48 protein-coding genes and 3 tRNA genes (2 of these 51 running past the window's edge) are annotated in these 57671 nt (G+C 69.4%); 39 read left to right on the top strand and 12 right to left on the bottom strand.

Translation table 11 applies throughout. The features are described from left to right. Positions 1-45 carry the end of a PadR family transcriptional regulator gene (locus GON06_RS11170; RefSeq protein WP_157312382.1) on the top strand. Its footprint begins 291 nt before the window's first position, so only the last 45 of its 336 coding nucleotides appear in the window; its start codon lies beyond the left edge, outside the window; the stop codon is at positions 43-45. 2 nt (positions 46-47) lie between these two features. Beyond that, positions 48-1010, top strand: coding sequence for a permease prefix domain 1-containing protein (locus tag GON06_RS11165; RefSeq protein WP_157312381.1), 963 nt, complete (start codon positions 48-50; stop codon positions 1008-1010). Positions 1011-1089: 79 nt separating this feature from the next. Here the strand turns inward: GON06_RS11165 and GON06_RS11160 are convergent, their stop codons facing one another. Beyond that, complete coding sequence (locus tag GON06_RS11160) at positions 1090-1782, bottom strand: peptidylprolyl isomerase (protein WP_332837425.1); 693 nt, start codon at positions 1780-1782, stop codon at positions 1090-1092. 78 nt (positions 1783-1860) lie between these two features. Between GON06_RS11160 and GON06_RS11155 the strand changes: the two genes are divergently transcribed. From GON06_RS11155 to GON06_RS11115, 9 genes are all read left to right on the top strand, one after another. Then, positions 1861-2772: a 1,4-dihydroxy-2-naphthoyl-CoA synthase gene (locus GON06_RS11155; protein WP_332837423.1), complete on the top strand. Its 912-nt coding sequence runs from the start codon at positions 1861-1863 to the stop codon at positions 2770-2772. A 209-nt stretch (positions 2773-2981) separates the two neighbouring features. Next, positions 2982-4127 (top strand): AMP-binding protein, encoded by a 1146-nt coding sequence (locus tag GON06_RS11150; protein WP_157312380.1) that lies wholly within the window; start codon positions 2982-2984, stop codon positions 4125-4127. Positions 4128-4158: 31 nt separating this feature from the next. Continuing rightward, complete coding sequence (locus tag GON06_RS11145) at positions 4159-4950, top strand: class I SAM-dependent methyltransferase (protein WP_157312379.1); 792 nt, start codon at positions 4159-4161, stop codon at positions 4948-4950. A gap of 56 nt (positions 4951-5006) precedes the next feature. Continuing rightward, entirely contained in the window at positions 5007-6215 is a 1209-nt protein-coding gene (locus tag GON06_RS11140; RefSeq protein WP_332837421.1) for a sensor histidine kinase, read from the top strand. After that, positions 6212-6847 (top strand): response regulator, encoded by a 636-nt coding sequence (locus GON06_RS11135; protein WP_157312378.1) that lies wholly within the window; start codon positions 6212-6214, stop codon positions 6845-6847. The genes GON06_RS11140 and GON06_RS11135 overlap by 4 nt, the downstream gene beginning before the upstream one ends. Before the next feature lie 84 nt (positions 6848-6931). Further along, a complete protein-coding gene (locus tag GON06_RS11130; protein WP_157312377.1) occupies positions 6932-7723 on the top strand; it encodes an ABC transporter ATP-binding protein in 792 nt (263 codons plus the stop codon). After that, positions 7720-9189 carry an ABC transporter permease gene (locus GON06_RS11125; RefSeq protein ID WP_157312376.1) on the top strand — a complete coding sequence of 490 codons (1470 nt, stop codon included), beginning with the start codon at positions 7720-7722 and terminating at the stop codon, positions 9187-9189. The genes GON06_RS11130 and GON06_RS11125 overlap by 4 nt, the downstream gene beginning before the upstream one ends. Before the next feature lie 35 nt (positions 9190-9224). Continuing rightward, a complete protein-coding gene (locus tag GON06_RS11120) occupies positions 9225-9887 on the top strand; it encodes a 2-phosphosulfolactate phosphatase (protein ID WP_157312375.1) in 663 nt (220 codons plus the stop codon). 179 nt (positions 9888-10066) lie between these two features. Beyond that, positions 10067-10444, top strand: coding sequence for a DUF3054 domain-containing protein (locus tag GON06_RS11115; RefSeq protein WP_157312374.1), 378 nt, complete (start codon positions 10067-10069; stop codon positions 10442-10444). Positions 10445-10777: 333 nt separating this feature from the next. Here GON06_RS11115 and GON06_RS11110 read toward each other — a convergent pair whose 3' ends face one another. Further along, entirely contained in the window at positions 10778-11266 is a 489-nt protein-coding gene (locus tag GON06_RS11110) for a SprT-like domain-containing protein (RefSeq protein ID WP_157312373.1), read from the bottom strand. Positions 11267-11312: 46 nt separating this feature from the next. Beyond that, the gene (locus GON06_RS11105) at positions 11313-11840 is read right to left on the bottom strand and encodes a hypothetical protein (RefSeq protein ID WP_157312372.1); all 528 of its coding nucleotides are present in this window, start codon (positions 11838-11840) and stop codon (positions 11313-11315) included. A 222-nt stretch (positions 11841-12062) separates the two neighbouring features. Between GON06_RS11105 and GON06_RS11100 the strand changes: the two genes are divergently transcribed. Continuing rightward, a complete protein-coding gene (locus GON06_RS11100; RefSeq protein ID WP_157312371.1) occupies positions 12063-13880 on the top strand; it encodes a glycosyl hydrolase family 18 protein in 1818 nt (605 codons plus the stop codon). Between the two features lie 12 nt (positions 13881-13892). Here the strand turns inward: GON06_RS11100 and GON06_RS11095 are convergent, their stop codons facing one another. After that, entirely contained in the window at positions 13893-14753 is an 861-nt protein-coding gene (locus GON06_RS11095; protein ID WP_157312370.1) for a spermidine synthase, read from the bottom strand. A 200-nt stretch (positions 14754-14953) separates the two neighbouring features. On the opposite strand from GON06_RS11095, the gene rpoB reads away from it, so the two are divergent. Next, complete coding sequence (gene rpoB, locus GON06_RS11090; protein ID WP_157312369.1) at positions 14954-18457, top strand: DNA-directed RNA polymerase subunit beta; 3504 nt, start codon at positions 14954-14956, stop codon at positions 18455-18457. Between the two features lie 55 nt (positions 18458-18512). Then, a complete protein-coding gene (gene rpoC, locus GON06_RS11085) occupies positions 18513-22388 on the top strand; it encodes a DNA-directed RNA polymerase subunit beta' (protein WP_332837420.1) in 3876 nt (1291 codons plus the stop codon). 166 nt (positions 22389-22554) lie between these two features. Here the strand turns inward: rpoC and GON06_RS11080 are convergent, their stop codons facing one another. Then, positions 22555-23151, bottom strand: a complete 597-nt coding sequence (locus GON06_RS11080; RefSeq protein ID WP_157312368.1) for a hypothetical protein — start codon at positions 23149-23151, stop codon at positions 22555-22557. A 147-nt stretch (positions 23152-23298) separates the two neighbouring features. On the opposite strand from GON06_RS11080, the gene GON06_RS11075 reads away from it, so the two are divergent. Next, positions 23299-24228, top strand: coding sequence for a carbohydrate kinase family protein (locus GON06_RS11075; RefSeq protein ID WP_157312367.1), 930 nt, complete (start codon positions 23299-23301; stop codon positions 24226-24228). 49 nt (positions 24229-24277) lie between these two features. Here the strand turns inward: GON06_RS11075 and GON06_RS11070 are convergent. The 3 genes from GON06_RS11070 to GON06_RS11060 form a co-directional block, all read right to left on the bottom strand. Beyond that, a tRNA-Tyr gene (locus GON06_RS11070) sits at positions 24278-24359 on the bottom strand. Between the two features lie 95 nt (positions 24360-24454). Beyond that, complete coding sequence (locus tag GON06_RS11065) at positions 24455-24742, bottom strand: response regulator (protein ID WP_157312366.1); 288 nt, start codon at positions 24740-24742, stop codon at positions 24455-24457. Between the two features lie 124 nt (positions 24743-24866). After that, on the bottom strand, positions 24867-25181 hold the full coding sequence (locus GON06_RS11060) for a DUF2249 domain-containing protein (protein WP_157312365.1): 315 nt from the start codon (positions 25179-25181) through the stop codon (positions 24867-24869). Positions 25182-25240: 59 nt separating this feature from the next. Here GON06_RS11060 and GON06_RS11055 point away from each other — a divergent pair, with 59 nt between their 5' ends. From GON06_RS11055 to GON06_RS10985, 15 genes are all read left to right on the top strand, one after another. Then, positions 25241-25891, top strand: a complete 651-nt coding sequence (locus GON06_RS11055; RefSeq protein WP_157312364.1) for a helix-turn-helix transcriptional regulator — start codon at positions 25241-25243, stop codon at positions 25889-25891. Continuing rightward, a complete protein-coding gene (locus GON06_RS11050) occupies positions 25888-27129 on the top strand; it encodes a hypothetical protein (RefSeq protein ID WP_198346682.1) in 1242 nt (413 codons plus the stop codon). The genes GON06_RS11055 and GON06_RS11050 overlap by 4 nt, the downstream gene beginning before the upstream one ends. Next, on the top strand, positions 27126-29738 hold the full coding sequence (locus tag GON06_RS11045) for a multicopper oxidase domain-containing protein (RefSeq protein WP_157312363.1): 2613 nt from the start codon (positions 27126-27128) through the stop codon (positions 29736-29738). The genes GON06_RS11050 and GON06_RS11045 overlap by 4 nt, the downstream gene beginning before the upstream one ends. Positions 29739-29777: 39 nt before the next feature. After that, the gene (locus tag GON06_RS11040) at positions 29778-30266 is read left to right on the top strand and encodes an FBP domain-containing protein (protein WP_157312362.1); all 489 of its coding nucleotides are present in this window, start codon (positions 29778-29780) and stop codon (positions 30264-30266) included. Between the two features lie 70 nt (positions 30267-30336). Further along, a complete protein-coding gene (locus GON06_RS11035) occupies positions 30337-31134 on the top strand; it encodes an enoyl-CoA hydratase/isomerase family protein (RefSeq protein WP_157312361.1) in 798 nt (265 codons plus the stop codon). Positions 31135-31396: 262 nt separating this feature from the next. Next, a complete protein-coding gene (locus GON06_RS11030) occupies positions 31397-32185 on the top strand; it encodes an inositol monophosphatase family protein (protein ID WP_157312360.1) in 789 nt (262 codons plus the stop codon). 222 nt (positions 32186-32407) lie between these two features. Continuing rightward, entirely contained in the window at positions 32408-33979 is a 1572-nt protein-coding gene (locus GON06_RS19090; protein WP_157312359.1) for a M23 family metallopeptidase, read from the top strand. Positions 33980-34030: 51 nt separating this feature from the next. Then, a tRNA-Thr gene (locus tag GON06_RS11020) sits at positions 34031-34102 on the top strand. A gap of 27 nt (positions 34103-34129) precedes the next feature. Beyond that, a tRNA-Met gene (locus GON06_RS11015) sits at positions 34130-34203 on the top strand. Positions 34204-34424: 221 nt separating this feature from the next. Then, a complete protein-coding gene (locus GON06_RS11010) occupies positions 34425-36101 on the top strand; it encodes an ABC transporter substrate-binding protein (RefSeq protein WP_157312358.1) in 1677 nt (558 codons plus the stop codon). 61 nt (positions 36102-36162) lie between these two features. Further along, positions 36163-37188, top strand: coding sequence for an ABC transporter permease (locus GON06_RS11005; protein WP_157312357.1), 1026 nt, complete (start codon positions 36163-36165; stop codon positions 37186-37188). Further along, a complete protein-coding gene (locus GON06_RS11000) occupies positions 37185-38102 on the top strand; it encodes a carbohydrate ABC transporter permease (RefSeq protein ID WP_332837419.1) in 918 nt (305 codons plus the stop codon). Before GON06_RS11005 ends, GON06_RS11000 begins: the two co-directional genes overlap by 4 nt. Further along, positions 38102-38791: a glycosyl transferase gene (locus tag GON06_RS10995; RefSeq protein ID WP_157312356.1), complete on the top strand. Its 690-nt coding sequence runs from the start codon at positions 38102-38104 to the stop codon at positions 38789-38791. Before GON06_RS11000 ends, GON06_RS10995 begins: the two co-directional genes overlap by 1 nt. After that, positions 38788-40005, top strand: coding sequence for an endo-1,4-beta-xylanase (locus GON06_RS10990; protein ID WP_157312355.1), 1218 nt, complete (start codon positions 38788-38790; stop codon positions 40003-40005). Before GON06_RS10995 ends, GON06_RS10990 begins: the two co-directional genes overlap by 4 nt. Before the next feature lie 103 nt (positions 40006-40108). Then, positions 40109-42469, top strand: coding sequence for a beta-L-arabinofuranosidase domain-containing protein (locus tag GON06_RS10985; RefSeq protein WP_157312354.1), 2361 nt, complete (start codon positions 40109-40111; stop codon positions 42467-42469). A gap of 62 nt (positions 42470-42531) precedes the next feature. On the opposite strand, the gene GON06_RS10980 is transcribed toward GON06_RS10985, so the two are convergent. Beyond that, on the bottom strand, positions 42532-45204 hold the full coding sequence (locus tag GON06_RS10980) for a M4 family metallopeptidase (RefSeq protein WP_157312353.1): 2673 nt from the start codon (positions 45202-45204) through the stop codon (positions 42532-42534). Between the two features lie 147 nt (positions 45205-45351). Between GON06_RS10980 and GON06_RS10975 the strand changes: the two genes are divergently transcribed. Beyond that, positions 45352-46353 carry a LuxR family transcriptional regulator gene (locus GON06_RS10975; RefSeq protein ID WP_157312352.1) on the top strand — a complete coding sequence of 334 codons (1002 nt, stop codon included), beginning with the start codon at positions 45352-45354 and terminating at the stop codon, positions 46351-46353. Between the two features lie 64 nt (positions 46354-46417). Here the strand turns inward: GON06_RS10975 and GON06_RS10970 are convergent, their stop codons facing one another. From GON06_RS10970 to GON06_RS10960, 3 genes are all read right to left on the bottom strand, one after another. Continuing rightward, the gene (locus GON06_RS10970; protein ID WP_157312351.1) at positions 46418-47971 is read right to left on the bottom strand and encodes a dihydrolipoyl dehydrogenase family protein; all 1554 of its coding nucleotides are present in this window, start codon (positions 47969-47971) and stop codon (positions 46418-46420) included. Between the two features lie 128 nt (positions 47972-48099). Next, positions 48100-49728, bottom strand: a complete 1629-nt coding sequence (locus GON06_RS10965; RefSeq protein WP_157312350.1) for an acyl-CoA dehydrogenase family protein — start codon at positions 49726-49728, stop codon at positions 48100-48102. Continuing rightward, positions 49725-50345, bottom strand: a complete 621-nt coding sequence (locus GON06_RS10960; protein WP_157312349.1) for a TetR/AcrR family transcriptional regulator — start codon at positions 50343-50345, stop codon at positions 49725-49727. The genes GON06_RS10965 and GON06_RS10960 overlap by 4 nt, the downstream gene beginning before the upstream one ends. A gap of 121 nt (positions 50346-50466) precedes the next feature. Here GON06_RS10960 and GON06_RS10955 point away from each other — a divergent pair, with 121 nt between their 5' ends. The 8 genes from GON06_RS10955 to glmM form a co-directional block, all read left to right on the top strand. Continuing rightward, positions 50467-51975, top strand: a complete 1509-nt coding sequence (locus GON06_RS10955; protein ID WP_157312348.1) for a class I adenylate-forming enzyme family protein — start codon at positions 50467-50469, stop codon at positions 51973-51975. A 121-nt stretch (positions 51976-52096) separates the two neighbouring features. Beyond that, a complete protein-coding gene (gene truA / locus GON06_RS10950) occupies positions 52097-52963 on the top strand; it encodes a tRNA pseudouridine(38-40) synthase TruA (protein WP_332837417.1) in 867 nt (288 codons plus the stop codon). Next, positions 52960-54225 (top strand): hypothetical protein, encoded by a 1266-nt coding sequence (locus GON06_RS10945; RefSeq protein ID WP_157312346.1) that lies wholly within the window; start codon positions 52960-52962, stop codon positions 54223-54225. The genes truA and GON06_RS10945 overlap by 4 nt, the downstream gene beginning before the upstream one ends. Then, entirely contained in the window at positions 54225-54911 is a 687-nt protein-coding gene (locus tag GON06_RS10940) for an endonuclease/exonuclease/phosphatase family protein (protein ID WP_198346687.1), read from the top strand. The genes GON06_RS10945 and GON06_RS10940 overlap by 1 nt, the downstream gene beginning before the upstream one ends. Positions 54912-55047: 136 nt before the next feature. Beyond that, complete coding sequence (locus tag GON06_RS10935) at positions 55048-55740, top strand: arsenate reductase/protein-tyrosine-phosphatase family protein (RefSeq protein ID WP_157312344.1); 693 nt, start codon at positions 55048-55050, stop codon at positions 55738-55740. 185 nt (positions 55741-55925) lie between these two features. Next, the gene (gene rplM / locus GON06_RS10930) at positions 55926-56372 is read left to right on the top strand and encodes a 50S ribosomal protein L13 (protein WP_332837416.1); all 447 of its coding nucleotides are present in this window, start codon (positions 55926-55928) and stop codon (positions 56370-56372) included. 27 nt (positions 56373-56399) lie between these two features. Further along, positions 56400-56885, top strand: a complete 486-nt coding sequence (gene rpsI, locus GON06_RS10925; RefSeq protein WP_332837415.1) for a 30S ribosomal protein S9 — start codon at positions 56400-56402, stop codon at positions 56883-56885. Positions 56886-56902: 17 nt separating this feature from the next. Continuing rightward, on the top strand, positions 56903-57671 hold the 5' portion of the coding sequence (gene glmM / locus GON06_RS10920; protein WP_157312343.1) for a phosphoglucosamine mutase. 590 nt of this gene lie beyond the right edge of the window; only the first 769 of its 1359 coding nucleotides appear in the window; its start codon is at positions 56903-56905; its stop codon lies beyond the right edge, outside the window.

The following is a 57671-nucleotide window of genomic DNA, read 5'->3' as shown; positions in this document are numbered from 1 at the left end:
GTCATCGCCGCGGCCACGGCCGCCCTCATCGAAGGGGAGGACTGATCATGACCACCACAGCTTCCTACGCCGAGCGCTACCTCGGCGCCGTCGCCCGCGCACTGCCCACAGCAGTGCGTCCCGAGATCCTTGCCGAGGTCGAGGCCTCGATCGCCGAGCAGGTCGAGCCCCGCATCGAGCAGGGTGAGGCCCGCGACGAGGCCGAGCGCGCGGTCGTCGCCGAACTCGGCGAGCCGACGGCGTACGCGGCGTCCCTCATCGATCGCCCGATGTGGCTGGTCGGGCCCCGCTACTACGCCGCCTGGCTGCGTCTGCTCCGACTTCTGCTGTGGACGGTGCCCGCCCTGGCGACCGCGGCGGTCGTGATCGGGCAGGTCGTCGCGGAGGCGTCGATCGGCGAGATCTTCGGCCAGGGCATCGCGACTCTGCTCAGCGTGATCGTGCACGTGAGCTTCTGGACCACGCTGGTCTTCTTCATCCTCGAGCGCACGGGGTCCACCGGCGAGACGATCCTGGAGTGGAACCCCGACCAGCTGCCGCAGCCCGCCGCAGACGGGGTGGCGCGCACCGATCTCATCGGAAGCCTCATCATGCTCGGCATCTTCGCCGGCGCACTCCTGTGGGACCACTTCCGCGGGTTCGTGCCCGGTGACGAGGTGCTGCCGGTCATCAACCCCGACCTGTGGCCCTGGTGGATCGGGCTGGTGTTCCTTCTCATCGGCGCCGAAGCGATCCTCGCGATCGCCGTGTATGCGCGCGGGAGGTGGACGATGACGCTGGCCTGGGTCAACTTCGCGATTGCGATCAGCGTGATGAGCCTGGGCCTCACGGCCCTGGGGCGCGGGGTGCTCTACAACCCCGAGTTCGTCTCCGACGTCTTCACGATGAACGGCGTGAACGCCGAGGCGACGGCGGTACTCGCAGCGCTGACCGGCATCGGCATCGCGGGCATCGGCATCTGGGACATCGTCGACGGCTTCAGGAAAGCACGCAGCGGCCGGCTGAACTGATCGCGGCGACGACGAGAACGGCACGGATGCCGGAGACGCGAGTCCCCGGCATCCGTGCCGTTCGGGTGCTGCTGCGGCGTCAGTTCTGGGTGACCTGCAGGAGTGCCACCGGGGTCTTGGGGGCGCCGTCGGGGCCGCCGTCCTGGGTGCCCTCGGCGCCGATGTCCGCGACGATCGCGGTGCTCGCCTCGTCGAGGTGACCGAAGACGGTGTAGTTCGGCGGCAGCTGGCTGTCGGCGTAGACGATGAAGAACTGCGAGCCGTTGGTGTCGGGTCCGGCGTTGGCCATCGCGAGCGTGCCCGCCTCGTAGGTCTCGGAGCCGTCGAGCTCGTCCGCGAACGAGTAGCCGGGGCCGCCCGCGCCGGTGCCGCTCGGGTCACCGCACTGCAGCACGAAGATGCCCTGGGTGGTCAGGCGGTGGCACTGGGTGCCGTCGAAGTAGGACTGCTTGCCCAGCGAGAGGAAGCTGTTCACCGTGCAGGGGGTCTTGTCGGCGTCGAGGGTGACGGCGAGGTCGCCCGCGCTGGTCTTGATGGTCGCCGACACCTCACCGGTGACGGTCGGCTCGGCGTCCGGCGCGTCCGCCTGCTTGGCGGCCTGGCCGTCGGCCGGGTACTGGCAGGTGCCGGATGCCGCGTCGGCGGACGACGACGTCGACGGAGCGGATGCCGGGTCGGAGCCGGGGTTGGACGCGCAGCCGGCCAGCGCCAGAGCTGCGGCCGCGGTCAGGGCGAGAAGGGAACGACGGAGGAGTGAGGGAGTCAGACGCACGACGACGATCGTACGTGACGTGGCCTTGAGCCCCGCGGAACAGGCGCGCCGGCGAAGCGGCGGAATAGGCTGGGAGCCGTGACCGACGACTTCGTCTCAGACATCTTCGACCCGGCCGAGTGGGCCCTCGCCCCCGGCGCCGAGGGGTACACCGACATCACCGCGCATGTCTCGAAGGACGGCCGCATCGCGCGGATCGCGTTCGACAGGCCCGAGGTGCGAAACGCCTTCCGGCCGCACACGGTCGACGAGCTGTACCGCGCTCTCGACATCGCCCGGCAGGATCCGCGCATCGGCGTGGTGCTGCTGACCGGCAACGGCCCGAGCCCCAAGGACGGCGGCTGGTCGTTCTGCTCCGGCGGTGACCAGCGCATCCGGGGCCGTGACGGCTACAAGTACAGCGACTCCACGACGGAGGTGCACGACCCGGCGCGCGCCGGCCGGCTGCACATCCTCGAGGTGCAGAGGCTGATCCGCTTCATGCCGAAGGTCGTCATCGCGGTCGTGCCCGGCTGGGCGGCCGGCGGCGGGCACTCGCTGCACGTGGTGTGCGACCTGACGATCGCATCGCGCGAGCACGGCCGTTTCAAGCAGACGGATGCCGACGTGGGCAGCTTCGACGCAGGATACGGCTCGGCGTACATGGCTCGGCAGGTCGGGCAGAAGTTCGCCCGCGAGGTGTTCTTCCTCGCCGAGGAGTACTCCGCCGACCGCGCCTACGAGATGGGCGCGGTCAACCGCGTCGTCCCGCATGCCGACCTCGAGAAGGAAGCGGTCGCCATGGCGCGCACGATCCTGACGAAGTCTCCGACCGCGATCCGCATGCTGAAGTTCGCGTTCAACGCGGTCGATGACGGCATGGTCGGCCAGCAGGTCTTCGCCGGCGAGGCCACGCGTCTCGCCTACGGCACCGATGAGGCCGTGGAAGGACGCGACTCGTTCCTCGAGAAGCGCGACCCCGACTGGTCGGCCTTCCCGTACCACTTCTGAGGCCCGTCGCCGGCGGAGCCCGGCAATGCTCAGGTCTCCGTTCGGTGCGCTCTGGCCGCGCCCGAATCGCTCAGGTCGCACTTAAGCGCGCTCTGACCCGGGAATGCCGGGGCGAACCGTGACCTGAGCGCGGGGCAGATCGCGATTCCGGGACGAGGCGCGACCTGAGCGTCAGGCGCGGTGCGCGCGACGCGAGGCAGGATGGAGACATGACGACGCTGCATCCGATCGGGACCGACGCGCGGGCCGTGCAGGCGGCGCTGCCGGCGGCGCTCGACGGCACTGCGCCGCTGGCGCTGGGCTTCGCGCCGGATGCCGGTGACGCGGTGCCCGCCGGCACAGCTGTCGTGATCGCGACGTCGGGCTCGTCCGGCATCCCGAAGCGGGTCGTGCTGAGCGGCGCCGCACTGCGCGCGAGCGGGGAGGCGACCGCCGCGCGCATCGGCGAAGGGCAGTGGATGCTGGCGCTGCCGGCCGGCTACGTCGCCGGGCTGCAGGTGCTGGCGCGTTCGCTCGCCGCAGGGCAGACGCCCGCGCGGCTGGACGGACGCTTCACGCCGAAGGCGTTCATCGAGGCGACATCCGAGCTGACCGCCGAACGGAAGTACACCTCGCTCGTCCCAGCGCAGCTCGCCACGCTGCTCGACGCCGCACCCGAGCTGCCCGCCGTGCGCACCGCGCTCGCCGCGTACGACGCCATCCTCATCGGCGGCCAGTCGCTGCCGGGCCCGCTGCGCGAGCGCGCCGCCGACGCAGGAGCCCGGATCGTGCGCACCTACGGCTCGAGCGAGACGGCCGGCGGATGCGTGTACGACGGCGTTCCGCTCGGCGGGGTGACGGTCACAGTGCGGGCTGGCGAGCTGCAGATCACGGGACCGACGCTCGCCGACGGCTACCTCGGCGATCCGGACCTCACCGAGCGCACCTTCGTGCACGTCGAGGACACGCGCTGGTACCGCACCGGCGATGCCGGCGAGGTGTCGGATGCCGGGGTCGTGGCCGTGCACGGCCGCATCGACAACGTCATCGTCTCGGGCGGCATCAACATCTCCCTCGACCGCGTCGAGCGCGTCGTCCGCGGAGTGACGGGCCTCGAGCATGCTGCCGTCGTCGGCGTCGAGGACGAGCGCTGGGGCGAGGCATCCGTCGTCGTGGCGCCCCGGCCGGCGGCGCCGGACGCGACGCAGGACCTGCTCTCCCTGGCACGGGAGGCTGTCGGTGCAGCGATCGGCGCACCGGCACGACCATCCCGTCTGGTGCTGCTCGACGACTTCCCGGTGCTGGCGTCCGGCAAGCCCGATCGTCAGCGGCTGCGCCGGATGCTGGATGTTCCCGACGATCCGGTGATCGCGTAACCACCGACGCTCGCCCTGCAAGACTGTCGTGATGGCGACCTACACCCACGGGCATCACGAATCCGTCCTCCGTTCGCACAGCAGCCGCACGATCGCGAACTCGGCCGCGTACCTCGCGGACCACCTCGCCCCCGACGCCACCCTTCTCGACGTCGGCGCAGGGCCCGGGACGATCACCGTGGAGTTCGCCGAGCGCGTCGCGCAGGTGACGGCGACGGAGATCGACGCGGATGCGCTCGCGCTGTCGCAGAAGCTCGCCGCGGAGCGCGGCATCCGCAACATCGACTTCTCGGTCGAGGACGTGCATGCGCTCTCGTTCGCCGACGACTCCTTCGACGTCGTGCACGCGCATCAGGTGCTGCAGCACGTCGCGGACCCGGTGCAGGCGCTGCGCGAGATGCGCCGCGTCGCGAAGCCCGGTGGCATCGTCGCGGCGCGCGACTCGGACTACTCCGGCTTCATCTGGTTCCCTGTGCTGCCCGAACTCGACGAGTGGCTGCGCCTGTACAAGGTCGCGGCCCGCGCGAACGGCGGTGAGCCGGATGCCGGCCGCCGGCTGCTGTCCTGGGCCCGCGCGGCGGGATTCACCGATGTCACGGCCACGGCATCCACCTGGTGCTACGCCGAACCCGAGCAGCGCGCATGGTGGGGCGGCATGTGGGCGGACCGCATCCTGGAGTCGGCGCTGACCCGCCAGCTTCTGTCCGACGGCTTCGCCGCCGAGGACGAGCTGCAGCGCATCAGCGACGCCTGGCGCGCATGGGCAGCATCCGATGACGGCTGGTACCTGGTCCCGCACGGCGAGATCCTCTGCCGGGTGTAGCACGGATACATCTCCGGGCGGATGCCCTGTGAGAGACCCTCGCGTAGCGTGGTGACGTGATCAGATCCGTTTCTCGCCGCTGGCTGGTGCTCGACATCGTCGGCTCCGTGTTCGGCTTCCTGGTCACCGCACCGCTCGCGTTCATCATGGGAGCCGGCTCGCTGAGCGCCTGGCTGAGCCCGGACTGGCTGGCGATCACGGTGTCCGTCGTGATCAGCGCCGCATTGTGGGGCGCCGCCGCGATCAGCCGCCTGTCGCCGCCGATCGCGCTCGCCGTCTCGTGGGGCGCGTGCCTGCTGCAGATGCTGACCGGTCTGCCGCCGATGGCGAGCAACGTCGCGGTGTTCGTGGTGCTGTTCGCGACGGCGGCCTGGGGATCGCGCCGGCTGCTGTGGACGGGCGGTGCCTCGACGGTCGCCGGCGGCGTCCTGGCGGGTCTGTACATCGGGATGCAGCAGTTCGGGCTCTCCGAGGGGCTCGTCTCGGCCGGCATGCGCGTGCTGCTCGTCGCTGCTCTCATGGGCTCGGTCGTCGGGCTCTCGCTCGCCCTGTCGTGGGGCGCCGGCCTGCTCTGGCGCCAGGTCGCGCGCGGCCGTGAGACCCGCGACGCCCAGTTGCGCGCCGAGGCCACGGCGGCCGAGGAGGCGGAGCGCGTGCGCATCGCCCGCGACATGCATGACGTCGTCGCCCATTCGCTCGCGGTGGTGATCGCCCAGGCCGACGGCGCGCGCTACGCCGCGGCAGCCGATCCGCAGGTCGCGCAGGAGGCGCTCGGCACGATCGCCCAGACCGCGCGAGGAGCGCTGTCGGACGTGCGGATGCTGCTCACGCAGCTGCGTCATCGCCAGGGCGACGGTCCGCAGCCGACGCTCGCCGACCTGGAGACGCTGTTCGCGCAGGTGCGGCAGGCTGGCGTCGAGCCGCGCGTCACGGTCGACCCGACGCCTCCGGGCGAGCCGCCCGCAGCCATCCAGCTCGCCGTCTACCGCATCCTGCAGGAGGCGCTCACGAACGCCCTCCGGCACGGCACGGGTGGCGTCGACGTGCGGCTGAGCTGGTGGGCGGATGCCGTGGACCTGACGGTCTCGAACACCGCGGATGCCGCGAAGGCGACGTCGTCCGGCGGGCACGGCGTCATCGGCATGCGCGAGCGCGCGCAGCTCGTGGGCGGTACGCTTCAGGCCGAGCGTCATGGGGACCGATTCGTCGTCAGCGCTCGTCTGCCCATCGGCCCTTCGTCAAGCTCAGGATCCGGAGTCTCATGATCAACGTCGTGCTCGTCGACGACCAGGCGCTGTTCCGCGCCGGCATCCGGATGCTGGTGTCGTCGCAGCCCGACATGACGGTCGTGGGCGAGGCAGGAGACGGCCAGGAGGCCCTCGCCGTCGTCGCACGCACGCGACCAGACGTGGTGCTGATGGACATCCGGATGCCGGTGATGGACGGTCTCACCGCGACCGCCGAGATCCTGAAGAACCCGGACGCCCCGCGCGTCGTGATGCTGACCACCTTCGACCTGGACGAGGCTGCGGCCAGGGCCATCCGGCAGGGCGCGAGCGGCTTCCTGCTCAAGGATGCCGATCCGGAGTTCCTGCTCGCGGCGATCCGCACGGTGGAGTCTGGTTCGAGCGTGATCGCGGCATCCGCGACGCGCGACCTGTTCGCGCACTTCACCCCCGAGACCAAGCCCGTCCCGGCGTCGTACAGCGACCTGACCGAGCGCGAGCGCGAGATCTTCGCGCTCGCGGCGCGAGGACTCTCGAACTCCGAGATCGCCGCCCGCGAGTTCCTCAGCGAGGCGACGGTGAAGACGCACATCAGCCGCATCCTCACCAAGCTCGCACTGCGCGACCGCGTGCAGCTGGTGGTGTTCGCCTTCGAGCACGGGCTCGCCTGACGCCCCAGATCATCCTGCAGATGTACGCGGGATGCATCCGGCGGGCGATGACCCGGCGCGGGCAGCGGAAATAGCGTCGAAGGCATGGAGATCACGACTTCGGACCTCGGCCTCGCCGCCCGCGTCCAGCACCTCACCAAGACCTACGGCGCCGGTGCCGCCGGCGTCCGCGCCCTCGACGACGTGAGCGTCGGCATCCGGCGCGGCCAGTTCACCGCGATCATGGGCCCCTCCGGCTCTGGTAAGTCCACGCTGATGCACATCATGGCCGGGCTGGACGCCCCGACCGAGGGCCGCGTGTGGATCGGCGACACCGAGATCACGAAGCTCGGAGACCTGGAGATGACGATCCTGCGGCGCAGGCGCGTGGGCTTCATCTTCCAGGCGTTCAACCTGATCCCGACTCTCGACGCGCTGGGCAACATCCTGCTGCCGTTCGAACTCGACGGGCGCCGCCCTTCGGCGATCGAACGGGCCCGCATCGACGGGCTCGTCGAGACGCTCGGGCTCGGTGCGCGACTGAAGCACCGTCCGCACGAGCTGTCCGGCGGCCAGCAGCAGCGCGTGGCGATCGCCCGAGCGCTCGCCACCGCCCCCGACCTCGTCTTCGCCGATGAGCCGACCGGCAACCTCGACTCGGCCACCGGCCGTGAGGTGCTGCAGCTGCTCGCCACGGCGAGCCGCGAGCACGGACAGTCGATCGCGATGGTGACGCACGACGCGATCGCGGCCAGCCACGCGGACCGGGTGCTGTTCCTCGGCGACGGCCGGATCGTCGCCGACCACCCGCAGCTCTCCGCCGAGCAGATCTCGGCGCACATGCTGGCCGCCGAGACGGCCGGCGCGGCGACGAAGGCGAGCGGGGTGGCGGCATGACCGCCGTCGCCGAGCTCGGCAGGGAGAGCCGGGAGCGTTCCGCCCGCCCGACACGGCTGGCCTGGCTGAGCGAACGGGGCATGGGCGCCAGCATCCTGGTCTCGGCGCTCGCCGCAGGGTTCGGAGTCGTCCTCGTCGAGGTGACCGCTTACATCGGCGCGGTGCTGCAGGCCGACCCGTACATCGGCGACAGCGAGACGCTCGCGCTGGTCGTGACCATCTTGTCGGTGCTGCTCACGGCGGTCGCCATGTACGTCGCGGCGATCGTGACCGCGAACACGTTCACGACGATCATCGCGGGGCGGACGCGCCGCATCGCGCTGATGCGGCTGATCGGGGCATCCGCTCGTTCGCAGCGCGAGGAGGTCGCGCGGCAGGGGCTGGCCGTCGGCGTGCTGGGCGCGCTGTTCGGCCTGGCCGCCGGACTGACCCTCGCGAACATCGGCGTGATCGTCGGCGCGCAGCTGCTGCCGAACCCGCCGGCGACGTTCAGCACACTGCAGCCGATGATCGTGCTGCCCGCGGTCGGCGTGGCGCTGACCACGTGGGTCGCCGCCTGGGCGGGGTCGAGGAGGGTGCTGGAAGTGACCCCGCTCCAGGCGATCGGCGGAGCCGTCGAGCGCGGGCACGACGCCGTCGCGGCCAGGCCGGGCCGGCACATCGGCGCCCTGGTGCTGCTGATCATCGGGGCGGCGCTGCTCGCAACCGGCGTGGTCTTCGGCCTGGTGTCGCCGCTGGGCGTCGTCGTCGCGTTCGCCGGTGGCGTGCTGTCGTTCACCGGCCTCGCGATCGGCGCCGTGCTGGTGATGCCGCCGGTGCTGCGGATGGTCGGACGGATGTTCGGCAGCAGCGCGACGGCTCGGCTGGCGGCGGAGAACGCGCTGCGGCACCCGGAGCGTTCCAGCCGTATGGCGATCGGCGTCGTGATGGGGGTCACGCTGGTCACGATGTTCGCCGTCGCGCTGGAGTCGGCCAAGGTGCTGATGATGCGGCAGAGCGAGGGGGAGTTCGTCGAGGGGTTCTTCGCCCCGATGGACGCGTTCGCGAACATCATGATGCTGCTGGTCGCGATCTCGGCGGTGATCGCCGCGGTCGGCCTGGTGAACCTGCTGACCATCGGGGTGGTGCAGCGCAGGCGCGAGCTGGGGCTGCTGCGCGCGATCGGCCTGACCGGCCGCCAGGTGCGCCGGATGGTGCTGCTCGAGGCCGCGCACATCACGATCGCCGCGACCCTGCTGGGACTGGCGCTCGGGGTGGTCTACGGCTGGATCGCCGCGCAGTCGCTGCTCGGATCCGTGCCGGTGCTGCCCGACTTCGAGCCGGCCGGGTTCGTGTGGCCGGTGGTGCCGTGGGTGCCGATCGCGATCATCGCGGCGTCGACCGCCGTGCTCACGCTGATCGCCGCTGTCGCCCCGACCCGCCTCGCGACGAAGGTGCAGCCCGTGGAGGCGCTCGCCGCGGAATGACGGGTCAGGTGAAGGCATCCCTCTACGCTGGAGGGATGCCTTCGCCGTTCGATCAGTCCCCCTACCAGGTGCGCCTCGAGTGGGGCGCGGAGGGCCTGGCCCGCCTCGCGCCTGCAGATGTCGTGGTCGCGGTCGACGTGCTGCGGTTCTCCACCACGGTGACCGAGCTGGTCGAGGAGGGGACCTCGGTGGACCTCCAGGGCGCCCGCGCCTGGTCCAGCAACGGCGCGGATGTCGCCGAGGCGGCAGCGGCGACCGGTGCGGAGGTGCTGCTCGGCGGCATCCGGAACGCGTCGGCCGTGGCATCCGCGGTGATGTCGCTGCAGGAGCGCCGGGGAGAGCGGACGTCCGTCACGGTCATCGCCGCAGGGGAGCGGGCGGCCGATGGAACGCTGCGGTTCGCGGTCGAGGATCTGCTCGGCGCCGGCGCGGTGATCTGCGCACTGATCGACCTCGGCATCGACCACACCTCGCCCGAGGCCGTCGCGGCCGCGGAGTCGTTCCGCGCGTTGCGGCGCGGCCTGCGGCACCTGCTCACCGCGAGCGGCTCGGGGCGTGAGCTCGCGATCGGCGTGGCGTCCACGGCGCGGATGGCGGATGCCGGCATCCGCCCCGCGACGCCCGAGGAGGCGTCCGAGCACGACGCGAGCAGCGCCGTGCCGCACCTCCGCGACGGAGCCTTCACAGCGTTCGCCTGACGAGTGCGGTCCCGACTGCGGATCGCCGCTCCGACGGGCTGGATGGTGCGGCCCCTGACAGCGGATCGCCGCCTCGACGCGCCGGGGCGGATGCCGGATGGGGCGGTGTTTCGCGGGCGGGATCCGAAGTCGGGTACGGACAAGCCGCTTTCGGGCGGGTCCGCGCGTAGGGTCTAGGCATGAGGTTCCTCCCCGCCTTCGTCCTCGACGCCCTGCTCGTGCTCGTCTTCGCGGCGATCGGCCGCGCCTCGCACTCCGAGGATCCGACGGGCTTCCTCCTCACGGCGTGGCCGTTCCTGGTCGCGCTCGTCGTCGGCCACCTGCTCGCGTTCCTTCTGCCCGGGCGACCGCGCCGGCCGTGGGGCATGCTCTGGGGCCTCGTCGTCTGGGTGGTGACGGTCGCCGGCGGGATGCTCGTGCGCGTGCTCTCCGGTGACACGGCAGCGGTTCCGTTCATCATCGTCGCGACGATCACGCTGGGCGTGTTCCTGCTCGGCTGGCGCGGGATCGCGGCACTGGTGCGCCGCCGTCGTCCGCACGGCGCGCAGCTCGAGTAGCCCTCGGCGCGGCGCCCGGCGTCGCGATCGTCCCGCGAGGTGTCGCCTGCTGTGCTCTCGCGCGGCTGTTCTCCGTTCGAGCGGCTGTTCTCCGTTCGCGCGGCTGTTCTCGGCGTCGTGGCGGGTTCGCGCTGCTGTTCTTGGCACGTGCGGCGTGAATGTGCGCCGCGCGTGTCAAGAAGTGGCGCGCGGAGCCCGAGCTCAGCTCCAGGGGCATCAGCGGGGAACGGCATCCGGATGCGCCGTTCGCGCGGGGATGTGCGCTTCGCGCGGACGGATGCCGGGGATCGATCCGCGGGAACTGCACATGTCCGCTGCAGGCGCCGGGACCTCTCAGCGCGGGGTCTGGGCGGCGAGCCGGGTGGCCGGAGTGATCTCGCGGTGCGTCCAGGCGAACGCGAACCGCGGGTCGTAGGTGCGCGAGCACTTCGCGCAGGAGATCGGGCGGCCGGGGCGGCGATGCCGGTAGACGAGGTGCCCGGAAGGGCAGCGGCCCACCCACGGAGCCAGCTCGGTGGCGGTCTCGCCGTGGTGGGTCGTACCCCCGACATAGCCGAGATCCTCAGCGATGCGCTTCCATTCGCGGCCGTGCGCCGCCGCGGGCCCGGCGAGCGCGTGCGCGACCTCGTGCAGCAGCACCTGGTGGATCTCGTCGTCGTCGAACCGGGCGGCGAGGTAGCGCGAGACCGTGATCCGGTTGGTCGTGTAGTGGCAGGCACCCGCCCTGCGCTTGGCGTGATCGAAGTCGAACGTCCACGACGGGTCGAGGTGCAGCTGGATGAGCGCTTCGGCCCAGACGCGCACCCGCCTCAGATCTGCCATGTCGCAACAGTAGATCAGCCGACCGACATCGCCGGGGAGGACGTGGTCAGATCGCGACGGGTTCGACGGAGCTGCGGCGCTCGGCCGCCTCGATCGCGAGGAGCGCGGTCTCGAGGTCGCGGTCTTCCGCGCCGGCCTCGCGGCGCAGGAACAGCGAACGTTTGAAGCTCTCACGGGCCTGCTCGTAGTCGCCCGCGTCGTAGGCGTTCTTACCGTGGTGCTGGTGGGCGAAGGCGGCCACCTGGGCCCAGCCCTGTCCCTCCGCCTCGGATGCCACGTGGGCGAGCTCCTGCTCGGCGGCCGCGTACTTGCCGAGGCACTGCATGATCGTCGCGTGCAGCACACGGGCGCGCAGGAGATCCTTGCGCGTTCCCGCCATGCGGGCCTGACGCACGGCCTCCTCGGAGAGCGGCAGGGCGTCATCGAGTCGGTCCAGCACCTTCAGCAGCCAGACGCGCTCCATCAGGGCGGGCAGGCTGCGCTGCCCCTCGATCTCCTCGAGGCGCGCTTCGCACTCGCGCTGGTCCACTCGTTCGCGAAGGGTGTCCGGGTCATAACCCTGGATCAGACTCATTGCTCGACTCTCCCTCCGCGACTGCTCCTGACAGTCTGCCTCCTCCCGCCGGGAACCTCCTGAGGCGCGCCCTGCCCGCCCCGACCCGCACGTCGCATTCCTCAACAAGCGGTGTGTACGTGTTATCCACATTCCTGGGGTGGACCGCTGGCGGGATGCCACGGGGTGGGGCATCCTGGCCCGGAGCGCGCACACCCGACGCGCCCGAACGAAGGAGTTCCCATGCCTCCCGCATCCGACGCCTCCGCACGCCGAAGGCGGCTCGCCCCGATCGTGATCGTCGGTTCGCTGGCTCTCGCGGCGACCGTCCTGCCCACGACGGCGGCCGCCGCTGACGACGCTCCTGTGGTCACCGTCGCGAGCGACACCGTGCCCGGCACGACGACCATCAACGGCTACCGGAACGTCGGCTACTACGGGCAGTGGATGGCGAACGATCCCGCCACCTCGCTGAAGACCCTCTTCACCGAGGGTGCGCACAGCGGCACGCTGACCCATCTGAATTACTCGTTCGGCAATGTCGCCGGCAGTCAGGAGTCGCTCGACGCGGCGCGCGCCGCCGGCGTGCAGGGCCTCGACGGCGTGAAGCCGTACACCTGCTTCATCTCCGACGGCGTCGCTCCCGGTGCCGGGCAGACCGAGACCGCCGGCGAGGCGCAGACCGACTTCGTGCGGGCGTACGCGGCCGAGGAATCGGTGCTGGGCATCGCCGACACGCGGAAGCAGAAGCTCGCCGGTGCGATGAACCAGGTCGCGCAACTGAAGAGGATCAACCCCGACCTGCGCGTGCTCGTCTCCCTCGGCGGGTGGTCGTGGTCGAAGTCGTTCTCGAAGGCCGTCGCGACTCCCGAGAGCCGCACCGCGCTGGTGCGGTCCTGCATCGACATCTACCTCGACGGCAACCTGCCGGTGATCTCCGGCCGCGGCGGACCCGGTGCCGCGGCGGGCCTCTTCGACGGCTTCGACCTGGACTGGGAGTGGCCCGGTGCGCCGGACTGGGCGCAGGAGGTCGGCAACTCGGTGGACCCGGTGAACGACCGCGCGAACTTCCTCGCGTTCGTACAGGAGCTGCGTTCCGCGCTCGATGACCGTGAGGCGGCCACCGGCCGCGAGTTCGAGATCTCCGCGTTCCTGCCCGCCAGCCCCGGCGTGATCACCGCTGGCGGCTGGAACGACCCCGAGTTGTGGAAGAACCTCGACTTCGGCAACCTGCAGGGCTACGACCTGTGGGGCACCTGGGATCCGCGCACCGGACACCAGGGCAACATCTACGGCGATCCCGACCACAACTGGGGCCTGGGCCTGGACACCATCGTCGCGACCTACAGGAACGCCGGCATCCCCGCGGCGAAGCTGAACCTCGGTCTGGCCGCCTACGGCCAGGGGTGGAAGGATGCCGACCCGCAGCCGTGGCAGCAGTCCGGCGGCGGCATCGCCGGCGGCACGCGCACCTGGGACCAGCTGCAGAGCGCGGGCCTGAACTACACCCATGAGCTGACCGCCGACGGTGCGTTCAACGCCACCTACGGCTACAACGCCGAGACCCGGGAGTGGTTCTCGCTCGACGACCCCACAGCCGTCGCCGAGAAGACTAAGTGGGCGATCGCGCAGGGCCTGGGCGGTGTGGACTACTGGCAGATCGCCGGCGACGCCAAGGGAGAGCTGTCGCAGACAGGCGCCGACGCGCTGCGCGCTGCAGCGCCCGGCCCGGTGGCGGGTGCGGAGAAGACGGTCTGCGCCGCGACGCCGATCTGGAACGCCCGCACCACCTACTCCGCCGGCGATCGGGTCACCCTGGATGGCAAGGTGTTCGAGGCGCTCTGGTACGCGAAGGGCACCATTCCGGGCACGACGAAGAACAGCCCCTGGCAGACGGATGTGGACTGCGCGGCGGACCCTGCCGCCGGACAGCCCTGGTTCGCGGACCACGTGTACGAAGCGGGAGACGTCGTCGTGTACGACGGGGTCCGCTACACGGCGCGCTGGTGGACCCGCGGCGACGCGCCGGGCGGCAGGAAGTCGCCCTGGGTCGCCGGCTGACGCCGCCCGGCGTCAGCGCAGGAAGAGGCTCGCGTCGGGACGGGGGGATGCCACGGCATCCGCATCCGTCACGACGCGGGCGTTCTGCGTGAAGGCCGCGACCTCGGCGCCCTGCGCGATCTTCGCCGGATGCGGCCCCGCAGCCAGCATCCGCGGCAGCCAGTCGGTCGGCAGGGGAGAGGCGGATGCCGCGATCACGAGGTTCCCGAACCTGCGGCCCTTCAGCACCTGGGTGTCCGCCAGCACCGCGACATCCTCGAACACGGCCTGCACGGTCGCGACCTGCCGGCGCGCGAACGCGAGCCCCGGGCCGTCGGCGACGTTGACGAGCAGGACGCCGGTCGGCGCGAGCAGTGACGAGAGCTCGCGATAGAACTCCACCGAGGTGAGGTGTGCAGGGGTCTGCGCCCCGGAGAACACGTCCGAGACGACGAGGTCGCAGGCGCCGTGCAGAGCGGCGGGCAGGCGTCCGACCCCCTCACGCGCGTCGCCGATCCGCACCCGGATCGACGCGCCCTTCGGCAGCGGCAGCTGCTCGCGCACCAGCTGCACCAGCGGCGCCTCGAGCTCGATCACCTGCTGCCGGGATCCGGGGCGCGTCGCGTCGACGTACCGGGGGATCGTGAGCGCGCCGGCCCCGAGGTGCACCGCGGTGAGCGGCCCGGACGGCAGCTGGTCGATGACGGCGCCCATGCGCACGATGTATTCGAAGTGCAGATGCGTCGGGTCGTCGAGGTCGACGTGCGACTGCGGCGTGCCGTCCACGATCAGCTCGTGCCCGCTGGTGAACTCGGACGCCGCGATCTCCGCGACACCCCCGTGATCCAGGCGCACCCGGGGGTTCTCATCGTCCTTCGCACGCGACCTGCCCATGGAACGAGCGTACTAATACCCCACTCCCAGCAAATCGTCAAGAACCACGCTTGCCATGTCGTGGAATGGCGCATATAGTAGGTAGTTGCGCTCGCTTCTCCCTGCCCTCATATGGTGGTCGGCATGTTGAGACTCGCGCGCGCACTCCACCGACGACGAGGAATCAACGAGCCCCGCACAGGCTCACGGAGGTTATTCCCTTGGCTGCTGCTCGCAACGCATCCACTTCCACCACCACACCCAAGAACGGACGCGGAGCATCCCGCCTCTCGTTCGCCAAGATCTCCGACACGCTGACGGTCCCCGACCTGCTCGCCCTCCAGACCGAGTCCTTCGGCTGGCTGGTCGGCAACGACGCCTGGAAGGCGCGCGTCGCCGAGGCGAAGAAGGCCGGCCGCACCGACGTGTCCGAGATCTCGGGTCTGGGTGAGATCTTCGAGGAGATCTCCCCGATCGAGGACCTCGGCGAGACGATGCAGCTGAGCTTCACGAACCCGTACCTGGAGCCGGAGAAGTACTCCATCGACGAGTGCAAGGAGCGCGGCAAGACCTACGCCGCCCCGCTGTACGTCGAGGCCGAGTTCATGAACCACCAGACCGGTGAGATCAAGACCCAGACGGTCTTCATGGGCGACTTCCCGCTGCAGACCGACAAGGGCACGTTCATCATCAACGGCTCCGAGCGCGTGGTCGTCTCGCAGCTGGTGCGTTCGCCCGGTGTCTACTTCGACAAGACCCCCGACAAGACGTCCGACAAGGACATCGTCTCGGCTCGCGTCATCCCCTCGCGTGGTGCCTGGCTCGAGTTCGAGATCGACAAGCGCGACCAGGTCGGCGTCCGCATCGACCGCAAGCGCAAGCAGTCCGTCACCGTCTTCCTGAAGGCGCTGGGCATGACCAGCGAGGAGATCCTCGCCGAGTTCGCCGGCTTCGACTCCATCGAGGAGACCCTGGCGAAGGACACCATCCTCACCAAGGAGGATGCGCTCCGCGACATCTACCGCAAGCTGCGTCCGGGCGAGCAGGTCGCCGCCGAGGCCGCTCGCGCGCTGCTGGACAACTTCTACTTCAACCCGAAGCGCTACGACCTGGCCAAGGTGGGTCGTTACAAGATCAACCAGAAGCTGGGCCTCGCGAACCCGCTGACCGACTCGGTGCTGACCGTCGAGGACATCGTCGCGACGATCAAGTACATGGTGCGTCTGCACCGCGGCGACGAGACCTTCGAGGGCATCCGCGGCGGCAAGAAGACCGAGATCCGCATGTCGACCGACGACATCGACAACTTCGGCAACCGCCGTATCCGCGCCGTCGGCGAGCTGATCCAGAACCAGGTCCGCACCGGTCTGTCCCGCATGGAGCGCGTCGTCCGCGAGCGCATGACCACGCAGGACATCGAGGCGATCACCCCGCAGACCCTGATCAACGTGCGCCCCGTCGTGGCCGCGATCAAGGAGTTCTTCGGCACCTCGCAGCTGTCGCAGTTCATGGACCAGAACAACCCGCTCGCGGGTCTGACCAACAAGCGCCGCCTGTCGGCTCTGGGCCCCGGTGGTCTGAGCCGCGACCGCGCCGGCGTCGAGGTCCGTGACGTCCACCCCTCGCACTACGGCCGCATGTGCCCGATCGAGACTCCTGAAGGTCCGAACATCGGTCTGATCGGTGCGCTCGCGACCTTCGCGCGCATCAACTCGTTCGGCTTCATCGAGACGCCGTACCGCAAGGTCGAGAACGGCACGGTCACCGAGCACATCGACTACCTGACCGCCGCCGAGGAGACCGACTTCAACATCGCGCAGGCCAACGCGCCGCTCGATGCCAAGGGTCGCTTCACCGAGAGCCACGTCCTCGCGCGCCCCAAGGGCGGCTCGGGCGAGGTGGACCTCTTCCTGCCCGAGGAGATCGGCTACATCGACGTCTCGCCGCGCCAGATGGTGTCGGTCGCGACCTCGCTCGTGCCCTTCCTCGAGCACGACGACGCGCAGCGCGCGCTCATGGGCGCGAACATGCAGCGTCAGGCCGTGCCGCTGCTCCGCTCCGACTCGCCGCTGGTCGGCACGGGTATGGAGGGCTACACCGCGATCGACGCCGGCGACGTCGTCACCGCGCTGAAGGCCGGTGTCGTCTCCGAGGTGTCCGCCGACAAGGTCACCGTGCAGCTCGACGAGGGCGGCATCCAGGAGTACCACCTGCGCAAGTTCGACCGCTCCAACCAGGGCACGTCGTACAACCAGCGTGTGATCGTCTCCGCCGGTGAGCGTGTCGAGGCCGGCGAGGTCATCGCCGACGGCCCCGCGACCGAGAACGGCGAGCTGGCGCTCGGAAAGAACCTGCTCGTGGCGTTCATGCCGTGGGAGGGTCACAACTTCGAGGACGCCATCATCCTGAGCCAGGAGCTGGTGAAGGACGACACCCTCTCGTCGATCCACATCGAGGAGTACGAGGTCGACGCCCGCGACACCAAGCTGGGCAAGGAGGAGATCACCCGTGACCTCCCCAACGTCAGCCCCGAGCTGCTGAAGGACCTGGACGAGCGCGGCATCATCCGCATCGGCGCCGAGGTCCGCCCCGGCGACATCCTGGTCGGAAAGGTCACGCCGAAGGGCGAGACCGAGCTCTCGGCCGAGGAGCGTCTGCTCCGCGCGATCTTCAACGAGAAGAGCCGCGAGGTCCGTGACACCTCCCTGAAGGTGCCCCACGGCGAGCAGGGCACGATCATCGCCGTCAAGGAGTTCAACGCCGAGGAGGGCGACGACGAGCTGGGCTCGGGCGTCAACCGTCGCGTCGTGGTCTACATCGCTCAGAAGCGCAAGATCACCGAGGGCGACAAGCTCGCCGGTCGCCACGGCAACAAGGGTGTCATCGCGAAGATCCTGCCGGTCGAGGACATGCCGTTCCTGTCGGACGGCACCCCGGTCGACGTGGTCCTGAACCCGCTCGGCATCCCGGGCCGCATGAACTTCGGCCAGGTGCTGGAGACCCACCTCGGGTGGATCGCCAAGACCGGCTGGAAGGTCGAGGGCAACCCGGAGTGGGCGGCCAAGCTCGCCGACGACGCTCGCGACGTGGCCCCGAACACCAAGGTCGCGACCCCGGTGTTCGACGGTGCCAGCGAGGAGGAGATCTCGGGTCTGCTCGACTCGACGCTCCCCACCCGCGACGGTGTCCGCCTGATCGACGCATCCGGCAAGACCCAGCTGTTCGACGGCCGCTCCGGCGAGCCGTTCCCGGCGCCGGTCTCGGTGGGCTACATGTACATCCTGAAGCTGCACCACCTCGTCGACGACAAGATCCACGCACGCTCGACGGGCCCCTACTCGATGATCACCCAGCAGCCGCTCGGCGGTAAGGCCCAGTTCGGTGGCCAGCGCTTCGGTGAGATGGAGGTGTGGGCGCTCGAGGCCTACGGCGCCGCTTACGCGCTGCAGGAGCTGCTGACGATCAAGTCCGACGACATCCTCGGCCGCGTCAAGGTGTACGAGGCGATCGTCAAGGGCGAGAACATCCAGGAGCCGGGCATCCCGGAGTCCTTCAAGGTGCTCATGAAGGAGATGCAGTCCCTCTGCCTGAACGTCGAGGTCCTCTCGGCCGACGGCACGGCTGTGAACCTGCGCGACACGGATGACGAGGCCTTCCGCGCTGCGGAGGAGCTCGGCATCAACATCTCCAGCCGCTTCGAGGCCGCGTCGATCGACGAGATCTGACGCCGGCTTCCGGCATCCAACTTTTCTTCAGAAGAATTTCGACACAGGAGAACTAGTGCTCGACGCAACAACTTTCGATGAGCTTCGGATCGGACTGGCGACCGCTGACGACATCCGCGGATGGTCGTACGGCGAGGTCAAGAAGCCCGAGACGATCAACTACCGCACGCTCAAGCCCGAGAAGGACGGCCTCTTCGGCGAGCAGATCTTCGGACCCAGCCGTGACTGGGAGTGCGCCTGCGGCAAGTACAAGCGCGTCCGCTTCAAGGGCATCGTCTGCGAGCGCTGCGGCGTGGAGGTCACCAAGTCCTCCGTCCGCCGTGAGCGCATGGGCCACATCGAGCTCGCCGCGCCCGTGACGCACATCTGGTACTTCAAGGGCGTGCCCTCGCGCCTCGGGTACCTGCTCGACATGGCGCCGAAGGACCTCGAGAAGGTCATCTACTTCGCCGCCTACATGGTGATCTCGGTCGACGAGGATGCTCGTCACCGTGACCTCGCCACGCAGGAGAACAACATCCGCCTCGAGCTGAAGACGCTCGGCGACCGCCGCGACGCCAAGATCGCGGAGCGCCTGGCCAAGCTGGAGGAGGAGCTCGCCGCTCTCGAGGCGGAGGGTGCCAAGGCCGACCAGAAGAAGAAGGTCAAGGACGCCGCCGAGAAGGAGATGTCCCTCACCCGCAAGGGTGCCGACGAGGCCATCGCCAAGCTCGAGCGCGTGTGGGAGGACTTCCGCACCCTCGAGGTGGGCGCGCTGCGTCCCGAGGACGACGTCTTCCACGAGCTGCAGGACCGCTTCGGTCAGTACTTCGAGGCCTACATGGGCGCCGAGTCGATCCAGCGTCGCCTGGCCGCGTTCGACCTGGCCGCCGAGGCCGAGTCGCTGCGCCTGCAGATCGCCGAGGGCAAGGGCCAGCGCAAGATCCGTGCGATCAAGCGCCTGAAGGTCGTCAACTCGTTCCTCGAGACCGGGATGAGCCCGGCCGCGATGGTGCTCGACGTCGTCCCGGTGATCCCGCCGGAGCTGCGCCCGATGGTGCAGCTGGACGGTGGCCGCTTCGCGACCTCCGACCTGAACGACCTGTACCGCCGCGTGATCAACCGCAACAACCGTCTTCGTCGTCTGATCGACCTCGGCGCCCCCGAGATCATCGTCAACAACGAGAAGCGGATGCTGCAGGAGGCCGTCGACGCACTGTTCGACAACGGCCGCCGCGGCCGCCCCGTCACCGGTACCGGCAACCGCGCCCTGAAGTCCCTCAGCGACATGCTGAAGGGTAAGCAGGGTCGCTTCCGCCAGAACCTGCTCGGCAAGCGCGTCGACTACTCCGGCCGTTCGGTCATCGTCGTCGGCCCGCAGCTGAAGCTGCACCAGTGCGGTCTGCCCAAGCAGATGGCCCTGGAGCTGTTCAAGCCGTTCGTGATCAAGCGCCTGATCGACCTCGGTCACTCGCAGAACATCAAGGCAGCCAAGCGCGCCGTCGAGCGCACCCGTCCCGAGGTCTGGGACGTGCTCGAGGAGATCATCCGCGAGCGTCCGGTGCTGCTGAACCGTGCCCCCACCCTGCACCGCCTGGGCATCCAGGCCTTCGAGCCGCAGCTCGTCGAGGGTAAGGCCATCCAGCTGCACCCGCTCGTCTGCGCCGCCTTCAACGCGGACTTCGACGGTGACCAGATGGCCGTGCACCTGCCGCTGTCGGTCGAGGCTCAGGCCGAGGCCCGCGTGCTGATGCTCGCGTCGAACAACATCCTGAAGCCGTCGGACGGCCGTCCGGTGACCCTGCCCTCGCAGGACATGATCATCGGTCTGCACCACCTCACCACCGTCACCCCGGGTGCCGCCGGTGAGGGCCGTGCGTTCGGTTCGGTCGGCGAGGCCATGCTGGCCCGCGACGAGGGCACGCTCGACCTGCAGGCGAAGGTCCGCATCCGCATCCCGGGTCTGACCTTCCTCGAGGGCGAGGCTCCCGAGGGCTACGAGCGCCACGGCCTCGTGGACGCCTCGCTGGGCCAGGCGATCTTCAACGACGCGATGCCGAAGGGCTACCCGTTCGTGCGCGAGGTCGCCGACAAGGGCAAGCTGTCGCAGATCGTCAACAAGCTGGCCGAGGAGTACCCCAAGGTCGAGACGGCGGCGACGCTGGACCGCATCAAGGACGCCGGTTTCTACTGGGCCACCCGTTCGGGTGTCACGGTGGCGCTGAGCGACATCCTCACCCCGCCGAACAAGGCGGAGATCGTGGCCGGCTACGAGAAGCAGGCCGCGAAGGTCCAGTCGCAGTACGAGAAGGGTCTCACCACCGACGCCGAGCGTCGTCAGGAGCTCATCAAGATCTGGACCGAGGCGACCGACGAGGTCCAGGCTGCGATGAAGGCGAACTTCCCGATCGACAACACCATCAACCGCATGGTGTCCTCGGGTGCTCGTGGTAACTGGCTGCAGATCCGCAACATCGCGGGTATGCGTGGTCTGGTGAACAACCCCAAGGGTGAGATCATCCCCCGTCCGATCATCTCCTCGTACCGCGAGGGTCTGTCGGTGGCGGAGTACTTCATCGCGACGCACGGTACCCGTAAGGGTCTGGCCGACACCGCTCTGCGCACCGCAGACTCGGGTTACCTGACCCGTCGTCTGGTGGACGTCTCGCAGGATGTCATCATCCGCGAGCAGGACTGCGGCACGTCCAAGGGTCTCGAGCTGCCGATCGCGGCTCCGAACTCGCAGGGCGAGCTGGTCCGCGACGCGAACGTCGAGAACTCCGTGTTCGCCCGCACCCTGGCATCCGACGTCGTGAACGAGTCGGGCGAGGTCCTCGCCTCGGCCGGTGACGACGTGGGTGACGTCCTGATCGACAAGCTGGTCGAGGCCGGTGTCGAGACCATCAAGGTCCGCTCCGTCCTGACCTGCGACTCGGCTGTCGGTGTCTGCGCGCAGTGCTACGGCCGTTCGCTCGCGACCGGCAAGACCGTCGACATCGGCGAGGCCGTCGGCATCATCGCCGCCCAGTCGATCGGTGAGCCCGGTACCCAGCTGACGATGCGTACGTTCCACACCGGTGGTTCGGCCTCGGCCGATGACATCACCCAGGGTCTGCCCCGCGTGCAGGAGCTCTTCGAGGCTCGTACTCCGAAGGGCGCCTCCCCGATCGCCGAGGCCGACGGCCGCATCACGATCGAGGAGAACGACAAGGGCAAGAAGGTCATCCTGACGCCTGACTCCGGTGACGAAGAGGTGGTCTACCCGGTGCTGAAGCGTGCGACGCTTCTCGTCGAGGACGGCCAGCACGTCACCGTCGGTCAGCCCCTGCAGGTCGGCACGCTCGACCCCAAGGAGGTCATGCGTGTCATGGGCGCCCGCGAGGTGCAGCGTTACCTCGTCAACGGCGTGCAGGGCGTGTACCGCTCGCAGGGTGTGCCGATCCACGACAAGCACATCGAGGTCATCGTGCGCCAGATGCTGCGCAAGGTCACCGTCGTCGACCATGGCGACACGACCCTGCTGCCCGGTGAGATGGTGGACCTCAAGCGCTACCAGTCGATCAACCGCGAGTCGGTGTCCGAAGGCAAGCGCCCGGCGTCGGGCCGTCCGGAGCTGATGGGTATCACCAAGGCTTCGCTGGCGACCGAGTCCTGGCTGTCGGCCGCGTCCTTCCAGGAGACGACCCGCGTGCTCACGCAGGCCGCCATGGAGGGCAAGCGCGACCCGCTGGTCGGCCTCAAGGAGAACGTCATCATCGGTAAGCTCATCCCGGCCGGAACCGGTCTCGCCAAGTACCGTGACATCACGGTCGAGGCGACCGAGGAGGCCAAGAGCGAGCGCTACCCGAACCGGATCTTCGCATCCGACGGTGCGTACGCCGAGGGCGACTTCGGCTACGTCGACTTCGACGCGTTCTCGACCGACGACATCACGCCCGGCACCTACAACTGAGTGCTGACGTGATGAGGCCCCGGCCCCTCTTCGGAGGGGGCGGGGCCTTCGTCGTTCCCGACGAGCCCGCCGAGCGCATGGCTTGCTGCCGAGTGCACGGCTTGTCGCCGCGAACAACCCGTGCGGTCGTGAAGAACCCGTGCGCTCGGCGAGGGGCGCCCCTGAGTCAGCCCCAGATGCTCGCGATGATCGCGTCGGTGTAGCCCTCGGGCGCGAGGTTGGAGTACTGCGTGTCGATGAGGACGCCCTGCCGGTAGAACAGCGTTCGACCGTCGGTGACGGGGTAGGTCTCGTTCTGCCAGACCTTCTCGCAACGGGTGCCCTCGTCGGGCGTGTAGCAGGTGTACCCCTCGGCCATGAGAGCGTTGAGCTGGTCGAGGGCGGCTCCGCTGCTCTTGTGCTGGATCGTGGTCGTCAGGCCCGTCGTGTCGGCCTGCGGGTCTCCCCAGATGCACTTGAGTGATCCGTCGTCGAGCGTGCCGGAGGCGCCGAAGGCCTTGTCGTTCAGCGGTACGTCCTTCAGCTGGGCGAGCACGTCGGCACTGAGCATCTCGCGGCAGTCCTTCGGAATCGCCGCGGGCTTCACGGTCGGCGTCGCCGACGGCGAGGGCGTCGTGTCGCCGGCATCCGCGCCCTTGGTGGCGGATGCCGATGAGGTCGCCATGCCGGCGTCGCCGGGGCCGGATGCGGGTGACCCGCACCCGGTGAGGAGGACGGATGCCGCGACGACGGCGGCGACGGCGAACACGCGCGCGGCTCTCATGGCCACAGGGTAGACCCGCCGGTGCGCGGCGCCGCGCAGGAAACGGCCTCCCCATGGACGAGGGGTCAGAAAGTGCGGGGTCCGGCAGGGTGGACGGCGCATTTCTTGACCCCTCATGTTCGGGGACGCCGCCGCTAGTCTTGCGGGATGGAGCACGAGCAGGGCGTGGCACGCAGCGCGGTCGTCATCGGAGATGCCCTGATCGACGAGATCCACGGACCAGGAGGCGTGCGCGAGCTGGTCGGCGGCGCGGCGCTGAACGTCGCGGTCGGACTGCGCAGGCTCGGCCTGCCGGTCACGCTGATCGCGATGGTCGGGGCCGATGAGGCAGGGGCGCACATCCGCGAGTACCTGGCCGATCACGGCGTCACCCTGATCGGCAGTCCTGCCCCGCGCGGGTCGTCGCGCGCGATCGTCCGTCCGGCGCCGAGCGGCGAGCCGGAGTACGTCTTCAACGAGGCTGCGCAGCGGCGCAGCATCCGCTACGGCGACGCTGCGCGGGCGGCGATCGCGGATGCCGGGATCGTCGCGGTCAGCTGCATCCCGTTCGACGTGCACGCGGAGACGGACGCCCTGGTCGAGGCTCTCGGCGACGCGACCCTCGCGATCGATCCGAACCCGCGCGCCGGAATGCTGACGGACAGGGCCGAGTTCGTGCGCGGCTTCGAGCGCCTCGCGGCGCGGGCCGCGCTCGTCAAGATCGGGGCGGATGACGCTGCGCTGCTCTACGACGGGGACCTCGATGCCCTGCGTGCCAGACTGCGCTCCGCCGGAACACGCGCCGTGCTCGCGACGGCCGGCGCGGCCGGCGCGGTGCTCGACACGGATGCGGGGATCGTCGAGGCTCCGATCGCCGCGCTGCCGGGGCGGATCGTCGACACGGTGGGGGCCGGCGATGCGACGCTGGCCGCCGTATCCGCCGGACTGGTCGACGGAAGCCCGTCGGGGCAGGCGGACTGGCAGACACTGCTGGACCGCGCGATGCTGATCGCCGCGGCGACCTGCCGCTCCGAGGGTGGTCTGCTCCGCACGCCCGAGTCGCTGGCCGAGTCGGAGCGCGGAGTGCAGGGCAGCTGAAGCGTTAACGAAATGAGACCCCCGCACAGCGGAGGTCTCAGATCTTGGGTGGCGAGTGAGGGATTCGAACCCCCGAAGCATTCCGCGGCTGATTTACAGTCAGCTCCCTTTGGCCGCTCGGGCAACTCGCCATGCACACCCGTCCGACTTGAACAGCCAACCGGGGGCGCGAGAAATCATATTACCCGCCGTTGCGCCGCGCAGGAAATCGAGACGGACGAGGGCTTCAGAGGCGCTGCAGTCGGCGCTCCGGACCCTCGATCCTGGCGATGGCGATCTTCACCTCCACGAGCTCGTTCTCCACTCGGTTGAGGCGCGCGTCGAGGCCGTCGATGCGCGTGTCCACGCGGTCGAAGCGGGCGTCGACCTGGTCGAAACGGGCATCCACCTGGTCGAAGCGGGCGTCGACGCGCTTCGTCTGGTTGCCGAGCAGCCAGGCGACTCCGCCGAGCATCGCCACGGCGAAGGCGAAGAGCGAGATGATCATTCCGATCACGTCCGGTGACACGAACATGCCTCCATTCTGCTCCGGCGTCGTGCGGTTCGCCATCGACAGTACGGACGGTGACTGACAGCAGAAGGCGGGTTTCCCACGAATGTGGGGAACCCGCCGAAGTCGCTCGCCGGTGCGGGAGGACTCAACCGGCGTTGCGTACCATGATGCGCCAGCGCTCAGGGCCCTCGTCGAGGTACCTGGTGCGGAATTGGCTACCGTGCTTCGCGTGCAGCTGGGTGAGCAGCGGCACCGGGTCGTGCGTCGCGGAGACCACCATCGCGGCGCCGGGACGCAGCGACTCGATCGCGCCGAAGATCGCCGCGTGCCGGATCGCGTGCGGGATGGTCTGCACGTCGAGTTCGGGCAGCTCCTCGTCATGCTCGCCGCACGCGCAGCCGGCGGTCGGGCTCTGATCGACCGCCTCGGACCGTGAGTGGTGGATCTCGATGTTCGCCATGGGTTTTCTCCGTCCTCACCCGGTGCGGGTTCACAGCAGAGTTTATTACAATCAATCCCGTGGAAAATAAGCTGAGCGCCGGAGAAAACCGCCGCAGGACGTCCGGGGACCGCCGGCACTCCTCGAGCCGCGAGCGCATCCTGCGTGAGATCGAGGTGCGTCCGGCATCCACAGCAGACCTCGTCGCTGCAACCGGGCTGCACGAGAACACCGTGCGCGGGCATCTCGAGCGACTGCTCGCCGACGGGCACATCACCCGAGAGCAGGAGGCACCGTCCGGTCGCGGCCGGCCATCGCTGCGCTGGCACGCCGTCGGCAGCGACGGCACGGCCCCCTACGCGGGACTCGCCGTCGCCCTCGCGGAGGGGCTCGCCCGCACCAGCGACCAGCCCGCGCAGGAGGCCAAGACCGCCGGCCGCATCTGGGGTGCGCAGTTGGCGCAGGACCGGGCCGAGGCCGACCCGCGCGCGCTCGTCCTCGAGGTCATGCGTGAGCAGGGCTTCGCCCCTGACGCGTCGACCGGCGAGCAGACGGTGCTGCGCAACTGCCCCCTGCTCGCTGCAGCATCCCGCCGCTCCGACGTCGTGTGCGCGGTGCACGAGGGGCTGATCGAGGGGCTCGCCCGCACCCGCGCCGAGGGTGCGACCGCCAAGCTGCTGCCGTTCGCCGCCGACGGCGCCTGCATCCTGCATCTGCAGGTCGCGTCGTGAGCGCCCATGTGCGCGGCGGGGAGGTCCGATCCACGGCAGGGAAGGACTCGCGCCGCCCCTCGTGGCGCCTGATCTGGCTGCTGCCCGCCGGTTTCGCGCTGCTCGCGGGCCTGGACGCCGGCCTTCTGCTGCTCGGCCTGCCCGCGCCGATCACCGCCGATCGCCTTCCCGCAGTGCACGGGATGCTGCTGGTGCTGGGGTTCGTCGGGACGCTGATCGCTCTGGAGCGAGCCACCGCCCTGGGGCGCTGGTACGGCTACCTCGCCCCAGCGCTGCTCGGCCTCGGCGGTCTTCTGCTGGCAGCGCCCGCAGTGCCCCTCGTCGTCGGCAAGTCCGTGCTCGCTGTGGGAGCGGCCGCCTTCACGCTGGTGTACATCCCGCTCTGGCGCAGGCAGCACGACGCGGCAGTGCTCACCCAGCTGCTGGCCGCCGGTCTCGGCCTTGCCAGCGCGGTGATCTGGACCGGTCAGGACTCCCTGACCCGGGTGCTCCCGTGGCTGATCGGCTTCGTGGTGCTGACGATCGCCGCCGAACGCGTGGAACTCGCACGCATCACGATGGGTGCGGCCGCAGGGGGCCGGCTTCTCCTGCACGCGTGGGTGGTCACCGGCGCGCTCGTCATCGGAGCCGTCTTCCCCGATGCCGGATCGGTCCTGCTCGGGCTCGCTCTGCTGTCGCTCGCGGGCTGGCTGCTGATGCACGACGTCGCGCGGCGCACGATTCGCGCAAGCGGGGTGACCCGGTACATGGCCGCGTGCATCTTGGCCGGGTACGCCTGGCTGGCCGTCGCGGGCGTCGCGCTGCTGTTCGGTGCGCCCGCCGAGCAGCGGGTCTACGACGCGGTCGTGCACGCGGTGTTCCTGGGCTATGTGTTCTCGATGATCATGGCGCACGCCACGAGCATCCTGCCCGCGGTGCTGCGGATCGCCCTGCCGTACCGCCCGGCGTTTTGGGTGCCGATCGCTCTGCTGCAGATCGCCCTGGTCGTGCGGCTCTGGGTCGGGGACGGGCTCGGCATGCCGGCGGGCCTCCAGATCGGTGGAGTACTCGGGGTCCTCGCCCTGATGCTGTTCATGGCGACCGCGCTGGTCAGCGCCGTGCTCGGGCCGGTGCCCCCGTCATCCGTGTCGGAAACCACAGACCGGATGCCCGCGGCACGGCGTGTCGAGACCCGACCCGCCGTCGGCGCGCCGAACGGACTGTCATTCCCGACCGAGCGACGAGGAGAGAAGTCATGACCGCCGTCCGGACCCGCGGTTTCCAGCCGATGCGCGACATCCCGACCGTGATCTGGCTGGTGCTGACGGTCGTCGCCGCCGTGGCGCATCGTGCGCTCCCCGCGCCCGCCTGGCTGATGATCCACCTGCTGCTGCTCGGAGCGGTCACGCACGCGATCCTGGTGTGGAGCCAGTATTTCTCCTGGGCGCTGCTGCGCGGCAGGGCGACGCCCGCGGATGCCCGCACGCAGACGATCCGGCTGATCCTGTCGAACGGCGGCGCAGCCCTGGTCGTCGCCGGCGTGCTGAGCGGCGTCTGGCCGATCACCGCGGCGGGCGCGGCGTCGCTGATCGTCGCCGTGGGATGGCACGGGGTGAGCCTGCACCGTCGCGCGCTGCGCAGCATGCCGGGGCGGTTCGGCCGCACGATCCGGTACTACGTCGTCGCCGCCGCGCTGCTCACGGTGGGCGCGGCACTCGGCGCGCTGCTCGCCCGCGGCGACGACCTGCCGAACCTCGTGCTCGCGCACGCGCTGATCAACGTGCTCGGCTGGATCGGGCTCACCGTCGCCGGCACGGTGGTCACCCTGTGGCCCACCCTGCTGCGGACCCGTGCGGATGCGCATGCCGCCGACGGCGCGGCCCGCGCCCTGCCGTGGCTCGCGGCCGGCGTCTCAGTCGCCGCGTTCGGCGCGGCGATGACCTGGCTGCCGGTGCTCGCTCTCGGCCTGGCGGGCTATCTGGGCGGCCTCGTCGTGATCGGCGTCTCGCTGTGGCGGGCCGCGCAGCGCAGGCCTCCGCGCAGCTTCGCCGCGATGTCGGTCGGAATGGCGCTGATCTGGTGGGCGGGGGCCGTCGCGATGCTCATCGGCGGCGCCATCGCCGCATTCGCTGACGGATCGGGCTTCTCCGCAGTGTCGGCGCTGCTCGACTCCCTCGTGCCGTACCTCGCCGCTGGATTCGCGGCACAGGTGCTGATCGGCGCGCTCAGCTACCTCGTGCCGGTGGTGCTGGGCGGCGGGCCCACCCCGGTGCGCATCGGCACCGCGGGCTTCGACCGTGGCGCCGCCTGGCGGGTCACGGTCGCGAACGCCGCGCTTGCCGTGTGCGCACTGCCGGTGTCGAGCCTGTCCCGCGTGGTGGCATCCATGCTGTACCTGATCGCGATGGCGTCGTTCCTGCCGATCATGTTCGTCGCCATGCGCGCGCAGCGCCGGGCGAAGGCCGAGGGCGCGACGCTGGGCGAACGTCGTACCGGCCCGATCGTGCCCGAGGGGGAGAGGCCGCCGGGGCGTCGCGCCGGGCAGGCGGTCGCGGGACTGCTGGCCGTGGTCCTCGCGGTGGCCGTGCCCGCCGCGGCGGATCCGGCCGGCTTCGGCTGGTCGGCGGCACCGACCGGCAATGCGGATGCCCCGGTCAAGACCGTGCAGGTCGAGGCGGCCGACATGCGCTTCACGCCCAGCCGCATCGAGGTTCCGGCGGGCACGCGGCTGGTGATCGAGCTGACCAACACCGACCGGGAGCAGGTGCACGACCTGGTCTTCGCGAACGGCGTCGCAGGGGGCCGACTCGCACCCGGCGCGTCGCAGACCATCGACGTCGGCGTCATCACGAAGGACCTCGACGGCTGGTGCTCGATCATCGGGCACAGGCAGATGGGCATGACCATGTCGATCGTCGCGACCGGCGCGACGGCCGGGGCCGGTTCGGCGGATTCCAGCACGCATGGCGAGCACGCGGCATCCGGGCCCATCGACCTGATGGCGGACCCGGGTGAGGACTTCACGCCTTTCGATGCCGAACTGCCGGCTCTGCCGGCATCCGATGGTCCTGTGAACCGCAGGCTGACGCTCACCGCGCGCGACGTGAAGACCGAGGTAGCGCCGGGCGTGACGCAGACCCTGTGGACTTACGGCGGCACCGCGCCGGGGCCCGTGCTGCACGGTCGGGTCGGTGACACGTTCGAGATCACGCTCGTGAACGACGGCGTGATGGGGCATTCGATCGACTTCCACGCGGGTTCACTGGCGCCCGATCGCCCGATGCGCACCATCGCGCCGGGCGAGAGCTTGACATACACGTTCACTGCGACGCGCGCCGGCATCTGGATGTATCACTGCTCGACCATGCCGATGACGGCGCACATCGCCAACGGCATGTACGGCGCGGTCGTGATCGAGCCCGACGAACTGCCCGCGGTGGATCGCAGCTATGTGCTGGTGCAGGGCGAGTACTACCTCGGCGACCACGACGGTGGCGAGGTCGATATGGACGCCATCGCCGACCGCAACCCCGACCTGGTGGTGTTCAACGGCTACGCGAACCAGTACGACCACGCGCCGCTCGAGGCGAAGGTCGGCGAGCGGCTGCGCGTGTGGGTGCTGGATGCCGGCATCGAGAGGTCGTCGAGTTTCCACGTGATCGGCGGGCAGTTCGACACCGTCTGGGCGGAGGGCACCTACCTGCTGAACCGATCGTCCGGCAGCGGCTCGCAGGCGCTCGGACTGATGCCGGCGCAGGGTGGATTCGTCGAGCTGACCTTCCCGGAGGCCGGGCACTACCCGTTCGTGTCGCACTTCATGATCGATGCGGAGCGCGGCGCGCACGGGTTGTTCGACGTGACGGGGTGACTCACCGAGGGGGCGGGAGGACGTGCATAGACTGAGGTGATGCATCCGCTGACCGAGGCCGACGTCCGGGCATCCTTCGTCAACGCAGACAGCGACGAGCTGCGGGTGATCGAGATGCCGCACGACTTCCTGCTCACGGACTGGGACTATCTCGACTTCTTCGCCTGGCGCGATCCCACGTCCACGCGTCGTGGATACGTGCTGATCGAGCACGAGGGCCAGACAGTCGGGATCGTGCTGCAGACCGCCGGCGCGGGGCGCACACGGTCGGGCATGTGCAACATCTGCCACACCATGCAGCCCGGAAACCAGGTCGCGCTCTGGGCCGCCCGGCGGGCGGGCGAGCGCGGACGCCACGGCGACACGGTCGGCACCTACGTGTGCGCCGATCTGTCCTGTCATGAGAACGTGCGGCTGGCGCATCCGCTCGCTCCGAACGAGGTGCTCGCGCCCGGCCAGGTCGACATGCGGCTGGACGGCACCCGCCGCCGGATGCACGACCTCGTCGGTCGCGTCCTCGCGGACTGAGTGTCATGGATGCGGCGACTCAGTCCCGCAGATACGCTGGGGGAACCCGTACGCACCGAAGGAGACGCCAATGGGCGAGTCCATCCTGTTCACCGTCGACGAGGGCCTCGCGCGGCTCACCCTGAACCGCCCTGCCCGGCTGAACGCCTTCAACGGCGATCTCGCCTACGCCTGGCGGGACGCCACTGCCGAGGCTGTCGCCCGCGATGATGTGCGCGCGATCCTCATCGATGCCGCGGGCCCGGCGTTCTGCGCCGGCGGCGACGTGCTCGACATGGCGACCGAGATGGGCTCCGGCGAGGACATCACCGCCTTCGCCCGCGTGATCAACGAGGGCATCCGCTCGCTCACCGGTTCGGCGAAGCCGGTCGTCGCCGCCGCGCACGGCACGACCGCGGGCGGCGGGCTCGGCATCCTGCTGTGCAGCGACTACGCCGTGGTCGGTGCGCATTCGAAGGTCGGCAGCCTGTACGCGAACATCGGCCTCACGCCCGACCTGTCGGTCTCGGCGCAGCTCGCCCACGCGATCGGACAGCGCCGTGCGCTGCAGCTCGTGCTGCAGGATCGCATGCTCAGTGCGGCCGAGGCCGTCGAGTGGGGTCTCGTCGCCGAGGCGGTCGCCGCCGCCGACGGAGGGGATGCCGCGGCCGAGGCCGCCGCGGTCCGGGCCCGCGCAGAGGAGATCGCCCGTTTCTGGCTGGCCGGCGCCGCCGGCGCCTACGGGCACGCGAAGCGTCTGGTGCGCTCGCAGCCGGAGCGCACCTTCCATGAGCAGCTCGAGGAAGAGGCGCTCTCGATCGGGGCGTCCTTCGAGACGCCTGACGCGCAGGCCCGCGTCGCGGCCTTCGCCGCCCGCTCCGCGCGCTGAGCAGGGTTGCGCGGGGCCGCTGGTCCCCGCCGTAACACGCTCCGGCGGCCGCCGCGCTTCGGTGCAGGGAGGTTTCTGCTGGTGCGGGGTTCCCGGTGCCGGCGTTTTCCTCCTTGCGCTGTCGGGGGTGCGGATGCGGCGTGTGGTCTCGGCGAGCGGGCGGGGTTTCGGCAGTCAAGCGGTGTCTCGGCCCGCGAAGGCGGTTGTGCCGCGGTGACTGGTCTGCGCGAGACTGGACACCTGCCACCGACCAGGAGGACTCATGACGGACATCGAACTCGGAGCGCTCGCCGCGGAGATCGCCCTCGAAGCGGGTGAGCTCGCCGCGCGCCGGCGTCGCGAGGGCGTGCATCTCGCCGCGACCAAGTCGACGCTCGCCGACATCGTGACCGACGCCGATCGTGAGGTCGAGGCGCTCATCCGGGATCGGCTCGCCGCAGAGCGTCCCGATGACGGATTCCTCGGAGAGGAGTCCGGGGCGGCCGGGGGCACGAGCGGCTTCACCTGGGTCGTGGATCCCATCGACGGCACTGTCAACTACAGTTACGGGATTCCGGCGTACTCCGTGAGCATCGCCGTCGTGGAGGGGACGCCCGAGCCGGAGGCCTGGTCGGGCGTCGCCGGGGCGGTCTGCGCCCCCGCGCTGGGTGAGCTGTTCACCGCCGTCCGCGGTGAGGGCGCCTGGCACGACGGCAGGCGCCTGGCCGTGACCTCTGGGACTCCTGCCGGTGCGCTGCTGGCGACCGGATTCGGCTACGACCCCGCCACGCACGACGGTGACCTGGCGACCGTGCGCCGCGTGATGACGATGGCCCGAGACCTGCGCAGGATGGGATCTGCGGCGATCGACCTGTCGTACGTCGCGGCCGGACGCCTGGACGGGTTCTTCGAGCGCGGTCTGAACGCGTGGGACTTCGCCGCAGGAGCGATCCTCGTCGCAGAGGCAGGGGGAGCGGTGACGCGACTCGAGCTGGACTCCCGGCGGCCGCTGCTGTACGCCGGCGGCAGCGAGGTGCACGCCCGGCTCGGAGCGCTGCTCGCGGACGGTTGATTCGTAAGGGCGATCGACTTTCTGGCGGCTCTTCATGGTGTTCCCAGCCGGAAGCAGGTATCGTTTACCCGATCGTTACTTTCGTTTACCCGAGCGAGAGTCCCCCCGTTTGACGCGCGACCCGAGAGATTACCTTTGCCTTTCGATGCCACCGAGACCGGCTCTGCCCCCGAGCGTCGGTCAGACCGACGCCGTGCGGTGCCCGCAGAGTCCTCTCCCGAGGTGACGTCGCAGTCCGTTCCGGTCTCGCGTCGAGCCGCGCGTGAGCGCCAGACCGGCGAGGTCCCGATCGTGCAGACGTCGGCAGCCGAGCAGGCGTTCGTCGGGCGTCGCGCCCGCCGCGCAGGCATGACGCAGATGCCGGCATCGGATGCCGCGCCCTGGCGTGCGGCGATGTCGGATGCCGGTGCCTGGCGCCCCTCCGGTCCTGCTGAGCCCGTCGTCGAGGCCGAGCCCGTCGTCGAGGGCGCGCAGGTCGTCGAGGCCGAGCCGATCGCTCCCGTCGCCGCAGCGGAGCTGAAGACCGAGCGACTGATCATCGAGGAGTCCTCCACCGCGGAGAAGATCGCCGCCGAGCAGGCCCGCGCAGAACAAATCGCGGCGGAGCAGGCCGCCGCGGAAAGGGCGCACGCCGAGCGCGTCGCCGCGGAGCAAGCCCGTGCCGCACAGGCACATGCCGAGCGGGCCGCTGCCGCTGCAGAGCAGGCTCGTGCTGAGCAGATTGCGTCGGAGCAGGCTCGCGCCGAGCAGCTGGCAGCAGAACAGGCCGCAGCCGAGAAGGCTCGCGCCGAGAAGCTCGCTGCGGAGCAGGCATCCGCGTCCCGCGCATCCGAGTCGGCCTTCGTGACGGAGCCGAACGGGGCGCCCGCAGGAGCCTTCCGCGCAGACCCGTCGGTCGACGCGTTCACCGCGGCCGCCGAGGCCTTCGGGTTCAGCGCGGACGACCTCCCGGAGACCGTCGAGCCGGCCGCCGAGGAATCCGTCGCAGAGGAATCCGATGACGAGGCGAACGCAGCGCACGTCGCGCCGCGTCGCCGTCACCGCCTCGGCCGGAAGATCGCCACCGCCGGCGCCTCGCTCGGCGTGATGGGCGTCGCCGGGCTCATGCTCGTCTCGATGACGCTGCCCTCCGAGGCGGTCGCCGCGGCGCAGGGCTACGGCGCGCAGTCCGTGACCTCGCTCACTGCGGTGGACACGCCGCAGAGCAAGGCTGCGGAGGACGACATCCAGGCCTTCGTGGCACCCTCAGATGTCGCGAGCGAGCCCGTCGCCCGTTCCGGCGAGTTCTCGTCGATGTCGATGATCGACCTCGCGGCCGAAGAGGGCATCCAGTACTCGAACAGCGTCTACACGAACGACACGACGGCCCTGATCCAGTGGCCGTTCGCTGTGGGAGTGGCGATGACCTGGCCGTACGGCATGCGCCGCGGCAAGATGCATGAGGGCATCGACCTCGTGCCGGGTAACGGTGCGCCGATCCAGGCGATCGCCGACGGTGTGGTGCGCAAGGCGACCGAGAACGGCGGCGGCTACGGCGTCACGGTCTACATCGATCACATGATCGACGGCAAGGTCGTCACCAGCCATTACTCGCACATGCAGCACGGCTCGATCCGGGTGAAGACCGGCCAGCAGGTGAAGGTCGGAGACATCGTCGGCCTGGTCGGGAACACCGGTCACTCCTTCGGCGCGCACCTGCATTTCGAGCTTCTCCGCAACGGGCAGACGTTCGACCCGATGCCGTGGATGAAGGCCAACGCCGGACGTCACGACGGAGTCGGTCCGATTTCCTGATCAGCCCTCCGGGATGTTAGGCTTTCCTGGTTGCCCGGTGACGGGAAACATGCCCCGATAGCTCAGTGGCAGAGCACTTCCATGGTAAGGAAGGGGTCGTCAGTTCAATCCTGACTCGGGGCTCGCAGCACTCGGTTTCCGAGTGCCCGTGGCAGGGTAGCTCAGTTGGTGAGAGCGCACGACTCATAATCGTGAGGTCGCGGGTTCAAGCCCCGCTCCTGCTACGAAAGCCCCCGGCTCCACCCGGGGGCTTTTCTCTTTCCCCGCTCGCCGAGAGCCCCCGCATGGGGGCTTTTTTCGTACCTGTCCGGCGGGCACGCCTCGCGCCGAATTGTCGCTATTGACAACTTATCGCTGCGTGCCTTACGTTTTGAAAGTCTCGAAGAGCATCCCGAAAGTTTCGCTCCTCGCGGCATACACAGCCAACATCTCGAAGAGGAGAATCATGGTCCGTTCCATGCGGAAGACCGGGTGGGTCAGGGCGGCGGCAGCAGTGGGAGTGGTCGCCGCGCTCATCTCCACCAGCGCGTGCAGCCCGAGCGATGACGCGGCATCCGGGGCGACAGACCTCGAAAGCCAGTCCGCAGGGGCGATGAAGGACTACTCGGCCGACGAGCAGTTCAAGGCGACCGAGAAGATCGACCTGGGCCTGCTCTGGACCGACTGGGCGGAGACCCCCGTCACCAAGACCTGGGAGGTCTTCAAGGAGATCGAGAAGCGCACCAACGTCTCGCTCGACCTCACTCACATCCCGTTCAGCGACGCCAAGGAGAAGCGCAGCCTGCTGATCTCCGCCGGCGACGCGCCGGATGTGATCCCGCTCGTGTACACGGGCGAGGAGGCGCCGTTCGTGTCGTCAGGCGCGGTGCTGCCGATGAGTGACTACGTGAAGTACATGCCCAACTTCCAGAAGTACGTCAAGGAGTGGGACCTGGGCGACATGCTCGAGCGTCTCAAGCAGGCTGACGGCAAGTACTACATGCTCCCCGGTCTGCACGAGGTCTCCGTCCCCACCTTCACGCTGATCATCCGTCAGGACGTCTTCGACGAGGTCGGCGCTCCGCAGCCCGACACGTGGGAGCACCTGAAGGAGGGCCTGGAGCTCATCAAGGCGAAGTACCCCGACTCCCACCCGCTGGCGGACGGTTTCGAAGGCCAGTCGATGCTGAACTACGCCGCGCACGCGTTCGGCACTCAGGCCGGCTGGGGCTTCGCAGACGGCACCATCTGGAACAAGGACAAGAAGAAGCTCGAGTACGCCGGTGCCAACCAGGGGTACAAGGACATGGTCACCTACTTCAACAGCCTCTACGAAGAGGGTCTGCTCGACCCCGAGTCCTTCACGAAGTCGGACGACGGCGGCGGCGTCGCGACGATCTCGGAGAAGATCGCGAAGAACCAGGTGTTCGCAGCCTCCGGTGCCAGCGGCACGGTGAACGAGTTCGCCACTGCTCTGGATGCCACGGAGAACAAGGGCAAGTACAAGCTCGTGCAGATCGCCCCTCCGGGCGGTGAGGCCGGCATGGTCGTCGAACCCCGCAACTTCTGGAACGGCTTCATGCTGAGCTCGAAGGTCAAGGACTCGCCGCACTTCCTGGCCACGCTGCAGTTCCTCGACTGGCTGTACTACAGCCCGGCCGCCACCGAGATGATGCGCTGGGGCGTCGAGGGGCAGACCTACAGCAAGGACGGCGACAAGATCACCCTGAACCCGGAGTTCTCGCTGAACGCCTTCAACATCAACCCCGGTGCGAAGACCGACATCAAGACCGATCTCGGGTATTCCAACGATGTGCTCACCGGCTCGACCGAGTCGCGCTCCCTGCAGGAGTCGTACAACTCGGAGCAGTACGTCGAGTACATCGACACGGTACTGTCGAGCCGTGAGCCGCGCGATCCCAACCCGCCGGCACCGCTCACCGAGAGCGAGCTGGAGCAGGCCTCGCTGAAGGCGACCCCGCTGTCCGACGCCGTCAAGACGAACACCCTGAAGTTCATCCTCGGCCAGCGTGATCTCTCCGAGTGGGACGACTACGTGAACGAGCTCAAGGCCGGCGGCATGGACGACTACGTCAAGCTGATCGACGACGCCCGCAAGCGGTTCGCGAAGGAGAACGGCTGACGCGATTCCGGACCGCCGACGCGCGCGTCGGCGGTCCGGAATCCGTCGAAGGACGACGACCATGACTTCTGTGACTGATCCCGGTCTGCTCGCGCGACCGGCGAACGACACCGTCCCGGATGCCACGGCGAGCCGAGTGATCACGACGATCGGCAAGCCACCTCGCGGTTCGCGTCGCAAGGCGCGCACCCCGTGGCGCAAGGCGATCCGTCGGGACTGGCAGCTCTACGCGCTCGCGGCGCTGCCGGTGCTCTTCCTGCTGATCTTCCGCTACATCCCGATGCTCGGCAACGTGATCGCCTTCCGTCGCTTCCGGCCCGGAGGCAGCATCTTCGGCGAGGAGTGGGTGGGTCTGCGCTATGTGGACATGTTCATCCACGATCCGGCGTTCTGGCACGTGTTCTGGAACACGGTCATCCTCGGCGGGCTGACGCTCATCGTGACCTTCCCGATGCCGATCATCCTGGCCCTCATGCTGAACGAGCTGCGGAAGCGCCACTTCAAGCGCATCGTGCAGTCGATCTCGTACCTGCCGCACTTCCTGTCGGTCGTGATCATCGTCGGCATGGTGATGCAGCTGCTCTCGCTGCAGGGGACGGTCAACCAGATCATCACCGCCATGGGCGGCGAGGCGATCCCGTTCCTGCAGCGGCCGGAGTGGTTCCGCACCATCTACGTCGGCTCCGAGGTGTGGCAGACGGTGGGATGGGGGACCATCCTCTACCTGGCCGCACTCACGGCGGTCGACGAGTCGCTCTACGAGGCCGCCCGCATCGACGGCGCGAACCGCTGGCAGCAGACCTGGCACGTCACGCTTCCCGGCATCCGTCCCACCATGATCACCCTGCTGATCCTGAACATAGGGGCGTTCCTCAATGTCGGATTCGAGAAGGTGCTGCTGCTCTACAACCCCCTGACCTATGAGACGGCGGACGTCATCTCGACGTATCTGTATCGCGTCGGTCTGATCTCGAACAACCTCAGCTACGCCGCGGCGATCGGACTCTTCCAGGCCATCATCGGCCTGGTCATGGTCCTCGGCGCGAATCTGCTGTCCCGGAGAATGGTGGGAACGAGCCTGTGGTGACTACAACTGAGCAGCTGTCCGCCCCGCCCAAGACCGTCGGCATCAAGGACTCCATCGGGTACCGGACGTTCACCGCCGTGAACATCACCCTGCTGGTTCTCCTGTGCGCCGTGATGCTCTACCCGTTCATCACGGTGCTCGCCCAGTCGTTCAGCTCGGCCGGTGCCATCAAGGCCGGTCAGGTGAGCTTCTGGCCGGTCGGGTTCAACACCGACACGTACCAGGCGCTTCTGGGCAACGAGATGTTCTGGCGCAACTACGCCAACACCGTGCTGTACACGGTCGTCGGAACGACGATCGCGATGGTCCTCACGACGACGTTCGCGTATGTGCTGTCCAAGCAGCACCTGCGCGGGCGCGGCGTGCTGATCGGCATCGCCGTGTTCACGATGTTCTTCAACGGCGGCATCGTGCCGAACTACGTGCTGATCTCGTCGCTCGGCATGAAGAACACCATGTGGGCGATCGTGCTCCCCGGCGCGATCTCGGTGTTCAACCTGCTGGTGATGAAGTCGTTCTTCGAGAACCTCCCCTCCGAGCTGGAGGAGGCGGCGCAGATCGACGGTCTCGGCTGGTTCGGCATCTTCGGTCGCATCGTGCTGCCACTGTCGAAGGCGGTCATCGCGACGATGATCCTGTTCTACGCCGTGGCGTACTGGAACGACTGGTTCGGCGCGTTCCTCTACCTCGACAGGAACGAGCTGTTCCCGATCACGCTCTTCCTGCGCAACCTCATCGCGGGGGCGTCCACCACCGCGAGCGAGAGCGCGGCAGTGGGGGCGAGCGCGTCCGATCTGAGCCCGAACCTGCAGTCGGTGACGATGATCCTCACGGTGATTCCGATCCTGTTCGTGTACCCGTTCGTGCAGCGCCACTTCGTCTCCGGCGTCATGCTCGGCTCGGTGAAGGGCTGATGATGGCCCAGGGGCAGACCGCCGGCGAGATCGGCGACGGCTACCTGTCGCGGGCGACGGCGACCATCTATCGGTGGATGGTGCTCGCCGCGTTCCTCGCGCTGTTCGGGGCACCGACACTGCTGGTGTGGATGGGGCTGGGGCTGACGGGAGGGATGACCGCGATCTTCTACGTCGCGGCGCTCCTGCCGGTGGCCCCGGCGCTGTCCGCGGCGTTGTATGCGCAGCGCGCGTGGGCGGAGGAACCCGACCTCCGCCCCGCGCGGCCCCTGTGGCGTGGACTCCTGCTCAACCTCCGAGACGTGCTGGCCTGGTGGATCCCCGTCCTGCTGATCGCCGGCGTCCTCGCCGTCAACATCGTCGGCGCAGGCGCCGTCGCGGGCGGCGCCGTTCTGCGGTCGATCGCGATCGTCCTGCTGGCCGTGCTGGTGCTGTGGTCGACGCATCTGCTGGTGATCACGTCGTACTACTCCTTCCGCACGCGGGATGCCATGCGCATCGCTGCGGCCGAGCTGTTCACGCAGTGGCGCGCGACCATCGGGTTCGCCGCGCTGGCCTTCGTGGCAGTGGCCGTCGTCGCCGTGTCGTCCGAAGCCGTGCTGCTGCTGTGCGCGTGGGCGTTCGCGCTGCTGCTGCGCCTGACCGCCCGCCCCGTCGAAGCCGATGTGAGATCGAGGTTCACCGCATGACAGACCAGAGCACCCTGTCCCGTCACCGTCACCGTGAGGCGAACGCGAGCGTGCTGGTGGTGGACGCTCATGGGCGGCCGCTGCGCGACGCCGACGTGACCGTGGCGCAGGTGCGTCACGAGTTCGGTTTCGGATGCACCGCTCCCGGCGCACCCGGCGACACGATGCTCGGCCAGTGGCTCGACGTCTTCGACACAGCGACGCTCCAGTTCTACTGGGGCCGCTACGAGCCGGTGCCCGGGCGGACCGGAGTCGAGGAGCTCACGCGCCGCGCGCGAGAGCTCGCCGATCACGGCGTGCGGCTGAAGGGGCATCCTCTCGTCTGGCACACCGTGAAAGCGCCGTGGGTCGACCGGCTGCCGCTCGACGAGGCGGAGCAGGCGCTCCGCGCCCGCGTCCGTCGCGAGGTGACCGACTTCGCCGGACTGATCGACATCTGGGACGTGGTCAATGAGGCCGTGATCATGCCTCGGTTCGAGAACGAGCCCGACGGCGTGCGCAACGCCATCACCCGGCTGTGCGAGAAGCACGGTCGCGTGGAGTTCATCCGGATGGCGGTCGACGAAGCGCGCGCGGCGAACCCCGATGCCGTCCTGGTGCTGAACGACTTCGACCTGGGGCCGGAGTACGAGCGGCTGCTCGGCGACGTGCTGGACGCCGGCGTGCGGATCGATGCGATCGGCCTGCAGTCGCACATGCACCAGGGGTTCCGCGGTGAGGATCAGCTGAACGAGATCTGCGACCGCTTCGCGCGCTTCGGGGTGCCGCTGCACTGGACGGAGACGTCCCTGGTGTCGGGTGACCTCATGCCCGCGCACATCGACGACCTGAACGATCACGTCGTCGAGTCGTGGCCGTCGACGCCGGAGGGCGAGCAGCGTCAGGCCGATGAGATCGTGCGGCACTACCGCACCCTCGTCGAGCATCCCGCGGTCGAGGCGATCACGTACTGGGGCTTCGACGATGCGACGGCCTGGCTCGGGGCGCCCAGTGGCCTGGTCCGGCCGGACGGCTCGCTCAAGCCCGCTTATCACGCGTTGCGCGAGCTGGTGCGGGGCGAGTGGTGGCTTGCGCCGACGCGGATGCGGACGGATGCCGAGGGGCGGATGCTGCTGCGCGGCTTCGCCGGGTCGTATGAGGTGTCCGCGGCCGGAAGCCGCGGCGAGCTGACGGTGACAGTCGGCGATTCGGCCGCACGGGTCGCGCTGCGCTGAGCCCCGCGCCGCGCGGGCCGGCCGCGATGAGTCGCTGCGTCCGCGTGGCGCGCAGGCGGTGGCGGTGCTGTGACCGGTCACGAAATGGTGGAAGGATCGGACCATGCTGTATGAAGCCGCCCCGCTGAGCGATGTCGTCGTGCACGACGAGTACCTGCGCAACGCCGCCGCCAAGACGCTCGAGTACGTGCTGAGCCTCGACCCGGAGCGCATGCTGTTCTCGTTCTACCGACAGGCGGGACTGCCTCCGGCGACAGCTGAGGGGTATGGCGGGTGGGAGCGCGAGGAGGGCGTGCGCTTCCAGGGGCACTTCTACGGGCACCTGATCTCGGCGCTGGCGCAGTCGCATGCGACGGCATCAGACGACGAGCTGCGAGCGCGCATCGCAGCGAACCTCGAGATCGCCGTGCGCGGGCTCGACCGCTGCCAGCGGGCCTACGCGTCCAGGCATCCGGATGCTGCGGGCTATGTCTCCGCCTTCCCGATCGACCTGCTGCCCAGCGGCGGCGACGGGCTTCTGGTGCCCTTCTACAACCTGCACAAGGTGCTCGCCGGGCTGCTCGACGCGCATCGCTACGGGCCGCCCGAGATCGGCGAGGTCGCGCTGCGGGTGGCGAGCGCCTTCGGAGCGTGGGCGGAGACGTACGCGGGATCGCTCGATGATCCGTCGATCATCCTCGGCACGGAGTACGGCGGGATGAATGACGCGCTGTACCGCCTGTACGCGGTCACCGGTGACGAGCAGCACCGGCGGGCGGCCGAGCGCTTCGACGAGGTGGAGCTGTTCCGGCAGCTGGCCGCAGGCGAGGACGTGCTCGCCGGCCGGCACGCGAACACCACCATCCCCAAGCTGATCGGCGCGCTCGCGCGGTCGGTCGTGGTGCCCGATGCCGACCCGCTGTACCGCACTGCGGCGGAGAACTTCTGGCACATCGTGATCGCGGACCACACCTACGCGAACGGGGCGAACAGCCAGTCCGAGCACTTCCACGCCCCCGGCACGCTGTTCGCCAGGGCCAACACCGGGGTGACCACCGGATACGGCGAGAACTCCACCGCCGAAGGCTGCAACGAGTACAACATGCTCAAGCTGACCCGGGCGCTGTACTCGCTCACCGGCGACGTGAAGTACGCCGACTACGACGAGCACGTCTTCATCAACAGCATCCTCGCCTCGCAGAACCCCGAGACCGGCATGGTGACGTACTTCCAGCCGCAGAAGGCCGGGTACGCCAAGGTGTTCGGGCAGCCGCTCGACCAGTTCTGGTGCGATCACGGCACCGGCATCGAGAGCTTCACGAAGCTGGGCGACGGCATCTACTTCATCGACGGCGGCTCGGTGGTCGTGAACCGGTTCGTGTCGAGTGAGCTGCGGGCGGGGGCGCGGAACCTGCGGCTGACGGTGGAGGCCGATGTGCCGCGCACGTCGCTGGTGCGACTGCGGGTCGCTGCGCTCGACGGCAACGCCGTCGCTGAAGGGACGACCCTCCGGCTGCGGGCGCCGCAGTGGGCCGCGTCCGAGCCGACCCTCGCCGTGAACGGGGTGGCCGTCGCCGCATCCGTTCGCGACGGGTACCTGGAAGTGCCCGTCGCCGCCGGAGACGTGCTCGAGTACCGGCTGACCGCCGAGGTGCGGGTGTCGGCCGGCACCGAGAACCCGAACTGGGTCGCATTCACCTATGGCCCGGTGCTGCTGGCCGCCGAGCTGAGCCGCGAGAACGTCGACGCGTCGTACCCGGCCGGCGTGCTGGTGCAGATGGGAGTCGCCGATCCGTCGCTGACCGGCGAGGTGGTCGTAGACGACCCCGCCGGATGGCAGGCGGACATCGCCGAGAATCTCGTGCGGGTGGGCGACGAGCTGCGCTTCGCCATGCGCGACGTCGATCCGGAGGCCGCTGAGCTGAGATGGCAGCCCTACTACGGCCTGTACGGTGCGCGGTACGCGACCTACGTCACCCTGGTCGAGCGCGGCACGGTGCGGGATACCGCGGTACCGGCATCCGGGACTATCGACGAACTGTCGTCGTTCGACAACAACAACTCCGAGGCCGACAAGAACCACCGGTTCCACGACTCGGTCGTCGGCGTGCGTGACGGCATGCAGTATCGCGAGGCGAGCGCGGCGCCGGACGCGTACTTCGAGTACGACATGATCGTCGACCCCTCACGCGCGAACTGGCTGGTCGTGCGGTACAGCGGAGCGGATGCCGGGCGCACCTTCGACGTGCTGGTGAACGGGAGCGTGTTGCGACGCGAGGTCGTGGCGGCCGTCGAGGGGCCGTATGAGCGGTCCTTGGAGCTTCCGCCGTCGGTGCTCGCCGCAGGTGGGTTCAAACGCGACCAGTCCGGCGGGTTCGCCCTGGATGCCGCGGGGGAGCGCATCCCTGTCGCGACGGTGCGCTTCCAGAGCGCGGGGGACAGCCCGGTCGGCGGCGTGTACGGCGTGCGCATCGTCGCGCGCTGAAAGACGAGAGGAGGGTCCGGCGGGCATTCGCCCGCCGGACCCTCCGATCCGCTGCTACTGCGTCAGCACTGCTGGCGCGGCTTGTCGCGCACGACCAGCGAGGTGTCGCCGTATGAGGTGTCCAGCCACACCGCGCGGGTGCCCTCATCGGCGGCGACACGCAGCTGCATGCCGGTGGCGCATGACATCGGCAGCACCTGGCCGCCCTCGAGGCCGACCTGGAAGACCTTCGGCGGCATGTCGCCGGGCCAGTCCTCGTAGGTGACGGCCTGTGCGGTGGCCTCGTAGCCGCCGAGCACCGGTGCATCGTCGCTGAGCTCGTCGACGATGACCTTGCGGTCGCCGCCGGACCAGTCGACCGAGATGATCCCCGTGCGCGCACCGGCCTTCAGGTCGGCGCCGAGCACGATGCGGTCGTCCAGCGCCTTGGGCGCGTAGAGTCCTGCGTTCGGGTTGCCCGCATCCGGCGTGATCTCGGGGAGCATCGTCTCGGTGCCGGTCGCGAGGTCGCGCACGAAGAGGTTCAGGTGATACCCCTGCGCGTCGGGCCAGCTCTTCATGTAGACCATGCGGCCGTCGTTGATCGAACCGTAGGCGCTGCCGATGTGGTACGTGGTGTCCACCGGGATGACCTTGTTCGGCTCGTTGACGTTCACGTAGTACTGCTTCGGCTTGCCGTACACCGGCGAGGTCCAGGTGACCCAGTCGCCGTCGATGTTCAGGAACGACGGGCTGGTGCCGAAGCCGATCTGCTTCGGCTCGCCGCTGCCGTCGACCGGTGCGATCATCAGTCGTGCCTCGGTCGACCCCCAGGCCCACCAGGCGACGTTCTTGCCGTCGGTGGCCGGCAGCACGTTGTACCGCTTGGGCATGTCGGGGCGCTGGTCGGGCAGGGCGTCCGAGATCTTGATCTTCTCGTCAGTGCCGTCGGTGCGGCCGGAGTAGATCGCGTACGGCTCCTGGTTCGCGCTGGTCTGCGACATGACCCACCAGCCGCCCGCTGCGGCCGGTCCGGTGCGCTCGGTCCAGATGTCCTTCATCAGGCGGGTGGAGTCACCGGCGAGCTGCTGCCAGTTCTCCTTGATGCCGTGCTTGTTGAACGCCGACTGGATCGGGCCCATCGGCATCTTCAGATCGCGCGCGGCCTGCTCCACGGCCTTGCGGCCGGCGACGAAGTCATCGAGCGGGGTCATGTACTCGCTGAGTGCCTTGTAGACCAGTGCGTCGGCCTTGTCACCGCCGATGTTCTTACGGATGTCCCACAGGGCCCCCGAGAAGATCGTCGAGTTGTAGTGCACGCCGGCGTTGTCCTGTTCGAGCGCCATGCCCAGGTAGGTCGTGATGGAGCGGCCGTCGGCCAGATCGCGCAGCGCGCAATCCCGCGGTGACAGCGTGCGGCAGAGGTCCTCGCCGAGCAGTCCCGCGTTCGGGTCATCCATCGACGTACCGGACTCCTGCACGTCGAGCGCGTTGCCGAAGTAGTCGGCGATGCCCTCGTTCATCGCGCCGGACTGGCCGGCGTAGACGAGGTTGGCGGTGTGCTCGATGACGCCGTGGGTCATCTCGTGGCCCACCACGTCGATCTCGGACGACATGACCTTGTACTCGGCGTCGCCCGATCCATACACCATCTTCTTGCCGTCCCAGAAGGCGTTCACATAGGGCTGGTGGTAGTAGGTGACGCCGACGACCGAGGTCACGTCGGTGCCCTTGCCGTCCAGACCGTCGCGACCGAGAGACTTGTAGTAGTCCAGGACCTTGCCCGCGTTGACGTGCGCGTCCACGAGCCCGGCATCGGTCGCGTCGCTTCCGAAGTCGGGCGTGGGGCCGTTGTAGATGTCCGTGAGCGAGGCCGGCCAGACACCGAGGAGCTGGGTGACCTCGTACTTGCTGCCGTCGAAGGTCGCGACCTCGGCCTCGGAGCCGGGCAGGCGCGACTGGTCCAGGAACAGGTACTGGCCGTCGTGGTTCTTGGTCAGCTGCAGCGGCACCTTCTTGCCGGAGGTGAGCACACCGGTGCCCTCGACCGCGTCTCCGGTCCAGTCCTGGGTGTGGATCGCGTCGAGCGCGAACATCGGCCATGCGGTGTCGGCGTCGACGTACACGTTCTTGATGACGGGCGTGCCGTCGTCGGGGTTCGAGGTGCTGACCTGGATGTTGTAGGCCAGCGCGCCCGAGCCGTCCGGAACGATGACGAGCCCTTCGGACTTCGTCTCGACCTTCAGCGGGTCGCCGGCGACCATCTTGCCGCGCATCAGCTGCTCGCGGATGTACGCCTCGGCCTGCGCCGCGGCCTGTTCTGCCGTGGCATCCGCCTTGGTGTCGACGTCGAGGTCGGTCAGATAGGTGCCGTTCGTGCTGAGGATGGTCGTGCTGTCCGTGTCGGACTTCATGTGCACGAGATACTGCGCGCCGAACACGGGGACGTCGTTGACGGTCTGCTGCAGGCGCACCGTCTCGGTGCCCTGCGAACCCGTCGTGCCGACGACCTTCACGTCGGACGTGTCGATGCCGAACGCATCCTTGTTGTCCGCGAGGTACGTGGTCGCGGCCTCTGCGGCATCCGTCGTGGCGATCTCGGCATTGATGTCCAGGACCTGCGATGGGGTGTCGGTGGTCGGCGTGTCGACGGGGTCGGACGCATCATCGGCGAACGCGACGGGCGCGATCGCCAAGGACGCGGCGACACCGAACGCGGAGGTGACCGCGATCAGGCGTGTGCGTTGTCTCGACATGGGAGAATCTCCATTTGGTGATGGTGTGGGGAACCGGCCCGCTTCATCGCGAGCTTTCCCTCATTGAATTGCCATGGCTTCGACAAAGGCAATGCTCTGACTCGTCCACTTCTGGGCAGTGCAGAGAAGTGGGCAGGAGGGTCCTCGATGACGGATGCGGCGGACGGACTGTCCTGGACCGGGCTTCCAGCGGAAGACCTCGCCCTCTACCAGCGCCTCCTCGCCCAAGGAGCAGATGCCGCGAATGCGGCGCCCCCGCAGCAGGTCGATCGGCTCGTGGAGGCCGGATTCCTCTCCGAGGGCGAGCCGGTCGCGCCCGGTACCGCCCTGCGCACGGCGCTGCACGCGCAGTTCGCCCACGCGCACCGCAGGCTGGCAGAGCTGGAAACGGCGTCCGAAGGGATCAACCGGATGGTGGCGGAGCTCGCTGCGTCGCCGGGCGCGCTCGTCGCGCACGGCATGGAGCTGGTCTCCGGGGCGGAGCAGATCCGCCGGCGAGCCGATGACCTTGTCGATTCCGCGCGGGACGAGATCCTGGTGCTGAACTCCCCGCCCTATGCGCAGCCCGAAGTCGAGCCCGAGGAGGACGACCCCGACGGGCCACCGACGGCCGGCGGCACCAAAGCAGGCATGGCTGTGGCGCGCGGGGTGAACGTGCGCAACGTGTTCGCGAAGAGCGGGCTCGACGCGCCGCGCCGCATGGCTGCGATTACCGAGCTGGCCGAGTGGGGCATGGGCGTGCGTGTGCATCCTTCCGTGCCCACCAAGATGATGATCATCGACCGGACGACGGTGCTCATGCCGCCGTCCGCGGCGGCCGATCCACTCGAGCACGCACTGGTCATCCGCGACGGCTTGCTGATGAACGCCCTGCTGCCGCTGTTCGAGATGCTCTGGGAGACGGCGGTGCCGCTCGGCGCTGTTCCGGCATCCGGCGCGTCGGATGCCGGCGACGCACCGCCCACCGTCGATGAGCGCGTGCTGATCGCGCTGCTGGCCAGCGGTCTGAAGGACGAGGCGATCGCGCGGCAGCTGGATGTGCACGTGCACACCGCGCGCCGCCGCATCAACGCCGTGATCGACCGTTTGGATGCGACGACCCGGTTCCAGGCCGGTCTGCAGGCGGCGCGCCGGGGCTGGCTGGACTGACGCCGGGTCTCAGGCCGTCCAGCCGAACGGACGCTCCCGGTCGAGCTCGGCGTCCTTGCCGCTGCTATCCCCGGTCGTGACTGTGGTCCGCGACATCCGGCTCGGCGCGGTTCAGATCTGCGGCCTCTTCCTCGGGGCGCGGCGCGATGTTCTCGTCGACCTCGAGCTCGGGGATGCTCGGCTCGCCGGCCGCGGGGATGTGGTGCGCGCCGGCCACCGGCCGACCGTACTCCTCGAGGAAACGCAGCCATACCTCGCTGACCGTCGGATACGCGGGCACGGCGTGCCACAGTCGGTCGATCGGCACCTCGCCGACGATCGCGATCGTCGCCGCCTGCACCAGGTCGGCGACATCCGGCCCGGCGAAGGTCGCGCCGACGATCACCCGGCGGTCCTCGTCGACGATCATCCGGCCCTGCCCGTGGTAGTCGACGGCGTGCACGGACGCACCGGCCAGCCACGACAGGTCGTAGTCGATCACTCGCGTGCGCAGGCCGGCGGCATCCGCCTCCGCCGCCGTCAGGCCAACGGCGGCAACCTCGGGATCGGTGAACACGACCTGCGGGACGGCGCGATGATCGGCGGTGGCGACGTGCGCGCCCCACGGCGCGTCGTCGACGGGCGCGCCGTGCGCGCGAGCGGCGATCACGTCGCCGGCGGCACGCGCCTGGTACTTGCCCTGATGGGTGAACAGGGCGCGGTGGGTCACGTCGCCGACGGCATACAGCCAGTCGAACCCGGGCACGCGCATGGTGTCGTCGGTCTCGAGCCATCCACCGGGCTTCAGACCGATCGCCTCGAGGCCGAGGTCGTCGGTGCGCGGGGAGCGGCCGGTCGCGACGAGGACCTCCTCGGCCAGGAGTGTCTCGCCCTCGAGCGAGATGCGCACCCCGTCGGGGTCGCGGTCGACGGATGCCGGTGACGTGTCGGTCAGGATGCGCACGCCCTGCTCCTCGAGCCCCGCCACGACGAGCCCGGCGGCGAACGGCTCGATGCTGCCGAGTATGCGTCCGCGGGCGATCATCGTGACCTCTGTGCCGAACGAGGCGTAGGCGGCGGCCATCTCGGCGCCGACGACTCCGCCTCCGATGACGGCGAGGCTGGCGGGGGCGCGCTTCGCGCTGGTCGCCTCGCGGCTGGTCCACGGGTTCGAGTCCCGCAGCCCGGGGATGTCGGGGATCGTCGCCCTCGACCCGGTGACGACGGCCACCGCGTGCCGGGCCGTCAGCACGACGCCAGCGGCCGCGACCTCGATCTGCTTCGGCCCGATGAACCGGCCGTGGCCGCGGATCAGGTCGATGCCCGCGCCCTCCACCCAGCGCACCTGGCTGTCGTCGTGCCAGTGGTTGGTCACCTCGTCGCGGCGGGCGAAGACGGCGCTGACGTCGAGGTCGCCGGTGATCGCTTCGGATGCTCCCGGCACACGCCGCGCGGCGCGCAGCGCGGCGGCGGGGCGGAGCAGGGCCTTCGAGGGCATGCACGCCCAGTAGGAGCATTCGCCTCCGACGAGTTCGTCCTCGACGATGACGACGGACAGGCCGCCCTGCACCGCTCTGTCTGCGACGTTCTCGCCGACGGCTCCGCCGCCCAGCACGATCAGGTCGTATTCGGTCTGCATCGGTGCCCCTTCTCCGCGGTGGTCGCCATGCTACCCCGGCGGGTCGGGCGCTTCCCCTTGCTCCGGTCTCACTCGTTGCGGGTGCGGGGCCGGAGCACCCGCATCCGTTGAGACCGGAGCTGCCGAGGTCAGGCGCGGGATGCGACCGCGGCGGCGTCGACGCCGGCGGGCAGTGCACCGAAGAGGGCGCCGCTCGCGAAACCGGAGTCAGGGCCGAGGCGGGATGCCACGAAGCCGTCGGCCACGGCCGCCGGACCGTGCTGCACGAGCAGCGACCCCTGCAGCGCCAGGGCCAGCGCCCCGACCAGTTCCCGCGCGCGCAGCTCGGGTGCGGCATCCGTCGCCACGGCGCGGACCAGAGCGCGGGTGCGATCCAGGTGCGCGTCGAGCCGGGCATCCGCTCCTCTTGCGAGCGAGACCTCGGCGTCGAACGCCTCGAAGGCGCCGGGCTCGCGGCCGAGCGCGCGCAGCACGTCGAGCGCGATCACGTTGCCAGAGCCCTCCCACACCGCCATCACAGGCTGCTCGCGGTACCGCATCGCAAGCGGGAAGTCCTCCGTGATGCCGTTGCCGCCCAGGCACTCCAGCGCCTCGGCGGCGTGCGCCGGGCCGCGCTTGCAGGCCCAGTACTTCATCACGGCTGTGCCCAGCCGCGTGAATGCGACATCCTGCTCCGAGGCATCCGTGTCGTACGCGCGGGCCAGCCGCAGCGCGGCGGCGGTGACGCCCTCGACCTCGAGCTGCAGGTCGGCGATGACACCGGTCATGGCGGGCTGGTCGATCAGCATCCGTCCGAAAGCGGCGCGGTGCCTGGCGTGCCAGGACGCCTCCGCGACCGCCTGCCGCATGCCGGCGAGCGACCCGAGGATGCAGTCCAGCCGGGTGTTCGTGACCATCTCGATGATGGTGCGCACGCCGCGCCCCTCCTCGCCGAGGAGGTGCGCGACGGCGCCCTCGTATTCGACCTCGCTCGATGCGTTCGACGCATTGCCGAGCTTGTCCTTCAGCCGCATGACGCGCATGGCGTTGCGACTGCCGTCCTCGCGCAGCCGCGGCAGCAGGAAGCACGACAGTCCGCCGGGAGCCTGCGCGAGCACGAGGAAGCCGTCCGACATCGGCGCCGAGCAGAACCACTTGTGTCCGGTGAGCTCGTAGCGTCCCTCGCCGATCGGCACGGCGACGGTCGTGTTCGCCCGCACGTCCGACCCGCCCTGCTTCTCGGTCATCGCCATGCCGAACAGCGCACTCTGCTTGCCCGGCACCAGGTCGGGCGAGTACGAGCGCGACAGCAGTCGCGGCATCCACTCCGCCGCCAGCGACGGATGCTGCGCGATCACCGGCGCGGCCGAGTGCGTCATCGACACCGGGCAGGCGTGCCCCGGCTCGATCTGCGCGTAGAGCATGAAGGATGCCGCCCGCGCGACGTTCGCGCCGGGCCGCGGGTCGGCGAAGGCGCTGGTGTGCGCGCCGTCGGCGACCGCGGCCGAGATCACGCGGTGGTACGACGGGTCGTACTCGACCTCGTCGATGCGGTTGCCCCAGCGGTCGTGCGTGTGCAGCTGGGGCTTGTTGCGGTTCGCGCGGCGCGCGTCGGCCTGGAACTCGGCCGTCCCGACCCGGATGCCGGTGGCGTGCAGCTCGTCCTGCGCCCAGTCGGCGTCGTACCGGGCGACGCCTTCGGCGAGCGCGACGTTGGCCGCGTACTCGTCGACGTCGACGCGGGCGGGGGACTGGTTGAGGACCTCGTGCGTGCTCATGATTCCTTCTCGGTGTGATGCTCGGGGGCGGCGCCGACGGCGCGCAGGCACAGTTCGGAGATCGCGGCGACGACGGCACCCGGATCGTCCTCGTCCGCGCTGACGGGCGTGAGCGGGCCGGCCAGCGCCTCTCCGATCGCGCCGACGAGACCGGCGGCGGTGATCGCCGGATGCTGCGGGGCGAACGTGCCCTCGCGAACGCCCTGCGTCACGATCTCGGTGAGGATGTCGGCGTAGCCGCGTCGATAGGTCAGCCTCTCCTCGTCGATCGCGCGTCCGACCGGCTCGACGAGCAGCGCCCACGCGAGGCGTCCACCGCGCAGCGCCCTGGTGGCGAAGGTCTCGATGAGCACGAGCAGACGGCCGGGGGCATCCGTGCGCTTCGAGGCGACCACGGCCTGGTCGACGGCCGCGAGCTCGGTGCCGGCGCAGCGGCGGAACACCTCGGCGAGCACGTCGTCGACGCCGTCGGCGTAGCTGTAGAGCAGACCGGCGCTCATGCCGGCACGGGCGGTGACAGCCTTGACCGATGCCGCGCCGAACCCGGAGTCCCGCACGATCGCCGTCGCGGCCTCGATGAGGTCCTCCCGGCGTCCTGCTTCGCGACGCTGTGCCATCCCGTGCTCCTTCGCTCCGGTTCACAAGCCAGTTGAATCGTGATTCAATGTCCGTATTGAATCACGATTCAATACTCGAGGCAACGCCGCCGAACACCCGACACGATGACGTGAGGACCCGATGAACCTGACCTGGATGCTGGAGCGCTCCGCCCGCACCTTCCCCGACAAGCCCGCGATCGTCTCCGAATTAGGCACGCTCGACTACCGGGAGCTGCTGGCCGCCTCGCGCCGCGCCGCCGCCGTGTTCCGCGACGCTGGCGTGCAGCCGGGCGACCGCGTCGGCGTGATGGCCTACAACACCCCGGCCTTCGCCGTCGCTGCCTTCGGCCTGTGGCGCGCCGGTGCCGCGCTCGTGCCGGTGAATCACAAGTTCACCGCTCGCGAGGTGGCCTACGTCGCCGCGCACGCCGGGCTGATGCTCGTCGTCGCCGACGTCGATCTCGAGGGTCGCGTGCGCGAGGGCGCCCCGGATGCCACGGTGCTGACCATCGCCGATGACGGATCGGGTTCGTTCGACGCTGCTGTCGCCACGGCGGAGGAGTGGGACGGCGTCGAGGTCGGCGGCGACGAGATCGCGCAGGTGCTCTACACCTCCGGCACCACGAGCAGCCCGAAGGGATGCCTGCACACCCACGAAGGCCTGGCCAACGTGCCCGCCTACACGACCGCCGCGGTGGGGCTGCAGCGCGAAGACCGGTTCCTGATCGCCATGCCGATCTGGCACGCGTCGCCGCTGAACAACTGGTTCCTGTCGATGATGTACCTCGGCGGCACGGCGGTGCTGCTGAAGGAGTACCACCCGGTGCACTTCCTGCAGACGGTGCAGCAGCACCGCGTGACGGTGTTCTTCGGTGCGCCGATCGCCTACCTCGCACCGCTGAAGGTGCTGCCGTCGGCGGGCATGAGCCTCGGCGACTTCGACCTGTCATCGATGCGCCTCTGGGCCTACGGCGGAGCGCCCATGGGCGCCGACACCGTCCGTATGCTGCAGAAGGCGTATGGCACAGACGCGTTCTACCAGGTGTACGGGATGAGTGAGATGGGGCCGGTCGGATCGGCTCTCTACCCCGCCGAGCAGATCGAGAAGGCCGGCTCGATCGGCGCCGGCGGCATGCCGGGTGTCGACATCCGGGTGGTGAATCCGGAGGGCTCCGAGGCGACCGCCGGCGAGATCGGCGAGCTCTGGATGCGCTCCGCAACGCGGATGGTCGGGTACCTGAACGACGCCGCCGCGACCGACGCCGTCTTCGAGGGTGACTGGTATCGCACCGGCGATCTCGCCCGCGTCGACGCCGACGGCTACCTGTTCATCGTCGACCGGCTGAAGGACGTCGTGATCACCGGCGGTGAGAACGTCTACTCGCCCGAGGTCGAGGAGGCCCTGCGGCAGCATCCGTCCGTCGTGGATGCGGCGATCGTCGGCCGCCCGCACGAGGAGTGGGGTGAGACCGTGGTGGCCGTCGTCGAGGCATCCGGCGACCTGTCGCTCGATGACGTGCGCGTGTTCCTCGCCGACCATCTCGCGAAGTACAAGATCCCGCGCGAGCTGATCGTGCGCGAGGCGCTGCCGCGCAACCCCTCCGGCAAGGTGACCAAGCATGTTCTGCGAGCCGAGCTCGTGGTGTAGTCGACCTCACGCCGCTCCGGTCTCACTCGTTGCGGGTGTTCCCGGCGGGACACCCGCAACCGTTGCGACCGGAGCAGGAAACGGGGCGTGGGGAGCCGAGTCCGGGCCGTACCCTGGAACCGTGCGCATCCGTCTCGACATCGCCTATGACGGCACCCATTTCCGGGGCTGGGCGAAGCAGCCAGGTCTGCGCACGGTGCAGGGCACGCTCGAGGACGCACTGACCCGCATCGTCGGCTCCGACGCGCAGCTCGTCGTCGCCGGCCGCACGGATGCCGGAGTGCACGCTTCCGGTCAGGTCGCGCACGTCGACCTCGACGACGCGCAGTACGCGCGGCTGCAGTCGCGGCACGGCCGCGCGGCCGACGATCCAGCAGGCTCGCTCGCGCACCGGATGCGGGGCGCGCTCGGCGCCTATCCGGATGCCACGGTCACGCGCACCGCCATCGCGCCCGAGGGCTTCGACGCCCGGTTCTCGGCGGTGTGGCGCCGTTACCGATACCGCCTCGCCGACGCCACCGGCGGGTACGACCCGATGCGCCGGCACGACACCACCGCGATGAAGGGCACGCTCGACGAGCATGCGATGGATGCCGCGGCGCAGACCCTGATCGGACTGCACGACTTCGCGGCGTACTGCAAGCCCCGCGAGGAGGCGACGACCATCCGCACGCTGCTGGACTACCGGTGGACGCGGGACGACCACGGTGTGCTGATCGCCGAGGTCAAGGCCGACGCGTTCTGCCACAGCATGGTGCGCGCGCTGGTCGGAGCGTGCGCGGCCGTGGGGGAGGGGCGCCTCGAGGTCGCCGACGTCGCGCGGCTGCGCGATGAGCTCACCCGCACCAGCGCGTTCAAGGTGCTCGCGGCTCGGGGGCTGAGCCTGACCGAGGTCGGATACCCCGCGGATGAGTTGTTGGCATCCCGCGCCGAGCAGACGCGCGCGCGGCGCACGCATCCGGACGAACCGGAGGGAAGTGCAGCGTGACGGCGCCGCCGCGGACCGGGGCGAGGATCGTCGAGGCGACCTCTCCGGTCCTCGTGCTGACCACGGCGTTGCACACCGTGCTCGTGACGGCCTGTGTCTCGACCTGGGTGACTTTCCTCGTCGGTCTCGTGGTCGGGATCGTCAGCGAGGAGACCGGTGTGCTGGAGGGTTTCGACCCCCTGTTCCGTGATGCGGCCGGCGTGCTGCTCATCACCGGGTTCGTGCTGGCAGTGCTGACGCCCGCTGCCGCGATCGTGCGTCGCTTCGCCCTGCTGCCGGCCGTCGAGCGGCTGCACGGTAGCGACTCCGAAGCAGTGCCCCCACTCGAGGCCCGCACGCTGCTGGCGAAGTCGCCGGCCGACGGCGTCCGGCTCGCCGGCACCGTGCTGGTCTGGCTCGGACTGGGACTGGTGGCCCTGTTCCTGCTGGCGATCGCTGTCGGCGGCCTGTGGGACAACGCGGCCGCGTGGGTGCTCACCGCATGCGCCGGTGCGTTGTTCATCGTCGGGGTGCTGCTCTCGTGGCTCGGCACCGCTCTGCTGCGCGCCTTCGACCCGCGGATGCAGGCGCTGGAGAAGCTCTGGCGACGGCTCGTCCCCACCGCCGTCGCCCGCGAGAAGATCCAGCGCTCGAGGCTTCCTGAGGCTCAGCTTCCGCGCATCCTGCAGGCATCCTCCTCTCCGGCGATGCGCGTGGGAGGAATGGTCCTGGCCGGCGTGATGGGCGTCGGCGGCATCGTGCTCTTCGCATCGGTGTACCTGCGTCAGCCGTGCCGCACCTGCGATGAGCGCTACTGGGACGAGCCGGTCGAACGCGGCATCGACGGGCTCAGCCTGTTCGGCGGCACCATGCTCATCATCGGGGCGGTCGCTCTGGCGCTCGTCTGGGCGGGGTTCGTGGTGAGCCGGATCCGCGTGGAGCGCGCGCTACTGCGCTGGCTCGACGCCGCGGGCCCGAGCCGCATAGACGACGAGCGTGCTCGCGCCCTTCTCACCCTGCCGACCGCGCTGGGTGCCGTGGCAGTGACGCTCGCCTTCCTCGGCACCTCGACCCTGATCGCCGCATTCGCATTGCTGGCCGGTGACGCCGCGGGTGCGGTCCCCACGGGGATGCTGGTGAGCGCACTCGCGCTGATCGTCGCCGCTGTGCTGATCGAGCTCATCGGGCAGCGGCGGCAGGTTCGCCTGCGCGAGAGGCTGCGTGACACGACCTGGCCCGGCGACGTGCTCGCCGAGGCCGAGAAGGAAGGAGCCCGCACATGATGAGGATCATCTCCTACAACCTGCGCAAGCATGCCGCCGCGCACGAGCTCGAGGCGCTCGTCGCCGAGCACACGCCCGACCTGCTCTGCCTGCAGGAGGCCGACGTCGAGGCGCTGCCGGAGGACATCGGCGGCATGGTGCTCGCGCATGCCACCGTCGGCAACAGGCTCGGCATCGCGGTGTTCTACCGTCCAGACATGTACCGGGCGATGGATGTGCGCACCATCGGACTGAAGAAGTCGCTGCACGACCGCATCGCGCGGCCGGCGCACGAGCGGGTGGTCGCGGTGCGGCTGCACGACATCGACGACGGGTACGAGTTCATCGCGGCGTCGTTCCACGCGGCGCCGCTGACGGCGCTGAACTCGCTGCGGCGCCACCAGATCCGTGCCGCGCTGGCCGAGCTCGACCAGATGGGTCACGGGCTTCCGGTGCTCATGGTGGGGGACTACAACTACCCGGTGTTCAAGGAGAACCTCGGTGCGACGATCCGTGAGCACGGGTACATGCTGACCCTCAGCGACGAGCGCACGTACACGCGGTACCGGGTGTTCCGCGGGCACTACGACTTCGCGACATCGGTGGGATTCCGGGTCGACCAGGTGCACACGCTGCCGCAGGGCGTGAGCGATCACCGCCCGATCCTGGTCACGGCGACCCGCGCGACGGCATCGCGCGCGCACTGAGCTCCGCCTGCCACGGCGCCCCGAGGCGCTAAACTCGCGGACGACACGCCCCGTTCTGGGGACGGAGCGGTCATGCAACTGGGGATGCGTGACAACACATGCATGTTGAGGTACTTCGGCGCGTGGGACGCCGGCGATGACGAGCCCGCCGTCGCGACGCAGCCGTCGCGAACGAACGCAGGCCGCGTCGTCGAGCCCGGCTGACGATCTGCGCGCCCAGCTCGCGGCGTTCTTCGCCGAGCTCGGACCGCAGACGCCGGCGGATGCTGTCCGGCAGACCCTCTCGGTGCACGTGGTCGGCACAGGCGACGTGTGCCGCTCGCCGCTCGCCGCGGCGCTCCTCGCGCGCCGGTTCGCGCAGGCCGGTACCCCTGCGCACATCGACAGCAGCGGCGTAAGCGCCCAGGTCGGTGCGCCCGCCGACCGGCTCACTCAGCTCGTCGCACGCGAGCACGGCGTCGACCTGTCGTCGCATCGCGCGCGGCCGTTCGACCCGGCATCCGCCGTCCATGCCGCGCTGGTGCTGACGGTGACGCGGCAGCAGCGCGAGGCCGTGATTGCCCTGCTCCCGGCCGCCACCCGGCGCGTGTTCACGCTGCGCGAGTTCGCCGAGGTCGCCCGGCCGCTGGCGGATGCCGGGTACTTGAGAGCCGCGCACCTGATCTCCGAGGCCAATGTGCGGCGTCAGCTCCGCTCCGGCGCGGGCGACGACATCCTCGATCCGATCGGCCGTGGGGAGGTCGCTCACCGTGCCGTGAGCACCGCGATCGCCACTGCCGTCGATACGGTCGCGGGTGTGCTGATCCGCACGGCGGGAGGTCGGCGATGACATCCGGTTTTGCAGCGCGGCCCCCGGATGCCGTATGCTGACCCTTTGGTGCCTGTCATCGGTGTGTCCGTTGGCGGGTGCGACGAACGTGAGCCCTCCACTGGCGTGTTCCCCTCCTTGAGGGAAACCACCCCGGAGCGGGATTCACGAACCTCTCCGTTCGAATCTAAGAAAGCAGCACTATCGTGACGCGCACTTACACCCCCAAGGCTGGCGAAGCTCAGCGTGACTGGGTCGTCATCGACGCAACTGACGTCGTTCTCGGCCGTCTGGCTTCGCACGCCGCCGCACTCCTGCGTGGCAAGCACAAGCCGACCTTCGCGAACCACATCGACTCCGGTGACTTCGTCATCATCGTGAACGCCGAGAAGGTCGCGCTCACCGGTCAGAAGCTCCAGAAGAAGATCGCCTACCGTCACTCGGGCTACCCGGGCGGCCTGAAGGCGACCACCTACTCCGAGCTTCTCGAGAAGAACCCGGTTCGCGCCGTGGAGAAGGCCGTCCGCGGCATGCTCCCGAAGAACAAGCTGGGCGCTCAGCAGCTCACCAAGCTGAAGGTGTACGCCGGTGCCGAGCACCCGCACTCCGCGCAGCAGCCCACGCCGTACACCCTCGACCAGGTCGCCCAGTAAGCGCCGTTTCTCACTAAGGACATACTCGTGGCTGACATCCAGGACTCCACCGAATTCCCGCAGAACTTCACCACCTCGACTCCTGAGTCCGAGGTCGTCGAGACCGCCGCTCCGCGCGTTCTCAGCGTCCCGGGCGCAGCCGTGGGCCGTCGCAAGCAGGCCATCGCCCGCGTGCGCCTCGTCCCCGGCTCCGGCGTGATCACGGTCAACGGCCGTACCCTCGAGGACTACTTCCCGAACAAGCTGCACCAGCAGCTGATCACCGACCCGTTCACGGTTCTGAACCTCACCGGCGCCTACGACGTCATCGCCCGCATCTCGGGTGGCGGCGACTCCGGCCAGGCCGGCGCTCTGCGTCTGGGCATCGCCCGTGCGCTGAACGAGATCGACGCCGAGAACAACCGCCCGACCCTGAAGAAGGCCGGCTTCCTCTCGCGCGACGCCCGCGTCATCGAGCGCAAGAAGGCCGGTCTCAAGAAGGCCCGCAAGGCTCCTCAGTACTCGAAGCGCTGATCCGCACACAGTCCTACATGGCACTGTTCGGTACAGACGGCGTGCGGGGTCTCGCCAATGGCGAGACCCTCACCGCCGGACTTGCGCTCACCCTGGCCCAGGCGACTGCTGTCGTCCTGGGCCAGGGCCGTATTGCCGAGGCTCGCAAGGCCGCCGGCAAGCGCCTCACTGCGGTGGTCGCCCGCGACCCCCGCATCTCGGGGCACTTCCTCAGCGCCGCCGTCGAGGCAGGTCTAGCCTCGTCGGGCGTCGACGTGCTGGATGCCGGCACGCTGCCGACCCCGGCCGCCGCGTTCCTGATCTCCGACATCGACGCCGACTTCGGCGTGATGATCTCGGCGTCGCACAACCCGGCACCTGACAACGGCATCAAGATCTTCGCCCGTGGCGGAGTGAAGCTGCCGGATGTCGTGGAGCAGCGCATCGAAGAGGCGATGTCCGGTCCCAAGCTCGAGCCGCAGGGCGCCGAGGTGGGTCGCGTGAGCCGCTTCTCGGATGCTGAGGACCGTTACGTCCTGCACCTGCTGGCCTCGCTGCCGCACCGCCTGGACGGCCTGCACGTCGTGCTGGACTGCGCCAACGGCGCAGCATCCGGCGCCTCGCCCGAGGCGTTCCGCACCGCGGGCGCGAAGGTGACCGTGATCGGCGCCGATCCCGACGGCATCAACATCAACGACGGCGTGGGATCGACCCACCTCGACAAGCTGGCCGCCGAGGTCGTGCGTGTCGGGGCGGATGTCGGCATCGCGCACGACGGCGACGCCGACCGCTGCCTGGCGGTCGACG

The sequence above is a fragment of the Microbacterium sp. MAH-37 genome (assembly GCF_009758255.1).
Taxonomy (GTDB): Bacteria; Actinomycetota; Actinomycetes; order Actinomycetales; family Microbacteriaceae; genus Microbacterium.
This window is presented reverse-complemented; position numbering and strand designations above follow the sequence as displayed.

Excerpts from the sequence above, each read along its gene's own strand:
- GON06_RS11030 (WP_157312360.1), top strand. The coding sequence starts at position 31,397 with ATGACGGACATCGAACTCGGAGCGCTCGCCGCGGAGATCGCCCTCGAA.
- GON06_RS11145 (WP_157312379.1), top strand. The coding sequence starts at position 4,159 with ATGGCGACCTACACCCACGGGCATCACGAATCCGTCCTCCGTTCGCAC.
- GON06_RS11040 (WP_157312362.1), top strand. The coding sequence starts at position 29,778 with ATGCATCCGCTGACCGAGGCCGACGTCCGGGCATCCTTCGTCAACGCA.
- GON06_RS11100 (WP_157312371.1), top strand. The coding sequence starts at position 12,063 with ATGCCTCCCGCATCCGACGCCTCCGCACGCCGAAGGCGGCTCGCCCCG.
- GON06_RS10960 (WP_157312349.1), bottom strand. The coding sequence starts at position 50,345 with ATGGCACAGCGTCGCGAAGCAGGACGCCGGGAGGACCTCATCGAGGCC.
- GON06_RS11010 (WP_157312358.1), top strand. The coding sequence starts at position 34,425 with ATGGTCCGTTCCATGCGGAAGACCGGGTGGGTCAGGGCGGCGGCAGCA.
- GON06_RS11125 (WP_157312376.1), top strand. The coding sequence starts at position 7,720 with ATGACCGCCGTCGCCGAGCTCGGCAGGGAGAGCCGGGAGCGTTCCGCC.
- GON06_RS11060 (WP_157312365.1), bottom strand. The coding sequence starts at position 25,181 with ATGGCGAACATCGAGATCCACCACTCACGGTCCGAGGCGGTCGATCAG.
- GON06_RS10995 (WP_157312356.1), top strand. The coding sequence starts at position 38,102 with ATGATGGCCCAGGGGCAGACCGCCGGCGAGATCGGCGACGGCTACCTG.
- GON06_RS10990 (WP_157312355.1), top strand. The coding sequence starts at position 38,788 with ATGACAGACCAGAGCACCCTGTCCCGTCACCGTCACCGTGAGGCGAAC.
- GON06_RS11095 (WP_157312370.1), bottom strand. The coding sequence starts at position 14,753 with ATGGGCAGGTCGCGTGCGAAGGACGATGAGAACCCCCGGGTGCGCCTG.
- GON06_RS10965 (WP_157312350.1), bottom strand. The coding sequence starts at position 49,728 with ATGAGCACGCACGAGGTCCTCAACCAGTCCCCCGCCCGCGTCGACGTC.
- GON06_RS11120 (WP_157312375.1), top strand. The coding sequence starts at position 9,225 with ATGCCTTCGCCGTTCGATCAGTCCCCCTACCAGGTGCGCCTCGAGTGG.
- GON06_RS11035 (WP_157312361.1), top strand. The coding sequence starts at position 30,337 with ATGGGCGAGTCCATCCTGTTCACCGTCGACGAGGGCCTCGCGCGGCTC.
- GON06_RS11075 (WP_157312367.1), top strand. The coding sequence starts at position 23,299 with ATGGAGCACGAGCAGGGCGTGGCACGCAGCGCGGTCGTCATCGGAGAT.
- GON06_RS11080 (WP_157312368.1), bottom strand. The coding sequence starts at position 23,151 with ATGAGAGCCGCGCGCGTGTTCGCCGTCGCCGCCGTCGTCGCGGCATCC.
- GON06_RS11110 (WP_157312373.1), bottom strand. The coding sequence starts at position 11,266 with ATGGCAGATCTGAGGCGGGTGCGCGTCTGGGCCGAAGCGCTCATCCAG.
- GON06_RS10985 (WP_157312354.1), top strand. The coding sequence starts at position 40,109 with ATGCTGTATGAAGCCGCCCCGCTGAGCGATGTCGTCGTGCACGACGAG.
- GON06_RS11115 (WP_157312374.1), top strand. The coding sequence starts at position 10,067 with ATGAGGTTCCTCCCCGCCTTCGTCCTCGACGCCCTGCTCGTGCTCGTC.
- GON06_RS10975 (WP_157312352.1), top strand. The coding sequence starts at position 45,352 with ATGACGGATGCGGCGGACGGACTGTCCTGGACCGGGCTTCCAGCGGAA.
- GON06_RS11130 (WP_157312377.1), top strand. The coding sequence starts at position 6,932 with ATGGAGATCACGACTTCGGACCTCGGCCTCGCCGCCCGCGTCCAGCAC.
- GON06_RS10955 (WP_157312348.1), top strand. The coding sequence starts at position 50,467 with ATGAACCTGACCTGGATGCTGGAGCGCTCCGCCCGCACCTTCCCCGAC.
- GON06_RS11065 (WP_157312366.1), bottom strand. The coding sequence starts at position 24,742 with ATGTTCGTGTCACCGGACGTGATCGGAATGATCATCTCGCTCTTCGCC.
- GON06_RS10980 (WP_157312353.1), bottom strand. The coding sequence starts at position 45,204 with ATGTCGAGACAACGCACACGCCTGATCGCGGTCACCTCCGCGTTCGGT.
- GON06_RS10970 (WP_157312351.1), bottom strand. The coding sequence starts at position 47,971 with ATGCAGACCGAATACGACCTGATCGTGCTGGGCGGCGGAGCCGTCGGC.
- GON06_RS11105 (WP_157312372.1), bottom strand. The coding sequence starts at position 11,840 with ATGAGTCTGATCCAGGGTTATGACCCGGACACCCTTCGCGAACGAGTG.
- GON06_RS11165 (WP_157312381.1), top strand. The coding sequence starts at position 48 with ATGACCACCACAGCTTCCTACGCCGAGCGCTACCTCGGCGCCGTCGCC.
- GON06_RS11005 (WP_157312357.1), top strand. The coding sequence starts at position 36,163 with ATGACTTCTGTGACTGATCCCGGTCTGCTCGCGCGACCGGCGAACGAC.
- GON06_RS10940 (WP_198346687.1), top strand. The coding sequence starts at position 54,225 with ATGAGGATCATCTCCTACAACCTGCGCAAGCATGCCGCCGCGCACGAG.
- GON06_RS11135 (WP_157312378.1), top strand. The coding sequence starts at position 6,212 with ATGATCAACGTCGTGCTCGTCGACGACCAGGCGCTGTTCCGCGCCGGC.
- GON06_RS10935 (WP_157312344.1), top strand. The coding sequence starts at position 55,048 with ATGACGAGCCCGCCGTCGCGACGCAGCCGTCGCGAACGAACGCAGGCC.
- GON06_RS11045 (WP_157312363.1), top strand. The coding sequence starts at position 27,126 with ATGACCGCCGTCCGGACCCGCGGTTTCCAGCCGATGCGCGACATCCCG.
- GON06_RS11150 (WP_157312380.1), top strand. The coding sequence starts at position 2,982 with ATGACGACGCTGCATCCGATCGGGACCGACGCGCGGGCCGTGCAGGCG.